The organism is Promicromonospora thailandica (genome assembly GCF_024171955.1).
In the GTDB taxonomy this organism is placed as follows: Bacteria; Actinomycetota; Actinomycetes; order Actinomycetales; family Cellulomonadaceae; genus Promicromonospora; species Promicromonospora thailandica.
This window is the reverse complement of record NZ_JAMTCS010000003.1, coordinates 57,672-113,197: the sequence shown is the minus strand read 5'-3', so window position 1 is coordinate 113,197 and position 55,526 is coordinate 57,672. Positions and strand designations below refer to the sequence as shown.

General features: G+C 73.9%; 56 protein-coding genes (2 of these 56 cut by a window edge). 26 read left to right on the top strand and 30 right to left on the bottom strand.

Features of this window, described 5'->3' with window-relative positions; all coding sequences use genetic code 11:
* The 16 genes from APR03_RS05825 to APR03_RS05750 form a co-directional block, all read right to left on the bottom strand.
* Positions 1-234, bottom strand: partial view of an amidohydrolase family protein gene (locus APR03_RS05825; RefSeq protein ID WP_253833621.1) — the 5' end (the start) only. It extends 888 nt beyond the left edge of the window; only the first 234 of its 1,122 coding nucleotides appear in the window; the start codon lies at positions 232-234; the stop codon falls past the left edge of the window.
* 52 nt (positions 235-286) lie between these two features.
* Positions 287-1,927 (bottom strand): signal recognition particle protein, encoded by a 1,641-nt coding sequence (gene ffh / locus APR03_RS05820; protein WP_253833619.1) that lies wholly within the window; start codon positions 1,925-1,927, stop codon positions 287-289.
* A 58-nt stretch (positions 1,928-1,985) separates the two neighbouring features.
* Positions 1,986-3,800: a [protein-PII] uridylyltransferase family protein gene (locus APR03_RS05815; protein WP_253833617.1), complete on the bottom strand. Its 1,815-nt coding sequence runs from the start codon at positions 3,798-3,800 to the stop codon at positions 1,986-1,988.
* A 20-nt stretch (positions 3,801-3,820) separates the two neighbouring features.
* Entirely contained in the window at positions 3,821-4,159 is a 339-nt protein-coding gene (locus APR03_RS05810) for a P-II family nitrogen regulator (RefSeq protein WP_119138010.1), read from the bottom strand.
* Between the two features lie 42 nt (positions 4,160-4,201).
* Positions 4,202-5,464 (bottom strand): ammonium transporter, encoded by a 1,263-nt coding sequence (locus APR03_RS05805; protein ID WP_253833616.1) that lies wholly within the window; start codon positions 5,462-5,464, stop codon positions 4,202-4,204.
* A gap of 312 nt (positions 5,465-5,776) precedes the next feature.
* On the bottom strand, positions 5,777-6,991 hold the full coding sequence (ftsY, locus tag APR03_RS05800) for a signal recognition particle-docking protein FtsY (RefSeq protein WP_253833615.1): 1,215 nt from the start codon (positions 6,989-6,991) through the stop codon (positions 5,777-5,779).
* Between the two features lie 508 nt (positions 6,992-7,499).
* A complete protein-coding gene (locus APR03_RS05795; RefSeq protein ID WP_253833614.1) occupies positions 7,500-8,030 on the bottom strand; it encodes a hypothetical protein in 531 nt (176 codons plus the stop codon).
* A 157-nt stretch (positions 8,031-8,187) separates the two neighbouring features.
* Positions 8,188-12,024 carry a chromosome segregation SMC family protein gene (locus tag APR03_RS05790; protein WP_253833613.1) on the bottom strand — a complete coding sequence of 1,279 codons (3,837 nt, stop codon included), beginning with the start codon at positions 12,022-12,024 and terminating at the stop codon, positions 8,188-8,190.
* A gap of 211 nt (positions 12,025-12,235) precedes the next feature.
* Positions 12,236-12,709 carry a nucleoside-diphosphate kinase gene (gene ndk / locus APR03_RS05785; RefSeq protein ID WP_253833612.1) on the bottom strand — a complete coding sequence of 158 codons (474 nt, stop codon included), beginning with the start codon at positions 12,707-12,709 and terminating at the stop codon, positions 12,236-12,238.
* Between the two features lie 88 nt (positions 12,710-12,797).
* Positions 12,798-13,238 (bottom strand): DUF4233 domain-containing protein, encoded by a 441-nt coding sequence (locus APR03_RS05780; RefSeq protein ID WP_253833610.1) that lies wholly within the window; start codon positions 13,236-13,238, stop codon positions 12,798-12,800.
* On the bottom strand, positions 13,235-14,914 hold the full coding sequence (locus APR03_RS05775) for an MDR family MFS transporter (RefSeq protein ID WP_253833608.1): 1,680 nt from the start codon (positions 14,912-14,914) through the stop codon (positions 13,235-13,237). The genes APR03_RS05780 and APR03_RS05775 overlap by 4 nt, the downstream gene beginning before the upstream one ends.
* A 38-nt stretch (positions 14,915-14,952) precedes the next feature.
* The gene (locus APR03_RS05770; protein WP_253833606.1) at positions 14,953-15,648 is read right to left on the bottom strand and encodes a TetR/AcrR family transcriptional regulator; all 696 of its coding nucleotides are present in this window, start codon (positions 15,646-15,648) and stop codon (positions 14,953-14,955) included.
* Positions 15,649-15,706: 58 nt separating this feature from the next.
* A complete protein-coding gene (locus tag APR03_RS05765) occupies positions 15,707-16,444 on the bottom strand; it encodes an HPr family phosphocarrier protein (RefSeq protein ID WP_253833604.1) in 738 nt (245 codons plus the stop codon).
* Positions 16,441-17,163, bottom strand: a complete 723-nt coding sequence (dhaL, locus tag APR03_RS05760) for a dihydroxyacetone kinase subunit DhaL (protein ID WP_253833602.1) — start codon at positions 17,161-17,163, stop codon at positions 16,441-16,443. Before dhaL ends, APR03_RS05765 begins: the two co-directional genes overlap by 4 nt.
* 20 nt (positions 17,164-17,183) lie before the next feature.
* Positions 17,184-18,179, bottom strand: a complete 996-nt coding sequence (gene dhaK / locus APR03_RS05755) for a dihydroxyacetone kinase subunit DhaK (protein ID WP_253833601.1) — start codon at positions 18,177-18,179, stop codon at positions 17,184-17,186.
* A gap of 106 nt (positions 18,180-18,285) precedes the next feature.
* On the bottom strand, positions 18,286-19,557 hold the full coding sequence (locus tag APR03_RS05750; RefSeq protein WP_308216446.1) for a bifunctional folylpolyglutamate synthase/dihydrofolate synthase: 1,272 nt from the start codon (positions 19,555-19,557) through the stop codon (positions 18,286-18,288).
* A gap of 114 nt (positions 19,558-19,671) precedes the next feature.
* On the opposite strand from APR03_RS05750, the gene APR03_RS05745 reads away from it, so the two are divergent.
* From APR03_RS05745 to APR03_RS05735, 3 genes are all read left to right on the top strand, one after another.
* Positions 19,672-21,585 carry a hypothetical protein gene (locus tag APR03_RS05745; protein ID WP_253833599.1) on the top strand — a complete coding sequence of 638 codons (1,914 nt, stop codon included), beginning with the start codon at positions 19,672-19,674 and terminating at the stop codon, positions 21,583-21,585.
* Between the two features lie 12 nt (positions 21,586-21,597).
* Positions 21,598-22,863, top strand: coding sequence for a hypothetical protein (locus tag APR03_RS05740; protein ID WP_253833598.1), 1,266 nt, complete (start codon positions 21,598-21,600; stop codon positions 22,861-22,863).
* 148 nt (positions 22,864-23,011) lie between these two features.
* Entirely contained in the window at positions 23,012-24,322 is a 1,311-nt protein-coding gene (locus APR03_RS05735; protein WP_253833597.1) for a chymotrypsin family serine protease, read from the top strand.
* 105 nt (positions 24,323-24,427) lie between these two features.
* Here the strand turns inward: APR03_RS05735 and ileS are convergent, their stop codons facing one another.
* The gene (gene ileS, locus APR03_RS05730; protein ID WP_253833596.1) at positions 24,428-27,709 is read right to left on the bottom strand and encodes an isoleucine--tRNA ligase; all 3,282 of its coding nucleotides are present in this window, start codon (positions 27,707-27,709) and stop codon (positions 24,428-24,430) included.
* A gap of 360 nt (positions 27,710-28,069) precedes the next feature.
* On the opposite strand from ileS, the gene APR03_RS05725 reads away from it, so the two are divergent.
* From APR03_RS05725 to APR03_RS05710, 4 genes are all read left to right on the top strand, one after another.
* Complete coding sequence (locus APR03_RS05725; protein ID WP_253833595.1) at positions 28,070-28,630, top strand: SigE family RNA polymerase sigma factor; 561 nt, start codon at positions 28,070-28,072, stop codon at positions 28,628-28,630.
* Positions 28,627-29,415, top strand: a complete 789-nt coding sequence (locus tag APR03_RS05720; protein ID WP_253833594.1) for a hypothetical protein — start codon at positions 28,627-28,629, stop codon at positions 29,413-29,415. Before APR03_RS05725 ends, APR03_RS05720 begins: the two co-directional genes overlap by 4 nt.
* A gap of 144 nt (positions 29,416-29,559) precedes the next feature.
* Positions 29,560-30,207 (top strand): FMN-dependent NADH-azoreductase, encoded by a 648-nt coding sequence (locus APR03_RS05715; RefSeq protein WP_253833592.1) that lies wholly within the window; start codon positions 29,560-29,562, stop codon positions 30,205-30,207.
* A 91-nt stretch (positions 30,208-30,298) separates the two neighbouring features.
* Entirely contained in the window at positions 30,299-30,751 is a 453-nt protein-coding gene (locus APR03_RS05710; protein WP_253833589.1) for a MarR family winged helix-turn-helix transcriptional regulator, read from the top strand.
* Between the two features lie 3 nt (positions 30,752-30,754).
* Here the strand turns inward: APR03_RS05710 and APR03_RS05705 are convergent, their stop codons facing one another.
* The 3 genes from APR03_RS05705 to APR03_RS05695 form a co-directional block, all read right to left on the bottom strand.
* Positions 30,755-32,338, bottom strand: coding sequence for a molybdopterin-dependent oxidoreductase (locus APR03_RS05705; protein ID WP_253833587.1), 1,584 nt, complete (start codon positions 32,336-32,338; stop codon positions 30,755-30,757).
* Between the two features lie 168 nt (positions 32,339-32,506).
* Positions 32,507-33,319, bottom strand: a complete 813-nt coding sequence (locus APR03_RS05700) for an SDR family oxidoreductase (RefSeq protein WP_253833585.1) — start codon at positions 33,317-33,319, stop codon at positions 32,507-32,509.
* 58 nt (positions 33,320-33,377) lie between these two features.
* A complete protein-coding gene (locus tag APR03_RS05695; protein WP_253833583.1) occupies positions 33,378-33,626 on the bottom strand; it encodes a DUF6480 family protein in 249 nt (82 codons plus the stop codon).
* 286 nt (positions 33,627-33,912) lie between these two features.
* Between APR03_RS05695 and APR03_RS05690 the strand changes: the two genes are divergently transcribed.
* The 10 genes from APR03_RS05690 (at position 33,913) to APR03_RS05645 (ending at position 41,185) form a co-directional block, all read left to right on the top strand.
* The gene (locus APR03_RS05690) at positions 33,913-34,905 is read left to right on the top strand and encodes a putative F420-0 ABC transporter substrate-binding protein (RefSeq protein ID WP_253833581.1); all 993 of its coding nucleotides are present in this window, start codon (positions 33,913-33,915) and stop codon (positions 34,903-34,905) included.
* 11 nt (positions 34,906-34,916) lie between these two features.
* The gene (locus APR03_RS05685; RefSeq protein ID WP_372494769.1) at positions 34,917-35,954 is read left to right on the top strand and encodes a putative F420-0 ABC transporter permease subunit; all 1,038 of its coding nucleotides are present in this window, start codon (positions 34,917-34,919) and stop codon (positions 35,952-35,954) included.
* Positions 35,951-36,793 carry an ATP-binding cassette domain-containing protein gene (locus tag APR03_RS05680; RefSeq protein ID WP_253833579.1) on the top strand — a complete coding sequence of 281 codons (843 nt, stop codon included), beginning with the start codon at positions 35,951-35,953 and terminating at the stop codon, positions 36,791-36,793. The genes APR03_RS05685 and APR03_RS05680 overlap by 4 nt, the downstream gene beginning before the upstream one ends.
* 64 nt (positions 36,794-36,857) lie before the next feature.
* Positions 36,858-37,253: a nitroreductase family deazaflavin-dependent oxidoreductase gene (locus APR03_RS05675; RefSeq protein ID WP_253833577.1), complete on the top strand. Its 396-nt coding sequence runs from the start codon at positions 36,858-36,860 to the stop codon at positions 37,251-37,253.
* A gap of 62 nt (positions 37,254-37,315) precedes the next feature.
* The gene (locus APR03_RS05670) at positions 37,316-37,798 is read left to right on the top strand and encodes a GNAT family N-acetyltransferase (protein ID WP_253833576.1); all 483 of its coding nucleotides are present in this window, start codon (positions 37,316-37,318) and stop codon (positions 37,796-37,798) included.
* A 19-nt stretch (positions 37,799-37,817) separates the two neighbouring features.
* A complete protein-coding gene (locus APR03_RS05665; protein ID WP_253833574.1) occupies positions 37,818-38,306 on the top strand; it encodes a GNAT family N-acetyltransferase in 489 nt (162 codons plus the stop codon).
* Between the two features lie 76 nt (positions 38,307-38,382).
* Positions 38,383-39,330 carry a GNAT family N-acetyltransferase gene (locus APR03_RS05660; protein WP_253833572.1) on the top strand — a complete coding sequence of 316 codons (948 nt, stop codon included), beginning with the start codon at positions 38,383-38,385 and terminating at the stop codon, positions 39,328-39,330.
* Positions 39,330-39,851 (top strand): RBBP9/YdeN family alpha/beta hydrolase, encoded by a 522-nt coding sequence (locus tag APR03_RS05655; RefSeq protein WP_253833570.1) that lies wholly within the window; start codon positions 39,330-39,332, stop codon positions 39,849-39,851. Before APR03_RS05660 ends, APR03_RS05655 begins: the two co-directional genes overlap by 1 nt.
* A 96-nt stretch (positions 39,852-39,947) precedes the next feature.
* Positions 39,948-40,601: a ClpP family protease gene (locus tag APR03_RS05650; protein WP_253833568.1), complete on the top strand. Its 654-nt coding sequence runs from the start codon at positions 39,948-39,950 to the stop codon at positions 40,599-40,601.
* Complete coding sequence (locus tag APR03_RS05645; RefSeq protein ID WP_253833566.1) at positions 40,598-41,185, top strand: ClpP family protease; 588 nt, start codon at positions 40,598-40,600, stop codon at positions 41,183-41,185. The genes APR03_RS05650 and APR03_RS05645 overlap by 4 nt, the downstream gene beginning before the upstream one ends.
* 37 nt (positions 41,186-41,222) lie before the next feature.
* On the opposite strand, the gene APR03_RS05640 is transcribed toward APR03_RS05645, so the two are convergent.
* Positions 41,223-41,603, bottom strand: a complete 381-nt coding sequence (locus tag APR03_RS05640; RefSeq protein WP_253833563.1) for a helix-turn-helix domain-containing protein — start codon at positions 41,601-41,603, stop codon at positions 41,223-41,225.
* A 117-nt stretch (positions 41,604-41,720) separates the two neighbouring features.
* Between APR03_RS05640 and APR03_RS05635 the strand changes: the two genes are divergently transcribed.
* Positions 41,721-42,311, top strand: a complete 591-nt coding sequence (locus tag APR03_RS05635) for an HhH-GPD-type base excision DNA repair protein (protein WP_253833561.1) — start codon at positions 41,721-41,723, stop codon at positions 42,309-42,311.
* A gap of 108 nt (positions 42,312-42,419) precedes the next feature.
* On the opposite strand, the gene APR03_RS05630 is transcribed toward APR03_RS05635, so the two are convergent.
* The 3 genes from APR03_RS05630 to APR03_RS05620 are packed head-to-tail and all read right to left on the bottom strand — an operon-like array spanning position 42,420 to position 44,983.
* Complete coding sequence (locus tag APR03_RS05630) at positions 42,420-43,409, bottom strand: putative RNA methyltransferase (protein ID WP_253833559.1); 990 nt, start codon at positions 43,407-43,409, stop codon at positions 42,420-42,422.
* Between the two features lie 41 nt (positions 43,410-43,450).
* Positions 43,451-44,506 carry a diaminopropionate ammonia-lyase gene (locus tag APR03_RS05625; RefSeq protein ID WP_253833557.1) on the bottom strand — a complete coding sequence of 352 codons (1,056 nt, stop codon included), beginning with the start codon at positions 44,504-44,506 and terminating at the stop codon, positions 43,451-43,453.
* Between the two features lie 21 nt (positions 44,507-44,527).
* Positions 44,528-44,983, bottom strand: coding sequence for an anthrone oxygenase family protein (locus APR03_RS05620; protein ID WP_253833555.1), 456 nt, complete (start codon positions 44,981-44,983; stop codon positions 44,528-44,530).
* 178 nt (positions 44,984-45,161) lie between these two features.
* Here APR03_RS05620 and APR03_RS05615 point away from each other — a divergent pair, with 178 nt between their 5' ends.
* From APR03_RS05615 to APR03_RS05600, 4 genes are all read left to right on the top strand, one after another.
* Entirely contained in the window at positions 45,162-45,785 is a 624-nt protein-coding gene (locus tag APR03_RS05615) for a DUF4126 domain-containing protein (RefSeq protein ID WP_253833553.1), read from the top strand.
* Positions 45,769-46,863 (top strand): winged helix DNA-binding domain-containing protein, encoded by a 1,095-nt coding sequence (locus APR03_RS05610; RefSeq protein ID WP_253833551.1) that lies wholly within the window; start codon positions 45,769-45,771, stop codon positions 46,861-46,863. Before APR03_RS05615 ends, APR03_RS05610 begins: the two co-directional genes overlap by 17 nt.
* A gap of 99 nt (positions 46,864-46,962) precedes the next feature.
* Complete coding sequence (locus APR03_RS05605) at positions 46,963-47,646, top strand: SIMPL domain-containing protein (protein WP_253833550.1); 684 nt, start codon at positions 46,963-46,965, stop codon at positions 47,644-47,646.
* Positions 47,647-47,683: 37 nt separating this feature from the next.
* Positions 47,684-48,208 carry a TIGR03668 family PPOX class F420-dependent oxidoreductase gene (locus APR03_RS05600; RefSeq protein WP_253833549.1) on the top strand — a complete coding sequence of 175 codons (525 nt, stop codon included), beginning with the start codon at positions 47,684-47,686 and terminating at the stop codon, positions 48,206-48,208.
* Between the two features lie 52 nt (positions 48,209-48,260).
* On the opposite strand, the gene APR03_RS05595 is transcribed toward APR03_RS05600, so the two are convergent.
* Positions 48,261-48,638, bottom strand: coding sequence for a VOC family protein (locus tag APR03_RS05595; RefSeq protein ID WP_253833548.1), 378 nt, complete (start codon positions 48,636-48,638; stop codon positions 48,261-48,263).
* A gap of 95 nt (positions 48,639-48,733) precedes the next feature.
* On the opposite strand from APR03_RS05595, the gene APR03_RS05590 reads away from it, so the two are divergent.
* Positions 48,734-49,453 (top strand): TetR/AcrR family transcriptional regulator, encoded by a 720-nt coding sequence (locus APR03_RS05590; protein WP_253833547.1) that lies wholly within the window; start codon positions 48,734-48,736, stop codon positions 49,451-49,453.
* 12 nt (positions 49,454-49,465) lie between these two features.
* Here the strand turns inward: APR03_RS05590 and APR03_RS05585 are convergent, their stop codons facing one another.
* The 5 genes from APR03_RS05585 to APR03_RS05565 form a co-directional block, all read right to left on the bottom strand.
* Positions 49,466-50,056 (bottom strand): 1-acyl-sn-glycerol-3-phosphate acyltransferase, encoded by a 591-nt coding sequence (locus APR03_RS05585; protein WP_253833546.1) that lies wholly within the window; start codon positions 50,054-50,056, stop codon positions 49,466-49,468.
* 77 nt (positions 50,057-50,133) lie between these two features.
* Positions 50,134-51,405 carry an NAD(P)/FAD-dependent oxidoreductase gene (locus tag APR03_RS05580; RefSeq protein WP_253833545.1) on the bottom strand — a complete coding sequence of 424 codons (1,272 nt, stop codon included), beginning with the start codon at positions 51,403-51,405 and terminating at the stop codon, positions 50,134-50,136.
* 38 nt (positions 51,406-51,443) lie between these two features.
* A complete protein-coding gene (locus APR03_RS05575) occupies positions 51,444-51,800 on the bottom strand; it encodes a DUF1232 domain-containing protein (protein WP_253833544.1) in 357 nt (118 codons plus the stop codon).
* Between the two features lie 81 nt (positions 51,801-51,881).
* A complete protein-coding gene (locus APR03_RS05570; protein WP_253833543.1) occupies positions 51,882-52,565 on the bottom strand; it encodes a YdcF family protein in 684 nt (227 codons plus the stop codon).
* Between the two features lie 205 nt (positions 52,566-52,770).
* Positions 52,771-53,049, bottom strand: a complete 279-nt coding sequence (locus APR03_RS05565; RefSeq protein ID WP_253833542.1) for a helix-turn-helix domain-containing protein — start codon at positions 53,047-53,049, stop codon at positions 52,771-52,773.
* 156 nt (positions 53,050-53,205) lie between these two features.
* On the opposite strand from APR03_RS05565, the gene APR03_RS05560 reads away from it, so the two are divergent.
* The 3 genes in view from APR03_RS05560 to APR03_RS05550 are tightly spaced (each overlapping or abutting the next) and all read left to right on the top strand, a layout consistent with a single transcriptional unit that may run on beyond the window.
* A complete protein-coding gene (locus tag APR03_RS05560) occupies positions 53,206-54,723 on the top strand; it encodes a DUF3375 domain-containing protein (protein WP_253833541.1) in 1,518 nt (505 codons plus the stop codon).
* Complete coding sequence (locus tag APR03_RS05555) at positions 54,720-55,436, top strand: DUF4194 domain-containing protein (RefSeq protein ID WP_253833540.1); 717 nt, start codon at positions 54,720-54,722, stop codon at positions 55,434-55,436. Before APR03_RS05560 ends, APR03_RS05555 begins: the two co-directional genes overlap by 4 nt.
* A protein-coding gene (locus APR03_RS05550; protein WP_253833539.1) for an ATP-binding protein crosses the window boundary here: on the top strand, positions 55,436-55,526 show its 5' end (the start). Its footprint extends 3,866 nt past the window's final position; the window shows 91 of its 3,957 coding nt (coding positions 1-91); the start codon lies at positions 55,436-55,438; its stop codon lies off the right edge, out of view. Before APR03_RS05555 ends, APR03_RS05550 begins: the two co-directional genes overlap by 1 nt.

Sequence of the window (55,526 nt, the reverse complement as noted above, 5' to 3'; positions counted from 1 at the left end):
CTTCTCGGCCTCCTCGACCGGCACGGCGCCGTCGGCGGCCAGCCCGATGTGGCAGTGGACGTCCACCAGGCCGGGCACGGCCCAGCCCTCCAGCACCCGCATGTTGGTGCCCTGCGCCGACGGCCGGGTCAGGCTGATCCGCCCGGAGCGGACCCAGACCTCCTCCGCCACACGGTCGTCACCCAGCAGGATGCGCCCGCGGATCGCCGCGGTCGGACCTTCCAGCGCAGACATGCGGCTCCTTCGCTCTCCCCGACTCACACCCTCCGGCTCGCGCCGGCCGTCCTCACCGACCCAGGAACTTCTCCAGGCCCGGGGGCAGCTCGAGGTCGCTCAGGTCGGGCGTCCCGGTCTTCTTCGGTCCGACGCCGAACGCCGAACCGGCCGGGGCCGACGAGGGCGCGCTCGCCGGACCGCCGCCGAGGGCACGCTGCATGGCTTCCTTCTCCTGCTGCGCGCGCTTGGCCGGGTTCCCCGACTTGCCCTTCTTGCCCTTCTTCGGCGGCTGCGTCTTGCCGCGGGACTTCTTGCCCATGCCCATGCCCGGGCCGCCCGGCATCGCGGGCATCCCGCCCGGGCCGAGGCCACCGCCCTTGGACATCTGGCGCATCATCTTCTGGGCGCTGTCGAACCGCTCGAGGAGCTGGTTGATCGCCGTCGTCGTAGTGCCGGAGCCCTTGGCGATCCGGGCGCGGCGGGAGCCGTTGATGATCTTCGGGTTCTCACGCTCGGCAGGCGTCATCGAGTGGATGATCGCCTCGATACGGTTCACCTCGCGCTCGTCGAACTGCTCGAGCTGCTCGCGCATCTGCCCCATGCCCGGCATCATGCCGAGCATCTTCTTCATCGAGCCCATGTTCTTGAGCTGCTGCATCTGCACCAGGAAGTCGGCCAGCGTGAAGTCCTGGCCGGTGGCCAGCTTCTGCGCCATCTTCTCGGCCTGCTCGGCGTCGAACGCCTTCTCGGCCTGCTCGATCAGGGTGAGCACGTCACCCATGTCGAGGATGCGGCTCGCCATCCGGTCCGGGTGGAACACCTCGAAGTCGGTCAGCTTCTCGCCCGTCGAGGCGAACATGATGGGCCGGCCGGTCACCTTGGCGACCGACAGGGCCGCACCACCGCGCGCGTCGCCGTCGAGCTTGGACAGCACGACGCCGGTGAAGTCGACGCCCTCGGCGAAGGCCTTCGCGGTGTTGACCGCGTCCTGGCCGATCATCGCGTCGATGACGAACAGGACCTCGTCCGGGTTCACGGCTGCGCGGATGTCCGCCGCCTGCCGCATGAGCACCTCGTCGACGCCGAGCCGGCCCGCGGTGTCCACGATCACGACGTCGTGCTGGCGCTCCCGGGCGTACGTGACGCCGTCACGGGCCACGCCCACCGGGTCGCCGATCAGGGGCGCGTCGGCCGCGGGGTCGTCGGCGTCCGACGTGTTGCCCGGGTGCGGCGCGAACACCGGCACGCCGGCGCGCTCGGCCACCACGGACAGCTGCGTCACCGCGTTGGGGCGCTGCAGGTCGGCGGCGACCAGCAGCGGGGTGTGGCCCTGTCCCTTGAGCGCGTGCGCGAGCTTGCCCGCGAGCGTCGTCTTGCCGGCACCCTGCAGACCCGCGAGCATGATGACCGTCGGGGGCGTCTTGGCGAGCGTCAGCGGGCGCGTGGCCCCGCCGAGCACGTCGACGAGCTCCTCGTTGACGATCTTGACGACCTGCTGCGCGGGGTTCAGCGCCCCGGAGACCTCCGCCGAGAGCGCGCGCTCGCGCACCGTGGCGGTGAACTCGCGCACCACGGGCACCGCGACGTCGGCGTCGAGGAGGGCACGACGGATCTCCCGCACGGTCGCGTCGATGTCCGCCTCGGAGAGACGGCCCCGCGTGCGCAGGTTCTTGAACGTCGAGGTAAGCCGGTCGGACAGGGAGTTGAACACGGGCACAGCCTAATAGAGTCCGGTCGGCTCCCGTTCATCGACGACCCGGGAGATCCGCTCAGTCCGCCAGCCGGGCCCGCGCCCGTTCCGTGAGACCGTCCACGAGCTGCGCGCGCCAGTCCGTCCAGGCCTTGGGCCCGAGCGACGTGGTGTCCGCCTCGGTGAGGGCGCGTAGCACGTCGAGCAGGTCGCGACGGTGGTCCACGGCGTCCAGGAGCGTCGTCACGGTCGCCGGGTCGTCGGGGTCAGCACGTGTGGCCAGGTCCGCGAGGGTGAGGTGGTGCCGCACGAGCAGCGTGACGTCGTCGACCACCTGCGGTGCGAAGCCCGCCCGCCGCAGGATCGCGGGCACGCGCCGCGCCCCCTCCACGGAGTGGTCGGCCGCGCCGCGCACCTTGCCGATGTCGTGCAGGAGGGCCGCGAGCAGGAGCAGGTCGCCCGGCGTCGTGCCCGCGTGCGGCCCCGCGGCGGCACCGAGCTCCGGCAGCCGACGGCGCAGCCGCGCGGCCACCGCCGCCGTCTCGACCAGGTGGCGGTCCACGGTGTGCCGGTGGATCGCGGCGCGCTGCGGACGGTTGCGCACGTCGGCCCACTCCGGGAACCAGGACGTGACCACGCCCGCGAGGTCGAGCGCCTCCCAGACCGGCACCTGCGCGGGGCCCGCGCCCAGCAGCGCGAGCAGGCTCTCGCGCGCGGCGGGCGGCCACGGCTCGGGCAGCGGCGGGCACTGCTCCAGGCTGCGGATCGTCACGGGCGACAGCACCAGGCCGGTGCGGGCTGCGGTGGCGGCCGCCCGCAGGGGCAGCAGCGGGTCGGTCGCCGGGCGGGTGCCCACGCCGAGCACGAGCTCGCCGTCGTGCTCCACCAGGCCGTCGCCCACCGAGCGCAGGCGGGGCGGCGTGCGCCGTCCGCGGACCATGAGCGGCTTGCCCACGCCCACCGGGCGGGCCAGGGCCTGGCGCGCCCGCCGGATGGTCATGTCCAGCGCGTACGAGATGACCCGGCCCGACTCGGCCAGACCGGCCAGCAGCTCGTCGCCGTCGTCGTACCCCGTGCGCTCGGCGACCTCCTCGAGATCGGCGAGCAGCAGCCTGCTGGTGCGCCGCCGCGTGACCACCTGCAGCGTGTCGCGCACGTCGAGCAGGTGCGTGTACGCGGTGTCGACCGCCCCGTGCGGGCGGTCGGTGAGCCAGGTCGCCGCCAGCGCGGACAGCAGCACGGCGTCCCGCATGCCGCCGCGCGCCTCCTTGAGGTCGGGCTCGATGAGGTAGGCCAGCTCGCCCGCGCGCTGCGCGCGGTCGCGCGTGGACGAGATCAGCTCGGGCAGGCGCCGGCGCGCCGCGGCGCGCCAGTCCGTCAGGGCGGCGGACGCCGCGCGGTGCACGACGACGGCGTCCCCCGCCACGGGCCGCACGCTGAGCCAGCCGATCACCGCCGGGAGGTCGCTCGCGGCCACCTGCCGGGACTGGCTCAGGGACCGCACGGCGTGGTCGATGTCGATGCCGGAGTCCCACAGCGGGTACCAGAGGCGCTCGGCCACCTGCCGGAGCTCGTCGGCCCCGTGCGTGCGCCCGTCGTGCACCAGCACGAGGTCGAGGTCGCTCAGGGGCCCGAGCTCGCCGCGGCCCAGGCTGCCGACCGCCGCCAGGGCGATGCCCGCGGGGTCGACCCCCTCGGTCGCCTCGGCGAACAGGGCCTGCAGGCGTTCGGTGGCCCGCAGGCCGACGGCGGACCGCCGGGCCAGGCCCGACCTGCCGGGGCCGGTCAGGTCGGTGGCGATGGTGAGCAGCTCGTCGCGGAGGCCCCGCACCCCCGTGGGGTGCGGGGCCTCCGCCTGCTCCCGGGCGCCCTCGGACTCCGGGTCACTGGTCATGCGTCGTCGTACGCTCCCCGTCAGAGGGCGGCGTCGCCGTGCTCACCGGTACGGACGCGCGCCACGTCCTCCACCGGCACGACCCACACCTTGCCGTCACCGATCTTGCCGGTCTGGGCGGCGCCCACCACGGCGTCCGTCACCGCGGCGACGTCCGCGTCCGTGACGAGCACCTCGATCCGGACCTTGGGCACCAGGTCGACGGTGTACTCCGCACCGCGGTAGACCTCGGTGTGGCCCTTCTGCCGCCCGTAGCCGCTGGCCTCGCTCACGGTCATCCCGCGAACCCCTGCACCTTCCAACGCCGTCTTCACGTCGTCCAGCCGGTGGGGCTGGATGACCGCCGTGACAAGCTTCATGCGCTGCCTCCTAAGCAGTCGGGTCGCTGCACCGTAGTACGGTCAGCGCGCCTCGGTGATGGTGGATCCGGAGTTCTCGTAGGCGGTCTCGCCGTGGACGGCGAGGTCGATGCCGCTGACCTCGGCCTCCTCGGACACGCGCCAGCCGAACGGCCTGATCGCGAGGGCGATCACCAGCGTGATGACCGCGGAGAAGAGCACGGCGACGATCGCGATGATCGCCTGCACCGCGAGCTGGTTGAAGCCGCCGCCGTAGAACAGGCCCGTGTCGGTGGCGAGGAAGCCGATGCCGACGGTGCCCCACAGGCCGGCCACGAGGTGGACGCCCACGACGTCGAGCGAGTCGTCGTAGCCGAACTTGTACTTCAAGCCCACCGCGAAGGCGCAGAGCGCGCCCGCGATCACGCCGAGGATGATCGAGCCGACCGGGCTGAGCGCACCGGCGGCGGGGGTGATGGCGACCAGGCCGGCGACGACGCCCGAGGCGGCACCGAGCGAGGTGGCGGCGCCGTCGCGGATCTTCTCGACGACGAGCCAGCCCAGGATCGCGGCGGCGGTGGCGGCGGTGGTGTTGACCCAGGAGAGGCCGGCGAAGCCGTCAGCCGTGAAGGCGGAACCACCGTTGAAGCCGAACCAGCCGAACCACAGCAGGGCGGCACCGAGCATGACGAGCGGCAGGTTGTGCGGGCGCATCGGCTCGGCGCCGAAGCCCTTGCGCTTGCCGATCACCAGGGCGAGCACCAGCGCGGCGGCACCGGCGTTGATGTGCACCACCGTGCCACCCGCGAAGTCGATCGGCGCGGCGATGGACGCGAAGGGACCGTCGCCGGACAGGAGGCCGCCGCCCCAGACCATGTGGGCCATCGGGAAGTACGCGAGCGTGACCCACAGGGCCACGAAGACGAGCCAGGCGCCGAACTTCACGCGGTCCGCGATGGCGCCGGAGATCAGGGCGACCGTGATGATCGCGAAGGTGGCCTGGAATCCGACGCCGACGATGCCCGGAACACCGAAGTCGTCGATCAGGAATTCACCGGCGTCGTCGTAGATCGCGCCGGCGAGACCGAACTGGTCGAGGGGGTTGCCGAAGATTCCGCCGACGTCCGCTCCGTAGGACATCGACCATCCCCACAGCACGTAGATGACACCGGTGACGGCAATGGCGCCGAACGACATCATCATCATGTTGAGCACGGACTTGCCGCGGACCATGCCACCGTAGAAGAGGGCGAGCCCGGGGGTCATCAGGAGCACGAGCGATGCTGATGTCAGCATCCACGCTGTGGCTCCGGTGTCCAGTTCCATAAGACGATCCTCTCTTGGCCAGCTCGGGGTGCTGGGCTCGCAACACAGTTGCGAAGGACCGTTTCACCGGGCGCACCTCGGCGTTACGGATGCGTGACGCAGCCGTCGACGGTGTAAACGTCTCGTTTCACGCTCCAGATGGGCGAAATGCCGCCGCGAAATGTGACTCAATCGTGATTGCGGCGCAATACGGGCGTCACGCGGGTGCGCAGGAGGCATTCCACGATGTGGGACGTGTCGCCGGGGAAATAGGCACGGGGCGGGGTTCCGCAATTGCGGAATTCCCCCGCCCCGGAGCGCGGCTCGAATGCGTCAGCCGAGAATGCCGTCCACGAACTCCTCGACCTCGAACGGCGCCAGGTCGTCCGGACCCTCCCCGAGGCCGACGAGCTTGACCGGCACGCCGAGCTCCCGCTGCACCTGGACCACGATGCCGCCCTTGGCGGTGCCGTCGAGCTTGGTCAGCACGATGCCCGTGACGCCGGCGACCTCCGCGAAGACGCGCGCCTGCGACAGACCGTTCTGGCCCGTGGTCGCGTCCAGCACCAGGAGCACCTCGCTCGGCGCCGCGACCTTGCTCGCGACCCGCACGATCTTGCCCAGCTCGTCCATGAGGCCGGCCTTGTTCTGCAGGCGCCCGGCGGTGTCGACGAGCACCACGTCGGCCTTGTCGTCACGACCACGGGCCACGGCCTCGAACGCGACCGACGCCGGGTCGGCGCCCTCGCGGTCCGAGCGCACCGTCGGCACCCCCACGCGGTTGCCCCACGTGGTGAGCTGGTCGGCCGCCGCGGCGCGGAACGTGTCGGCGGCGCCGAGCACCACGCTGCGGCCGTCGGCGACCAGCACGCGGGCGAGCTTGCCCACGGTCGTCGTCTTGCCCGTGCCGTTGACGCCCACCACGAGCGTCACGGCGGGCAGGTGGGTGCCGTCCTCGGCGGTGGTCGGCTCGGTGCGCAGCGCGCGGTCCATGCCCGGGTCGAGCAGCGCGACGAGCTCCGAGCGCAGCAGGTCCCGCACGGCGGCGGGCTCGCGGACGCCCAGCACGCGCACCTTGGTGCGCAGCGCGTCGAGCAGCTCCGTCGTGGGCCCCGCCCCGACGTCCGCGAGGAGCAGCTCTTCCTCGATCTCGTCCCAGTCGTCCTCCGTGAGGGAGTCGCGCGACAGGACGGACAGCAGGCGCGCGCCCAGGGGCGAGCCGGAACGCGCCAGGCGGTCCCGCAGGCGCACGAGGCGGCCCGCGGTGGGGGCGGGCGTCTCGACGGTGGGGGCAGGAGCCACCTCGGGCTCCGCCGGGGCGGGTGCCGCGGCCTCGGGCGCGGCCGCCCCGGGTTCGGCCGTCTCGGGCTCCGCCGTCTCGACCGGCCGGGGCGCGGTGGCGGTGCCGGTGCCCGCCTGCGGCGCACGACCGCCGTCGTCCTCCTGGTGGCGCCGGCGACGCCGCGCGGCCAGGAGCCCGGCGATGCCGCCGCCCCCCGCGAGGACGACGACGGCGGAGATGATCTCGATCCAGGGAAGCTCGTTCACGCCCCAGATTCTTTCATCCCGCGACCTGGACCGTGCGCGGCCCGCAGGCGGACGGCGTCAGCGCCCCGGCGTCAGGGGTTTCGGGGACGGGCGGAGACCGCCGCCCGGACAGCCCACCTGGGCCGCGAAACGCATCGGGCTGAGGCCACGCCGCGCGGCCTCGAACCGGATGGTGGCCGCGGCGGCCGGGCGAGGTCGACGCCGAGCGGTCGGCCGACGCAGGGGTGCGGAGTGGCGTCGGCGGCTGCCATGACACGGGCCCGCCCCTCGGGTGCGGCGCTTCGTCCACAGATCTGGGGGTATCGGTGATATGTCGCGTGGCTCGGGACGACGCGCGCCGCGGGCGAGGTGCCGGCTGAGCCTGACTGCGTTCACCTCAGCCATGCCAGATCTCCGTGATCCGAATTGTTCGGCCCACGGAGATCTGTCATGGCTGAGGTGAACGGAATCACGAATACCCGGCACCCGCTCGACGAAGAACGTCGTCGCCGAGGCGAGGCCGACGGCGTCAGCTGGCGGCCTGGGCCGGACCCTGCTGCTCGGCGGGCGGCTCCTGCGCGAGCTTCTGGACGCTGCGCACGGGGCGCACGGCACGGAGCTGGCCGGGCACGAGGTTGGCGGGCTTGAGCGGCACGGTGCCCAGCGGGACGTGGAGCGTCTTCTGCGCCTGGTCACGGGCGCGGTTCAGCACGTCGGTGAGCTCCTCGGCGTCGACGTAGCCAGGCTTGGACTCGATGGTGGCGGCGAAGAACTCGGACATGCCCATGTCCACCGGCGACGTGTCCGGCCGGACCACGGGCGGCTTGCCGACCCAGACGGACGGCGCGCCCACGGCGTGGGTCGCCACGGCGGAGGCGCCGTGACGGCGACCGTCCTTGCGGCGGGTGGCGTCACCGCGCAGGTGCGCGACGCCTGATCGGAACCACTGGAGGGCCGAGAACTCCTCCTTGTTCGAGGGCGCGTCCATCTGACTGGCCACGACGAAGACGCCCACCGCCAGGACCAGGCACACCACGAGCAGAATGACCGACCACCACATGGCCCCATTGTGTCGTGTCTTGTCCGGTCGTGCCGCGCAGACCGCCACGACACGCCGGGCGACACGCGCGCCGGACGCAGGAGAATTCGCTCACACCGGAACGTTCCCGGCCCCAGACCCGGAAAATTCACCCACTCGTCACGACCTCTTCGCCGACTCAGGCGGTGGCGGGGGCCGCTTCCCGCTCCCCCATGCGCTGGCTGATCAGCGTCGTGACGCCGTCGCCCCGCATGGTGACGCCGTACAGGGCGTCGGCCACCTCCATGGTGCGCTTCTGGTGCGTGATCACGATGAGCTGGCTGTCCTTCTGCAGCTCCTTGAAGATCTCGATCAGGCGCCCGAGGTTCACGTCGTCGAGGGCCGCCTCCACCTCGTCCATGATGTAGAACGGGCTGGGCCGGGCCTTGAAGATCGAGACGAGGAACGCCACGGCCGCGAGCGACCGCTCGCCGCCGGACAGCAGCGACAGCCGCTTGACCTTCTTGCCCGCCGGACGCGCCTCGACCTCGATACCCGTGGTCAGCAGGTTCTCCGGGTCGGTCAGCGTGAGCCTGCCCTCGCCACCCGGGAACAGCCGCGGGAAGATCTCCAGGAACTTGGCCGCCGTGTCCTGGAACGCCTCGGCGAACACCTGCTGCACGCGCTCGTCGATGTCGTCGACGATCTGCAGCAGGTCCTCGCGGGACTTCTTGAGGTCCGCGAGCTGGTCGGTGAGGAACTGGTGGCGCTCCTCCAGGGCGGCGAACTCCTCCAGCGCGAGCGGGTTCACGGCACCGATGCGGGACAGGGCCTTCTCGGCCTTGGCCAGCCGGGCCTCCTGCTCCTCGCGGACGTAGGGGATCATCCGGTCCGGCTTCGGCTCGCCCGGGGCGGCGTCCTCGGCCGCGGTCTCGGCGTCCGGCGCCGGCTCCTCGGCCGGCTCGGCACCGGCCGCCGCGACGACCACCGCGGTCGCCGCCGGGTCGTCGGGCCGCAGGCCCGCCTCGTGCAGGGCGCGCGTCCGTGCGATGAGCGCGTCCTCCCGCGCGGCGGCGCCCCGGGGCAGGGGCGGGTCGCCCGCGTACCGGACGGGGTTGCCCTCCTCGTCACGCTCGACGACGGCACGCCGCCTGCGTCCGCGCACCGCGACTTCGCCCTCGTACACGGGGACGAGCTGGTGCGGGCCGAACTCCTCCACGAGCACGTCCGGGTCGGTGCCCAGCTCCTCGGTGGCGCGCGTCTGGAGCTGCTCCAGGCGCAGCAGCTGCTGTGCCCGGGCCACCTCGTCGCGGTGCGCGACGTCCGTCAGCTCGCGCAGCTCGGCCGTGAGGGACTCGACGGTGCCGCGCACGGCGACGAGCTGCTCCGAGCCGGCCGCCCGGGCCTCCTCGGCGGCCGCCTTCTCCGCGACCGCCCGGTCGACCGACCGCGCGATCGCCTCGAGCGCCACGGCGACGCCCTGCTGGACCTCCAGGGCGCGCGCGGCGTCCAGGCGGCGGGCCTCCTCTCGCTCGGCCGCGCGGGCACGCGCCGCACGCTCCTGCTCGGCCGCGGCCGCCAGCGCCTGGGCCCGGCCCGACACCGCGCGGGCCCGTTCCTCCGCGGTACGCAGCGCCAGCCGGGCCTCGGTCTCGCGGGCGCGGGCGGCGGTCGCGGCCTCCGCGGCGGCGTCCCGCCGGGCCTGCAGCTCGTCGGCGGAGCCCTCGCCGTCGTCGGGCTCCTCCTCCGCGATCGTCATGCGCTCGACGAGCGCCTCGAGCTCGAGCTCGTCCTCCGCACGCCGGGTCTGCGCCTGCTCCAGCGCGGCGCGGTGCCGGTCGGCCTCGGCCCGGGCCGCCCGCGCGGCCGCGCCCAGCGAGCCGAGTTGCTCGGCGGCGGCGGCGCGTGCGGCGTCCGCCTCGCCGAGCCGGGCCAAGGTCTCGTCGTACCGCTCCTGGGCCGCGGCGCGCTCGGCGCGGGCCCGCTCCAGGTGGGCGGAGCCGTCGGTCTCCCGCGCGGCCGCCTCGTCCCGGGCGGCCTTGGCCTCGTCGAGCGCGGACTGCAGGTGCAGCACGCTCGGCGCGGCGGCCGAACCACCCCAGGCGCGCGTGGCGCCCAGCAGGTCGCCGGCCCGGGTCACCGCGACCACCGGTTGGTCGCGCACGAGCACACGGGCGCGGGCGAGATCGTCCACGACCACGACGTCGCGCAGGATCGTCAGCAGCGCCGCCGACGCCGGGCCCGCGACCTGCACCACGTCGGTTGCCCAGCGGGCTCCGGCCGGCAGGTCGACCGCCGGGCGGCCCGGCGCGGGGACGGGGCCGTCGGCACCGACGACCAGGCTGGCGCGGCCGGCGTCCTGGTCGCGCAGCAGGCGCAGGGCGTCCACCGCCTCGTCGACGCCGGCCACGGCCACGGCGTCCGCCACCGGGCCGAGCGCGGCGGCCACCGCGTCCTCGAAGCCCGCCTCGATGCCCAGCAGCGCCGCGACGGAGCCGAGCACCCCCGCGTGGTCGGCGGCGAGGAGCGTGCCCGCCCCGTCCTTGCGGTCCAGGCTGAGCTCGAGCGCCTCGACCTTGGCCTCGGCGGCGGTGCGGTCGCGCTGGGCCGTCGTCACCTGCTCCTGGAGGTGCCGCACCTCGGCCTTGGCCAGCTCCAGCACCTCGGACGCCGCCTCGTGGGCGACGTCGAGCCCCTCGACGCCGTCCTCGCCACCGCCCCCGATCTCGGTCTCCAGCGCGCCGAGCTCGCGCGAGGTCTCCTCGACCCGCTGCTCGGCCTCCAGCAGCGCCTCGCGCAACCGGTCCAGCTCGGACTCCGCGGCCTCGACGCGGCTGCGCCGCGCGGCGACCTGGCCGGCCAGGCGGGCGAGGCCCTCGCGGCGGTCGGCGGCGGCGCGGAGCACCGCGGCGTGGGCGCGCTCCGCGGCCTGTGCGGCGGCCTCGGCGTCGGCACGCGCGTCGACCGCGGTCTCCACGACCTCGCGGGCCATCTCGACCTCGGTGACCAGCTCCTCCTCGCTGGCCCGGGCGCGGGCAGCCTGCGCCTCGAGGTCGTCGGGGTCCTGGCCCTGGTGTGCGGGCTCCGCGGTGCCCAGCAGGCGGGCACGCTCGCCGGCCAGCGACTGGAGGCTGCGCAGCCGCTCGCGGGTCTGGGAGAGGGCGAACACGGTGTCGCCGGCCTGGCTGACCTGCTGCGACTCGGCCGACATCGCGGCCTCCAGCCGGGCCAGCGTGCCGCGGGCCTCGGCGAGCGCCTCCTCCGTCTCGGCCTGGCGCTGCTTGAGCGAGCGCTCGTCGGCCCGCTCCTGCTCGAGCTGGGCGGTGAGCTGCGCGAGGTCGTCCGCCAGGAGGCGGGACCGCGCGTCCCGCAGGTCGCGCTGGACGGTCTGCGCCTTGCGGGCGGCCTCCGCCTGCCGCCCGAGGGGCCCGAGCTGGCGGCGCAGCTCCGCGGTGAGGTCGCCCAGGCGCGCGAGGTTGCCCTGCATGGCGTCGAGCTTGCGCAGGGCCTTCTCCTTGCGCTTGCGGTGCTTGAGGACGCCCGCGGCCTCCTCGATGAAGCCGCGCCGCTCCTCGGGGGTGGCGCGCAGCACGGCGTCGAGCTGGCCCTGGCCCACCACGACGTGCATCTCCCGGCCGATGCCGGAGTCGCTCAGCAGCTCCTGGATGTCCAGCAGGCGGCAGCTGTTGCCGTTGATCGCGTACTCGGAGCCGCCGCTGCGGAACAGCGTGCGGGAGATCGTGACCTCGGTGTAGTCGATCGGCAGTGCGCCGTCGGTGTTGTCGATGGTGAGGGAGACCTCGGCGCGCCCGAGGGGCGCGCGGCCGGACGTGCCCGCGAAGATGACGTCGTCCATCTTGCCGCCGCGCAGCGACTTGGCGCCCTGCTCGCCCATGACCCAGGCCAGGGCGTCGACCACGTTCGACTTCCCGGAGCCGTTGGGCCCCACCACGCAGGTGATGCCCGGTTCGAGCTCGAGGGTGGTCGCCGACGCGAAGGACTTGAATCCCCGGAGCGTGAGCGTCTTCAGGTGCACGGGGTTGAGCCTAACGGTGAGGTCGGTCGAAGCGTCGGACGTACATCCCGATCTGCCGAAGTAGAACCGTGGCGAAATAGAACTCTGGCGAAGTAGAACCGCAGCGAGATAGAACTCCGGCACTGCCGGCGTTCTATCTCGCCACGGTTCTATCTCGCCACGGTTCTATCTCGCCCTGGTTCTACTTCGGGGGTTCGGCGGGGCGGCGAGGTCAGACCAGCTCCGGGAACCAGAGGGCGATCTCGCGGGCGGCCGACTCCGGGGAGTCCGAGCCGTGCACGAGGTTCTGCTGCACCTTCGTGCCCCAGTCGCGGCCCAGGTCACCACGGATGGTGCCCGGGGCGGCGTCGGTGGGGTTGGTCGCGCCCGCCAGGGAGCGGAAGCCGGGGATGACACCCTCGCCCTCGGCCACGACGGCCAGCACCGGGCCCGACATCATGAACTCGACCAGGGGGCCGTAGAACGGCTTGCCCTGGTGCTCCGCGTAGTGCGCGGCGAGCAGCTCGGCGGTGGCGTTCTTCAGCTCCACGGCGCGCAGCGTGTAGCCCTTGGTCTCGATGCGGCGCAGCACCTCTCCGGACAGGCCGCGGCGCACGCCGTCCGGCTTGACGAGGACGAGGGTGCGCTCGGCCACGGGCTGGGCCGAGGCCTCCGCGGGCAGGGTCTTCTCTGCGACGTCGGTCATGACCCCACCTTATCGGGGCCGCGCCCCCACCCCGAACGTGTCAGACGCTCAGGTCACCGGGGTGACCCGAGCGTCTCACACGGGGGTGTCACGGGGTGTTGGGGGCCGTCTCCGGGTGGGCGGCGTCGTACTCCGCCCGCTCGCGGTCCACGCGGGCGCCGAGGCGCAGCGCGTAGACCCACAGCACCACGAAGATGCCGCCGACCAGGAACATCATCGGGACGAGGAGGCCCATGGCGAGCACCGGGAGCTGGGCGACGGTCCCCGCCGCCCGGCCCGCCGGCGAGCCCTGGGCCCGCGACAGCACCAGGAGCACCAGGACCAGCACGCCGCCCAGCACCCAGATCACGGGAGCGGACTCGATGCGCAGCGGCCCGCGCCCGAACTCCGAGTCGCGCAGGGACCACACCACCAGCGTCGCGAAGAGCACGAGGAACACCTCGAGCAGCAGCGTGGTGGAGGTGAACTGCACCAGCGCGGACTTCTTGGGCCTGATGCGGTCGCCGGGGGCGGGTCGGTCCTTGCTCACCTGTCCAGGATATCCGTCCGGTCGCGGTCGTCGGGGCCGTCGCTCCCCGCCGCCGCGTCGGCGGTCACGACCACCTCGGCGTCGCCCTCGGGGGCGCCGGAGCCCTCCACGACGGCCTCGCCGCGCGCCACCATGCCGGCCTCGTTCGACAGCGTGACCTCCTTGAGGAACAGCGCCAGCACCAGGCCGACGACGACCAGCGGCACCAGGTACCAGAACGCCGGGGCGAGCGAGTCGGCGAACGCGTCGACGACGCCGCTGCGCAGCGGCTCGGGAAGCTGCTCGACGATCTGCGGCGTCAGGCCGGAACCCCCGCCCGCGGGCACCGAGCCCGCCGGCAGGCCCGAGAAGACGTCGGCCAGGTTGTCGCCGAGGCGCGACGTGAACACCGTGGTGAAGGCCGCGGTACCCACGGCGGCGCCGATCTCCCGGAAGAAGTTGTTCGACGACGTCGCGGTGCCCAGCTCGTGCGGGTCCACCGAGTTCTGCACGGCGAGCACGATGGTCTGCATGATCAGACCCATGCCGGCACCGAGCACGAAGATCATGGCGCCGAACAGCCACAGCGACATGCCGCCCTCGAGGCGGGTCAGCCAGATCATGCCGAGGATCGTGACCGCCAGGCCCACCACCGGGTACATCTTGTAGCGGCCGGTCTTCGCGATCGCGAAGCCGGAGACGATCGAGGTCAGCATGACGCCGGCCATCATCGGGAGCATGAGCAGCCCGGACTCCGTGACGCCGGCGCCGGCCGACATCTGCAGGAACGTGGGCAGCATCGACATGGCGGAGAACATGCCCATGCCGAGCACCAGGCCGATGAGGGTGGTGATCGTGAACGTCCGGTTCTTGAACAGCCGCAGCGGGATGAGCGGCTCGGACACCCGGTTCTCGATGAGCACGAACAGCCCGACGACGACGGCGGTGCCGACCAGCAGGCCGAGCAGCGTCGGGTCGGACCAGTCGTAGCCGTCGTTGCCGAGCGACTCCCAGCTCGTCAGCAGCACGATGCCCGTGGTGCCGAGCGCCATGGTGAGGATGCCGCCCCAGTCGGTGGGCCGGTTCGACCGGTGCGAGGGGAGCTTGAGCGCGACGTAGGCGATGGCCCAGGCCGCGATGCCGATGGGCACGTTGATCCAGAACGTCCAGCGCCAGCCGGGGCCGTCGGTGAGCCAGCCGCCGAGCAGCGGCCCGGCCACGGCGGAGATGCCGAACAGGGCGCCCATCGGGCCCATGTACTTGCCGCGGTCGGACGCCGGGATGATGTCGGCGATGATCGCCTGCGACAGGATCATCAGACCGCCACCGCCCAGACCCTGGACGGCGCGCCAGGCCACGAGAGCCTCGAACGACTGCGCCATGCCGCCGCCGAGCGAGGCGACGACGAACAGGCCGACGGCCACGAGGAACGGCCAGCGCCGGCCGTAGAGGTCGCCGAACTTGCCGTACAGCGGCATGGCGATCGCGATCGCCAGGATGTAGGCGGTGATGACCCAACCCTGGTGCTCGACGCCGTTCAGCTCGCCGACGATGGTGGGCATGGCGGTGCCCACGATGGTCTGGTCCAGGGAGGACAGGAACATCGAGGCCATCAGGGCCCCGAAGATCAGCCAGATCGTGCGCTGGTTGAGGACGACCAGCGGCTTGTCCGGCGCCGCGGTGACGGCGTGACTCATGGGTGTGGGGTGCCTTTCCGGGGAAGGGGTGGGCGGGCTCAGGGGGCGACGTCGCCGGCGGCGAGGTCGAGGATCTGGGCGACGGCCGACGGCAGGTGGTCGGCCGCGCGGCCGGCGTAGCCGGCGCGCTCCCAGGCGGCGAGCGAGGTGCGCAGGAGCAGCAGGACGAGCATCGTCAGCAGCTCGGTGTCGGTGTCGAACGGGTGCAGGGCACGGCGGGCCTCGAAGATCTCGCCGATCTGCTTCTGGTGCCGCTCCAGCCAGGCCAGGTGCCGGTGCAGGAGACGCGGCTCCTGCTGCACGAGGTCCATGGCCTTCTTGACCCGGTCGTGCCCCTCGTCCGCCGTGGCCAGCAGGGCGGCGACCAGGGACTGCACGTCGGAGAGCAGCCGGCCCGTGGGACCGCCGTCGACGAACGTGCCGACGACGTCCTCCGGCAGCCCGCCGTCGTCGGCGCCGAGCACGGCGTCGTCCTTGGACTCGAAGTAGTTGAAGAAGGTGCGGGGCGAGACGCCGGCCCGGGCGCTGATCATCTCGACCGTCACGGCGTCGAGGCCGTGCTCGGTGACGAGGTGCTGCGCGGCGTCGATCAGGGCCAGGCGCCGGGCCCGCTTCTTGCGCTCGCGCAGCCCGCGCTCCGCGGGCGTGCCGTCGAGGGCGTCGGCGAGCTCACGCAGGCCGAGGCCGTCCGCCGCGGCGGGCGCGGCCGTCTCGCGCGAGGAGGTGGGGACCATGCGTCAATTCTTGCACCCCGCGCAAAAATTCATCAACTGCAATTTTACGAGAGGGCGGTCACACCTCGCCGAAGCCGCCGTCGATCATCTCCACCACGGTCGTCACGGCCTCGGCCGCGCGCTCCCCCGTCGCCTCCACGCGCAGCTCCCGGCCCTGCGTCGCGCCGAGCGCCATGAGCTGCAGCACGCTGGAGGCGTCCACGCCGTCGATCGTCACGGCCGCACCGAGCTCGGCGACCTTGCGCGACACCAGCGCCGCGGGCCGAGCGTGCAGCCCGAGCGGGTTGCGCACCGTCACCGTCCGCGACGTCGCGCTCTCATCACCCGGGGCCGCGGCGTCCGACGGCGCCGCGCCCTGCTCGTCCGGCTCCTGGTACATCGCCGCCGATGCGTTCGCCGAGGCGAGCACCGCGGTCAGGTCCGCACCGCCGTGCGCCGTGACCGCCGCCGCGACCGCGCCCTCGACGAACGGCGCACGTGCCAGCACCACGTGCTCGGCCAGCTCGTCGTCCAGCTCCAGGGCCGCCTCGACCGTCAGCACCGACGACCCGAGATCACCGAGGACGACGACGCCGCCGTCCGCCTCCCCCGCCGCCACCGGCCCCTCGGCCAGGGTGGCCAGGATCTCCCCCAGCTCCTTCTGCACCGCGTCGAGCGAGGTGCCCAGGCCGCCGTCCGGACCGCCGCCGACACCACGGACCAGCACGTCGGGCGCCATCTGACCCGCGAGCTCCGCGGCCCCGCGGGCCAGGTCGGCGGAGTGGGAGACGAGCAGGAGGGCCACGCGCGCCGTCATGCGGCGCTGCGGGGGTCGGCGGGGCCGGACGTCGGACCTGACGTCGGACCTGACGTCGGACCTGACAGGGCCGCCGCCATCGCGGCGCCCAGCACCAGGGCCGTGGACCGTGCGCCGGGGTCCTCGTGCCCCGCGCTGCGCTCACCCAGGTACGAGGCCCGGCCCTTGGTCGCGACCAGCGGGATCGTGCCCGTCGCCGCCGTGTCGGCCGCCTCGGCCGCCGCCCGCAGCACGTCCACCTCGGAACCGCCGTCACCCGCGGCGGCCTCCGCCGCGTCGACGGCCGCCTGCCACGCGTCCACCATCGTCTTCTCCCCCACCGTCGCCTTGCCCCGCGAGGACACGCCCTCGAGCGCCGCCTCCAGCACCGCCACCACGGCGGGCGGATCGATCTGCGCGCGCCCGGAGACCTTCGAGGCCCGCAGGTACGCCGTGCCGTACAGCGGCCCCGACGCGCCACCCACGGTGGACATCAGCGTGGTCGCGACGAGCTTCAGCACGTCGCCGACCGTCCGCTCGTCGTCGGCCTCGTCACCGCCGCGTTCCGCCGCGGCGTCGTCGAGCCGCGCCACCACGGCCTGGAAGCCGCGGTGCAGGTTCTCGCCGTGGTCGCCGTCGCCGATCTGCCGGTCGAGCTCGGTGAGCTCGTCCTTCGCGTCCGCCACGGCATCCGCCGTGCGGCGGACCCATCGCTCCGCCCAGCCCGCGTCCAACGCCATGTCCGGAACCCTTTCCTGTCTCACCACCGGAGTGCTGCAGTGTTCACCGGCGCGTCCCAGAGCGCCTCCAGCTCGTCGTCCAGCCGGAGCACCGTGACCGAGGCCCCCTGCATCTCGAGGGACGTCACGTAGTTGCCCACCAGTGAACGGGCGACCGTCACACCGCGCTCCTCGAGAAGGCGCCGCGCTCGACCATAGACCACGTAGAGCTCCGACAGCGGGGTGCCGCCCATACCGTTGACGAACAGCAACACTCGGTCACCGCCGTTCAGGGCGAGGTCGTCGGCCACGGGCACCAGCAGCATCTCGGTGACCTCGTCGGCGCTCGCCGCCGGCACCCGGCGCCGGCCCGGCTCCCCGTGGATGCCGATGCCGACCTCGATCTCGTCGTCGCCCAGGTCGAAGCTCGGCCGGCCCACGTGGGGCACCACCGGGGCGGCCAGGGCCACGCCCATGGAGCGGACGTTGGCCACGACCCGCTCGGCGACGGCGGTCACCGTGGCCAGGTCGGCCCCCCGGTCGGCCGCGGCGCCCGCGATCTTCTCGACGGCGAGCGTGCCGGCCACGCCACGGCGGCCCGCGGTGTAGAGCGAGTCCTCGACCGCGACGTCGTCGTTGACCAGCACCGAGGCCACCTCGATGTCCTCCGCCTCGGCGAGCTCGACGGCCGTCTCGAAGTTGAGCACGTCGCCCGTGTAGTTCTTGACGATCGTCAGCACGCCGGCCCCGCCGTCCGCGGCCTGGATCGCCGGGAGGATCTGGTCCGGGGTGGGCGAGGTGAACACGGCGCCCGGGACGGCGGCGTCGAGCATGCCCGCGCCCACGAAGCCCGCGTGCAGCGGCTCGTGCCCCGAGCCGCCACCGCTGACCAGGCCGACCTTGCCCGTCACCGCGCCCCCGGCACGGCTCGCGTAGACCGGCGACGAGCTCACCTGCACCAGGTCGGCGTGGGCGAGCGCGAAGCCGGCCAGCGAGTCGGCGACCGCGTCAGCGGGATCGTTCAGCAGCTTCTTCACGGCGACCTCCTCGTGGGCTGCGCGACCCGGCGACGGCGCCGGACCGGGGGACGCGTCCCATGGGTTCATGTAACACCACGGACGTGCCGGGCGTACAGGTCGGCCGTCAGGCGCGTCCCACCAGGATGCGCGTGTCCGCGACCGTCACCACGGAGCCCGTCACGAGCACGCCTGTACCGACGCCGCTGCCGTGCCGGTCGCCCGCCTCCGCGAGGTCCGTGGCCAGCTGCAGGGCCTCGTCGAGCCGGTCGGCGACGTGCACCCGGTCGTCCCCGAAGACCTCGCGGGCCACCTCGGCGAGGTCCTCCGGGTCCGCGGACCGGTCCGACGAGTTCCGCGTGACCACGATCTCCGCGACCGTGGGCTCGAGCACGGCCAGCAGCCCCTCCGCGTCCTTGTCCGCCATGACGGCCACCACGGCCACCAGGTGCTGCAGGTTGAACGACTCCTCCAGCGCGTCCACGAGCGCCTCGGCACCCGCGGGGTTGTGCGCGACGTCGACCAGCACGGTCGGGCTGGACCGCACCAGCTCCAGGCGTCCGGGCACCTCGACGCCGGCGAACCCCGCCTCGACGATCTCGGCGCCCAGGGCCCGGCCGCCGCTGATCAGGGACTCGGTGGCCGCGAGCGCCAGGAGGGCGTTGCGCGCCTGGTGGGCGCCGTGCAGGGGCACGAAGATCTCGGTGTAGACGCCGGCCGGGGTGCGCAGGTCGACGAGCTGCCCGCCGACGGCGACCCGACGGTCGACCACCTCGAGGTCGATGCCCTCGCGGATCAGGTGGGCGCCGACCTTCTCGGCGCGGGCCAGGATGGGCTCGAGCGCGGCGTCGGGCTGCTCGGCGATCACGGCGTTCGCGCCGTCCTTGATGATGCCCGCCTTCTCGGTGGCGATCTCGGCGATGGTGGAGCCGAGCCAGCGCTCGTGGTCGAGGGCGACGGGCGTGATGACGGCGACCTCTCCGTCGACGACGTTGGTGGAGTCCCACCGTCCGCCCATGCCGACCTCGATGACCGCGACGTCGACCGGGGCGTCCGCGAACGCGGCGAACGCCATGACGGTGAGCACCTCGAAGAAGCTGAGCCGGGGGCCGCCCGCCTCCTGCGATTCGCGGTCGGCGACGCCGATGTACGGCGCGACGTCCTCGAACACCTCGACGAACCGTTCGGTGCTGAGCGGCTCGCCGTCGACGGCGATGCGTTCGGTGTAGCTGACCATGTGCGGCGAGGTGAACAGCCCGGTGCGCAGTCCGTGCTCCCGCACGAGGCGTTCGACCATGCGGGCCGTGGAGGACTTGCCGTTGGTGCCGGTCACGTGGACGGTGCGGTAGGCGCGGTGGGGGTCACCGAGAAGTTCCAGGACACGCTGCACGCGGGTCATGGTGGGGTCGATGTCGATTTCTGGGGCTCGAGTCGCGAGTTCGCGACGCACTGCTTCGAAGGCTGCGTCCACGGGACGAGGATAGGGTTCCGGCATCAAGGTTGCCGATCGCGGGTGGGGGCTCAGCTGGTGTCGGACGAGCAGCGGACGTCCCCGCCGTACGGCGACGTCGTGGCCCGTTGGCAGGGTTTCGAGCAGGTGTTCAGTCAGAACGGGTACGAGCGCGGAGCCCGACCCTGGCCGCAGGGGCTGCCGCGAGGTGTGGCGGAGCCGACACCGGGCCTGCTGGAGCTGCGCGGATCGTCACGACCTGAGGTCGTCCTGACGGCTTCTCACGCCGCGAACCATGTCCGTGACGGCGAGCTCAAGCTCGCCGACCGCGGCACGGGCGGTCTCGCCATCCTGCTCGCCGAGCTCACCGGCTGCACCGCCCTCGTCGCGGCGGGCACGGCGGGCGACGCGAACTACGACGACGCCCACCCGCTCAAGGATCGCCTGGCCGGCCTCCGACCAGCCGTCGTCATCGACCTGCACGGCATGCGCAGCCGGTCTGAGTCCGATGTCGACCTCGGGACGGGCAGCGGCGACGTTCCTGCGGGCCTCCTCGATACGCTCGGGCGGAGCGACCTGCGTGTCACGACGAACGCCGTCTTCGGCGCCATGCGGTCGACCACGGTCACCGCCTACGCACAGGCCCGCGGCGTGCCTGCGGTCCAGGTGGAGGTCGGTGCCCACCTCAGGCCCCCGTCCGACGCGTCGGACGACCTCCGCCGTCTGGTGACGGCGCTGGTGACCGCGATCGAGAGCACTGCGTCGCCGGACCCGTCCTCCGCCCTGACGGCAGTTCCCGTCGCAATCGCCTCGGGACTGCCGCTGGCAGTCGTCCACCCGGACGCGCTCGCCGGGCTGCGCGGTCCCGTCCCCGTGACGGTCACCGCAGACGACCGGTCGGTGGTCGCCTGGGCGTGGAGCGCGACGGCCGTAGGGGTGCCCGAGGAGGCCCGAGGGCTCTCCCCAGGGCAGATCGGTGTCGGTCGGCGCCTGCGGGAGAAGCTGGACGACGCCTCCGTCCTCTCGCTGGTGGTTCCCCGTATCGTTCCGCTGCGCACTCGGGCCGCACTCGCCCGCGACCTCCCTGCTGCCGACGAGGTGCACGTCAGCCCCGGTGACCTGGTCGCGGGCATCTACCTCCTGGTGCACGACGGTGTGACGGCATGGGTACGGGCCGTACCCCGAGCCCATGTGCCGACGGGACAGATCCGTCTCGGCTACCAGCTACGGCTCCTCATCGCCTCGGACAGCACGGCGGACGACGGTCAGGTCGCGCTGGTCGCGGCCACGCCCGCCGTCACCCGGCGCGAACACCGGGACAGCTGGCTCAGACGGCTCGGTGGCGCTACCGACACCCTGGCCGAACGACTGTGGCGGGCCCTGTTCCGTGCGCCGGAGTTCGCTGCCCGGATCATGCAGGCGCACGCGGGCGACGACGGCGCGGCCGTGGTGAGCCTGCACCCCGCGGTGTTCGACAGGATCGGTGTCGAACCCGGACAGCAGGTGCTGGTGCGGTGGGGTGGTCGGGAGGTCGCGGCCCTCGCCGTCGCCGACCACGACCCTCCGGAGACAGGCGCGCCACCCGACTCGATCAAGAGGGTGCAGCGGGTCAACCGGCTGTGGCCCCACCTCCCTGAGGGTATGTCTCCGCACGTCGTCGTCCGCATGTCGGCCCAGCTCCGTGGAGACCTGGGCGCTCCGGTCGCCACGGTGGTCACGGTGCGGCGGCGGCTCCGGCCCGTCCTCGTCCGCAACCTGAACTCGCTCGTCGTTCCTCTGGCGAGCCTCGTGCTGGCGGGAGCGGCCCTGCCCGATCCGCACTGGCCGACGCTCGGCCTCGGAACGGCCCTCATGTCAGTGTTCGCACTGGCTCGCCTGCGCATTCCTCGGCCGCGACGTGGGGCGAGGGTGGACAACGGCTGGGTCGGGGAGCTGGCAGGACCGGAGGAGATTTCAGGAACCGGGCTCCGCCGGTGAGAAGGTAGGTCCGTGACGGCCCAGCATCTTCCGGGAGACGACGCCTTCTTCGCGGAGTGGCGTGACAAGCGGCCCGGGTCACGCCGGTCCCTCGACCGCGCTCGCGCGATCGGGAAGGTGCTCGGCGCCTGGGACGGCACGCCCCCTGTCCTCACCGTGGTGGGTTCCAAGGGAAAGGGCACGACCGCGATCCACGCGGCGGCGACCCTGTCCGGCGCCGACGTCGTCGGTAGGCGGGCTGCACGCGTCGGCCTGGTCTCGTCCCCGGGTCTGCGGACCAACCGCGAACGCATGCGCGTCGATGGTTCGGCGATCACTCCGGAGGAGTACGAACGCCTCGCGGAAGCGCTCGCCGGCGCCCGGGCCGACGTTCGTGCGACGAGCGACGGGTACCTGTCGCCGACCGGTGCGTTCACGATCGCGGGCGCCGCATGGACCGCTGCCCAGGATGTCGACGTGCTCGTGCTCGAGGAAGGCCTCGGCGGGAGCTCCGACGAGGTCAGCCTGTTCGATCCTCGCGTGGTCGCGGTGACACCGGTGTTCTACGAGCACGGCGACCTGCTCGGCCCCACGCTCGAGGACGTGGCGCGCGACCTGCTGGGCGTCGTGGGCCCGGCCACCCGGACGATCGTGACCGTCGAGCAGGTACCCGCGGTGGCAACCGTGATCGAGGACACAGCGGCCCGAGCCGGTGCGAACATCGTCATCGTGACTCCGGGTACACCGACCTCGGTACCCGCGGGCCCGGCTCCGATCACCCGGCTGAACGCCTCGCTCGGCGAGTCCGCGGGCCGGGCCATGGCCGCGGAGCTCGGCTGGACGGTGGACGCCCGGCGGACGACACGCGCTCTCGCCGGCGTGCGTGTCCCCGGCCGCATGAGCCTGCACACCCGCGACGGAGTGCCGGTGATGGTCGACGGCGCGATCTCACCCGAGGGCGTCGCCGCTGCGGTGGCGGAGTACCGCCGCCGTCTGGGCCCCCTCACCACGGTGGTGGCCAGCTTTCCGGACACGAAGGATGTCGAGGGCTGCTTTGCCGCGCTCCACGGCGTCGAGACCGTGATCCCGGCCCGGGCCGACGCGTACCTGTCGTTCGCCACGGCCGAGTCCTTGCACGGCCGAGTCCTGGACGCCCGGGCCGCCATGGCGCTCGGCCATGACGTCGCCCGGGCCGCAGCGGGCGGCTTCCTCGCGATCGGTACGCAGTCCTTCGTCGGCATCGCGCTCGACGTCCTCGAGGTGGAGACTGACACGGCGTACGCGCCTGACCCGACCTGACCCCCGCAGGTGCGGTCGACCGGCCTCGCTCATAGCCCACAGATCCGGTGAGACGCATCACAGCCTGTGTTGCGGCTTTTCACCCGGTGCTCAACGATGACACCGCAACGCCGGTCGGCGCTGCGGTGTCGCTCGGGGGGACGACAGCATGAGGCGAGTCAGCACGGTCCGGCGCGGGGTCGTCGTCGGCGCGATGGCGATGACCGCGGTGCTCGCGGTGCCGGCGGCTGCCGGCGTCGGGGGCGGCGGGCCTGTGGTGGTGAGCGGGGGCACCGCGGCAGCCGTGGTCCGCGTGGCGGCACAGCCGGGGGTCGAGCAGGACACGGCAGAAGGCACGGCGGAAGGCACGGCCGCGGACACCGTCCGGTCCGCCGTCGACCGGACCGCCGCGGGTGCCACGGCGCTCGCCGGGCTGCCCGGGTACGCGGGCGTCGCCGTCGACTACGAGACCGCGACCGTGACCGTGTCCTGGAAGGGCGCGGTCCCGCCCCCGGTGGTCGGGCTGCGGCGGCAGGCGCCCGACGGCGTGCGGGTGGACGTCCGGCGGGCGGCGCTCAGCGAGGCGGAGCTGCGCGCGGCGAGCACCCGCCTGCTGGACAGCCAGCGTGCCGAGCACGGGCCGGACGCCGTCCTGGCCGCGTTCCCCGCGCCCGACTTCACGGGGCTCGTCGCCGAGATCAGGCAGGACTCCGCCGTCGCGCGGCGGTCCGACCTGGCGGAGCACCTGGGGCGCGCGGCCGGCGTGCCGGTGCGGACCACCCTGATCGCCGACGGCGTGGAGTCCACCGCCGGGAGCCGCCGCGACGACCACGCACCCTGGCACGCGGGCGGCGCGATCGCCACGGCGGACGGGACCGACTACTGCACGACGGGTTTCTCGGTGGTCACCGGCGAGGGGCACCACCGCATCGTCAGCGCGGCGCACTGCAACGACCGCGTGGGTGACGTGGTGCGCGACGGGATGGGTCACCGGCTCGGCACGGTCACCCACCGGGCGCTGGGTCTCGACGCGCAGCTCATCGACCCGGTCGGCGACCCCGAGACGGCGGCGTCGGTGTTCGGCGGGCCCTGGGACGCGAGGCCCGGCGGCCACACGTTCCCGGTCACCACGGTGCAGCGCCCCGCCGTCGGGCAGAACATCTGCAGCTCGGGCGCCGTGACGGGCGAGCACTGCGCGACGATCCGCGCCACCGACATCGCATGGACGTGCGGCTCCACGACGTGCCACGGGTTCCGCGCGAGCCGGGACGACGGCGGCGTCGTGGTCGGCGGAGGTGACAGCGGTGGCCCGATGTACATCGTCATCGGCGGTGAGGCGTACGCGCGCGGCATGATCGACGGCGGCTCCAACCGACGCTCCTGCGGCCGCACGTCCCTGCCGACCCAGTGCTTCACGTACGTGTACGGCATCCCGATGGTGGACATCCTGGAGCACTGGGGCGCCCGCATCGACACCTGACGAGCGGGCCGGTCCCCGCTCACCTTCGAGACCGAGGTTGCTTCGCTTTGAGAGGCCTCAGAGCGAAGCAACCTCGGTCTCGAAGGTGGGTGGCGGGCAGCGCCGTCAGGCCTTGGCCACCGCCACCGTCCGGGCGGCACCCTCCGCCACCGTCAGCGACGTCGCGAGGGTCTCGCGCGACACCAGCTCGCGGTGCTCCTCGACGGCCGCGACCCATTCGGCCGGGACCGTGAGGTCCAGCGTGATGCGGTCGGCCACCTGGAGGCCCGCGGCCTTGCGCGCGTCCTGCACGTCGCGGATCACGTCGCGGGCGTAGCCCTCGGCTCGCAGCGCGTCGTCCAGCGCCAGGTCGAGCACCACGAAGCCGCCGCCGGACAGCACGGCCGCCGCGACCTCGCCCGCGTCGGCGGCCGAGCCACCGACCACGGTCGTCAGCTCGTACTCGCTGTCCTGCAGCTCGACGTCGCCGTCCGCTGTCGCGACGACCACCGCGCCCGCGCCGGACACCGACCAGTCGCCCGCCTTGGCCGCCTTGATCACGGCCTGCACGCCGCGGCCCAGGCGCGGGCCGGCGGCCCGGGCGTTCACGGCGAGCCGCTCGGTCACGCCGTAGGACGCCGCCACCTCCGGCGAGAACTCGACCAGGCGCACCTCCTTGACGTTCAGCTCCGACTCGAGCAGCCCCGTGAACGGCGCGACGCCCTCCGGGTCCGACACGGCCACGACGAGGGAGCGCAGCGGCTGCCGCACGCGCAGCTTGTTCGCCTTGCGCAGCGCCAGCGTCTGCGACACCACGGCCCGTGCGGACTCGACGGCGGCCACGAGGTCGTCGTCGGCCACGAGGGCCGAGCCGTCCGGCGTGGGCCAGTCCGTCAGGTGCACGGAGCGCCCACCGGTCAGGCCGCGCCAGACCTCCTCCGTGAGCAGCGGCGCGAGCGGCGCCATCACCCGGGTGAGCGTCTCGAGCGCGGTGTGCAGCGTGTCGAACGCGTCGGCGTCCTCGGCCCAGAAGCGGTCCCGCTGCGTGCGCACGTACCAGTTGGTCAGCGCGTCCAGGTACTGCCGCACCGACTCGCAGGCGCCCGCGATGTCGTACCCGTCGAGCTGCGCCGTCACGTCCGTGACCAGGCCGCGGGTGCGGGCCAGCAGGTAGCGGTCCATGACGGGCAGCCCGGCCACGCGCTCCGGCGTCAGCGGCTGGGCCGCGTAGCCGGCGCCGCCGTTCCCGGCGTTCGCGTACAGGGTGAAGAAGTAGTACGTGCTCCACAGCGGCAGCAGCACCTGCCGGACGGCGTCGCGGATGCCCTCCTCCGTGACGACCAGGTTGCCGCCGCGCAGGATCGGCGACGCCATGAGGAACCAGCGCATCGCGTCGGAGCCGTCGCGGTCGAAGACCTCGTTGACGTCCGGGTAGTTCTTGAGCGACTTGGACATCTTGCGGCCGTCGGAGCCCAGCACGATGCCGTGCGACAGCGCCGTCCGGAACGCCGGACGGTCCAGGAGAGCCGTGGCCAGCACGTGCAGCGTGTAGAACCAGCCGCGCGTCTGCCCGATGTACTCGACGATGAAGTCGCCCGGGTAGTGGTGCTCGAACCAGTCCGCGTTCTCGAACGGGTAGTGCACCTGCGCGTACGGCATCGAGCCCGAGTCGAACCAGACGTCCAGCACGTCCTCGACGCGGCGCATCGTCGACCGCCCGGTGGGGTCGTCCGGGTTGGGCCGGGTCAGCTCGTCGACGAACGGCCGGTGCAGGTCGGGGTTGCCGTCCTTGTCGCGCGGCAGCCGGCCGAAGTCGCGCTCCAGCTCCTCGAACGACCCGTACACGTCGATGCGCGGGTGGGCCGGGTCGTCGCTCTTCCACACCGGCACGGGCGAGCCCCAGAACCGGTTGCGCGTGATCGACCAGTCGCGCGCGTTCTCCAGCCACTTGCCGAACTGGCCCTGCTTGATGTGGTCGGGCACCCAGGTGATCTGCTCGTTGAGCTCGACCATGCGGTCCTTGAACTTCGTCACCTCGACGAACCACGAGGACACACCCATGTAGATCAGCGGGTTGCGGCAGCGCCAGCAGTGCGGGTAGGAGTGGGCGTACTGCTCGCGGCGCAGCAGCACGGTGCCCGGCGTCGTCCGCCCGGCCTCGTCGTCCGCGGTGCCGCGCGTGCGGGCCTTGAGGTGGTCGATGATCGGCGCGTTCGCGTCGAAGACCTGCAGCCCCGCGTACTCCTCGACGGGGAAGACGAACCGGCCGTCGGCGCCCACGGGGATGACGGGCGCCACGCCCTCGCGGTCGCTGACCTGCTTGTCCTCCTCGCCGAACGCGCCGGCGTTGTGCACCAGGCCGGTGCCGTCCGTGGTCGTGACGAAGTCGGCCTCGACCACCCGGTGCGCACCCTCGTGGCCCGCGTAGTAGGCGAACGGCGGCGCGTACGCGGCGCCCACGAGGTCGCTGCCGGTCAGCCGGCCGACGACGTTCGGCGCCTCGGCGCCCTCGTCGGTGAGCTCGCGCGCGTAGGCGTCCAGGCGGGCCTCGGCCAGCACGTACCGCTGGGGCGTGCCCGTGTACGAGGACTCGACGACGACGTAGTCGACGTCCGGCCCGACCATGACCAGCAGGTTCGAGGGCAGCGTCCACGGCGTCGTCGTCCAGATGAGCAGGTGGTCGCCCGACTGCAGCACGTCCGCGCCGTCCGGCACCCGGGTCACCGGGAAGCCGACCGTCACGGCCGGGTCCTGGCGCTGCTGGTACACGTCGTCGTCCATGCGCAGCTCATGGTTGCTCAGCGGCGTCTGGTCGTTCCAGCAGTAGGGCAGCACGCGGAAGCCCTCGTAGACGAGGCCCTTGTCGAACAGCGACTTGAAGGCCCACATGACGCTCTCCATGAACGTCGGGTTGAGCGTCTTGTAGTCGTTGTCGAAGTCGACCCAGCGCGCCTGCCGCGTCACGTACGTGCGCCACTCGTCGGTGTACTTGAGCACGCTCGACCGGCAGGCCTCGTTGAACCGGTCGATGCCGAGCTCGACGATCTCGTCCTTGGTCTTGATGCCGAGCTGGCTCATCGCCTCCAGCTCCGCGGGCAGGCCGTGCGTGTCCCAGCCGAAGCGACGCTCGACGCGCTGCCCCTTCATGGTGCGGTAGCGCGGCACCACGTCCTTGGCGTACCCGGTCAGCAGGTGGCCGTAGTGCGGCAGGCCGTTGGCGAACGGCGGGCCGTCGTAGAAGACGAACTCGTTGCCGCCGTTCTCCCCGGCCGGGCGGGCCTCGACGGACGCACGGAAGGTGTCGTCCTTCTCCCAGTAGGCGAGGATGTCGCGCTCGACGTCGGGCAGGCTGGGGGACGCGGGGACGGCGCCCTCGGCGTCGGCGGGACGGTGCAGCGGATAGGCCATGACGGTGGCTCCTGGCGGGTTCAGCGGTTCGGCAGCAGGGAAGTGCGGTCGTGCTCTGCTGCGAGGACGCCGCACCTGGGTGCGCCGCGGTACCACCCCGCTTGACGCCCGCCTGTGGCGGGCGCCCGCTCGTTGACGGCTGTGACGGGCCTACCCGTCCGGTTCTACTGGGGCCGTCCCGCTGCCCGACGGCGACGTGGCGACCTGTTCTTCCGGAGGCTCACCGGTGATGGCCGGGTCGATGCCTGTGGAGCAATCGTACCGGGCGCCGGCAACCGGAGACGTCACGCGTGCAACCTTCCGGCGGCCGGGGTGCGTCCAAGGGGCATGAGCGCACTCAGCGAAGCGACCGGTCCACCGGTGACCGATCATCCCGACCAGCCCGTGGCGTTCTCGGTGGTCCGCACCGGCGTGACGGCCGAGGAGCAGTTCCGGCAGTTCGCCGTCGAGAGCACCGCGGCCCTGCACCGCATCGCCTACCTGCTGTGCGGCGACGACCACCGGGCCCACGACCTCACCCAGATCGCGCTGGAGAAGACCTACCGCCGCTGGTCCCGGGTCAAGGACGGCAACCCCTTCGCCTACGCGCGGCGGGTGCTGGCCACGGCCCGGATCGACGGCTGGCGGCGCACCCGCCGCGAGGTGCTGCGCTCGCCGGAGGACGTCGCCGTCGTGCAGGAGGCGTTCCGCTCCCCCGCCACGGACGGCACCGCCCAGGTGGTCGAGCGCGAACGCCTCGTACGGGCGCTGCGCCGGCTCGGGCCGGGCCAGCGGCGGGTGGTCGTGCTGCGCCATCTGCTCGACCGCTCGGAGGCCGAGGTCGCCGCCGAGCTGGGCACCAGCATCGGCACCGTGAAGTCCCAGGGCGCACGGGGCCTCGCCCGCCTGCGCACGCTGCTCTCGGAAGGACAGGACGCATGACCAGGAACACACCTCCCGCGGCCCTCGACGAGCCCGTCGACGAGCGCTGGCTCGCCCACCTGCGCGACGTCACGGCGGGCGTCACGCCGCCCACACCGGCGGACCCGCACGACATGTCGCGCGTCGCCGTCCGCCGCACGCGCGCGCGACGTGCCGCGTTCGCCACGGGCGGCGGCCTGACGGCGGTGGCGGCGGTCGCCGTGACCGCGTTCGCGCTGAGCACGTCGGCGACGGGGGGCACGCTGCTGCCGGGCGGTTCTCCGGCCGCGGTCTCGGCCCCGGCGGACGTCGCCGGCGGCGGCGCGGCGGACCCGGGGGTCGTCCCGGAGGGCTGGCACGCCCACGACCTGGACGACCTGTCGTACGCGCTGCCGCCGGACGTCGTGTCCAGCGGCCCGACGAAGGACGAGCCGGGCGAGACGTCGCAGATGTGGCACCACGACGGCGAGGACGTGCCGCCCTACATCCGGGTCGCCCGGCTGACCCCGGAGTACGAGTACTACGACACGACCGCGAGCGGCCTGACGTCCGTGCCGGGCGAGGGCGCCGAGGGCTTCGACCTGCCGGGTTCGAGCACGGCGACCGTCGAGCGCGGGACGCCGGACCTGCGCGCGGCGATGGGCCTCTCCACCGAGGGCGACCCGCAGGTCACGCCGGTCCGGATCCTCGTCCACCCTGCCGACAGCGACGTCCGGTACGTGATCACCATGACGCTGCCGGTCGGCGAGTCCGGCGAGGACTCGGAGCTGGTCGACGCCTTCGTCGGCACGCTGAGCCTGGACTGAGCCCGTTCCACGACCGTGGGTCTGCTGCCGGCGCCCGACCCGCGCCGGCAGCAGTGAGTCAGGTCACATGTGCACCGGGAATGGTTTGTAGTGGATCAATGATTGACGGTGGGGTCCGCATTTGACTCCAGGAGGACCCTCACCATGGCAACACTGCTGCACATCGACGCGAGCATCCAGGGCGACAGCTCGGTCAGCAGGCAGCTGACGGCCCGTGCCGCCGCCGCCTGGCGCGCCGCCCACCCGGACGGGTCGGTCACCTACCGCGACCTGGCCGCCGACCCGGTGCCGCACTTCGACACCGCGGCCAACCTCAGCCGGGGCGTGCCGCTGGACGAGCACACCCCGGAGCAGGCCCGGTCCTGGGCCCGCATGGAGCAGCTCACGGCCGAGGTCGCCGCCGCGGACACCGTGGTGCTCGGCCTGCCGATCTACAACTTCGGCGCGCCGAGCACGGTCAAGGCCTGGCTGGACCACCTCATCGCGCCGGGCCTCGGCTTCGACCCCGACACGCGGGACGGGTTGCTCGGGACCTGCGACTTCGTCGTCCTGGTGTCGCGCGGCGGTGGCTACGCGGAGGGCACGCCGCGGCACGGCTGGGACCACGCGTCGGCGTGGCTCCCGCACGGCCTGTCGCTGGTCGGCATCGAGCCCCGTTTCATCACCACGGAGCTCACGCTCGCCTCCTCGACCCCGGCGATGTCGGGGCTGGTGCCCCTGGCCGAGGAGAGCCGCCGGCAGGCCGAGGCGGAGATCGACGACCTGTGGGCCCCCGCCTACGCGGGCGGGTGAACCCCGCACGCCTACCGCGTAAAAGCCCACGTCACGCCCCCGCGCACCCGTAGAGTGGTGCCGCGGGGGCGCGACGACGAGGGAGATGGCCGTGGACGAGCAACAGGTCGTGGAGCGGCCCACCCGGCGGTCCGGCGCACTGGTCGACTACCTGGCGCGCCACCTGCGGCGTCGCTCCGAGTCGGCGCTCGCCCCGCTGGGCCTGCGCACCCGGCACCTCGTGGCCCTCACCGTGCTCCGCGAGCGCACCGAGATCACTCAGCGCGACCTGGCCACCGTGCTCGTGCTCGACAGCACCAACGTCGTGGGCCTGCTCAACGAGCTGGAGACCCGCGGCCTGGTCGAGCGCCGCCGGTCGGCCGAGGACCGGCGGCGGCACGTCGTGACCCTGACCGACGACGGCACGACCCTGCTCTGCCGCGCGGAGACGGCGCTCGCCGCGGTCGAGGACGAGGTGTTCGCCGGCCTCGACCCCGCGCAGCGGGAGCAGCTGCACGAGCTCCTCCTGGCCGCGACGGGCTCGGCGTCGGCCCCGTTCTGCTGAGCGTCAGCCCACCGACACCTGCACGGTGTGCCAGCCCGTGGCGCCGTCCGGTGCGGGCGGCGCCTCCGCCTCCGTCTGGGTGAGCCCGTCGGCGTCCGTGGCCCGCACCGTCAGCGTGTGGTCGCCCGCGGCGAGGTCGAGCGAGACGTGCCACTGGCGCCACGTGTCGGGCCCCACGGTCTCGGCGAGCTCGGCGGGTACCCAGTCGCCGTCGTCGGCCCGGACCTCCACCGCGCCGATGCCCGTGTGCTGCGCCCAGGCGACACCCGCCACGGTCACCGCGCCGGCCTGCGCCGAGCCGCGCGGCACGTCGATGCGGGACTGCACCTTGACCGGCCCGAGCGCGGACCAGCCGCGCGGCGTCCAGTAGCCCTGGTCGGCGTCGAACGTGGTGACCTCCAGCGACGTCACCCACTTGGTGGCCGACACGTACCCGTACAGGCCCGGCACCACGAGCCGCGCGGGGAAGCCGTGCTCCACGGGCAGCGGCTCGCCGTTCATGCCGACCGCGAGCAGGCTGTCCCGGTCGGGGTCGAGCAGCACCTCCAGGGGCGTGCCCGCGGTGAATCCGTCGTCGCTGCGCGAGAGCACCATGTCGGCACCCGCCTGCGGTCTGGCGCGTTCCAGGAGGGCGCGGATCGGGTAGCCGAGCCACAGCGCGTTGCCGATGAGGTCGCCGCCCACGGTGTTGCTGACGCAGGCGAGGGTCGCGTGGTGCTCCTCCAGCGGCAGCGCGAGCAGCTCGTCCCACGTGATCGTGAACGGCTCGTCCACGAGCCCGCGCACCTCGAGCGACCAGTCGGCCGGGTCGAGCTGCGGCACCCGCAGCGCCGTGTCGATGCGGTAGAAGTCCCGGTTGGGCGTGACGTAGGGGGTGAGGTCCGGGATCTCCAGGTCGGCGCCCGCGGGCACGGGAGCCGCGGCGCGGCGCGCGGCGGGCAGCCGGAGCGTGTCGCGGACGGCGTTCACCGCGGCCGACCCCGCCGACACGAGGCGGGACCCGGCCAGGGCGAGGACGGCGACGCCCGCGGCGATGCCGGTGGCCGCCAGGAAGCCGCGGCGGTCCATGCCGGCAGCCGCATCGCGGTCCGGCGTGCGCCGCAGGTCCGGCTCCGGCCGGAGCCGTGCCGCGGCGGCGCGGAGCGCGATCACGGCCCCGCCGATGCCGACGAGGCTGGGCAGCGCCCACAGCGGTGTCGCCTCGGGCCGCAGCACCGCGACGACGGCCCCGATCACGCCCACCGCGCCGATGAGCTGGGACCCCAGCGGCGGACGGCGCAGCTCGGCCCAGCCCGCGAGCGCCGCCCCGACGGCCAGCACGACGCCCATGGTGCCGAGCAGCACGGCCTTGTCGGCGGTGCCGAACCACTGGACGGCGAAGTCCTTGAGCCAGCCGGGTACCGCGTCGACGACGGCGGCGCCGCCCGCGAACAGGGTGCTGGACCCCGGGGCGACGAGCGCGGCGACGAGCTCCGCGACGGCGAGTCCCGCCGCGCCGGCGACGACTCCGGCGAGGGCGGCCCACCGGGCGTCGTGCGGGATGCGGTCGGTCCGCGGGCTCGCGGACCTCTCGGGTGCCTGGGTCATGTCCCCAGCCTGGCACGCGGGCGTCCGGGTACGGGGTCCCGCCCCCACGCTGTCACGACCCTGTAAGGACCGGCCCGCTCCCCTGGATCGGTCCCTTGCCCTGAGATCGGTCGATCGGACGACCGATCTCAGGGCGAGGGACCGGAGCGACGCGTGGGTGACCGGTGCTCAGATGCCCGTGCCGCGCACGATCTTGGAGTTGTGGGCCTGGGCGCGGGGGCGGACGGTGACCAGGTCGATGTTGACGTGGTCGGGGCGGGACAGGGTCCAGGCGATGGTGTCGGCGATGTCCTCGGCCGCCAGGGGCGTGTAGCCCTCGTAGACGGCGGCGGACTTCCGGGCGTCGCCGCCGAACCGGACGAGGGAGAACTCCTCGGTGGCGACGGCGCCGGGGGCGACCTCGATGACGCGCACAGGCTCGCCCGCGATCTCCCAGCGCAGCGTCTGGGACAGCATGTGCTCGGCGTGCTTGGCGCCCGTGTAGCCGGCGCCGCCCTCGTAGGCGCCCTGGGCCGCGGTGGAGGTCACGGTGACGACGTCCGCCACGCCCGTGGCGGTTCCGGCGGCGCGCAGCAGCGGCAGCAGGGCCTTGGTGACGCGCAGGGTGCCGAGCACGTTGGTCTCGTACATCTGCCGCCAGCCGTCGACGTCGGCGTCCTCCACGCGGTCCAGGCCGAGCGCGCCGCCGGCGTTGTTGACCAGGGCGTCGAGCCCGCCCGTGGCGGCGAGGTGCTCGGCGAGGGCGGCCACGGCGCCGTCGTCGGTCACGTCGAGGGCGTAGGGCGCGCAGCCGGTCTCGGCCGCGAGCGCCTCCAGGCGCTCGGCGCGGCGGGCCGCGGCGACGACGTCCCAGCCGTCGGCACGCAGCCGGCGCACGGTCGCGGCCCCGATGCCCGACGACGCCCCGGTCACCAGGGCGCGGCGGGGCGGCGTGGTCCGGGGTGCGGTCTCGGGCGCGGTCTGCGGGGTGCTGTCGCTCATGGCGGCACTGTAGCCCCGGCACTGCGGCCCCGGCGCCGCGCACCGCTCGGCGCATCCCTCAGCGCATCAGGCCCGCGGCATAGCCCGCGAACAGGGCGACGACGGCCGCCGCCACCACCAGGATGGCGACGATCCAGGCCCGCGGCACCCAGGCGGGCGGGCCGTGCTCCTCGTGGCCCTGGGGCGCGCTCGTCTGGTCGGACTCGGGCGGGGTCTCGCCGGGCTGCAGGTTGCCGCTGGCGGGCATCGTGCGCCCGTCCGGCTCCGGGTCGGGGTTGTGCGCCGGGTTGTCGGGTTCGTTCGTCATGGGACCTCCGTCTCGACCTCCGTCGCGGGTTCACGCACGTCGTTCCCGACACCGTAGGCACGACCGGTGTCCGGTCGCGACGCCGAGAGCGAATCCACCCGGATCGTCCGGTCCTGCCGGTGTATCGTGGCGGCCGGGTCGCGGGCCACGCTTTGGCCCGCCGACGCGGCTCTCGTCGTGAGCCGCTTCCCCGCCCGGACGCGAGATGGCGCGTCGCTGCTCGCCCATGGCCGTACGGCCGTGGGTCGTTCGCCGACCCTGCACCTCCCGTGATCGGAGCCCCCTCGTGCACCCCCGTCCCGCGCTCGCGCTGCCCGCTGTCGCCGCCGTCCTCGTCCTCGCCGCGTGCGCGGCCTCCGCCTCCGGTGAGCCGGACGCCGGGGGCGCGTCGCCGACGTCGGGCGGACATCCCGTGACCCTCGACAACTGCGGGTTCGAGACCACCGTCGAGGCGCCGCCGGAGCGCGTGGTGACCATCAAGTCGTCCACCACGGAGATGCTGCTCGCGCTGGGCCTCGGCGACCGGATCGTCGGCTCGGCCTTCCTGGACGGCCCCGTGCCGGACGAGCGGGAGACCGTGCCCGCCGTCGACGAGCCGTTCGCCGACGAGGTGCCCGGCTCGGAGGCGACGCTCGCGCTGGAGCCCGACCTGGTCTACGCCGGCTGGGAGTCCAACCTCACCGCGGAGACGGCGGGCGACCGCGCGACCCTGGCCGCGCTGGGCGTCGCCACCTACGTCTCCCCCGCCGCGTGCAAGGCCGACGGGTACATGCCCGACCCGCTGACGTTCGAGACCGTCTTCGACGAGATCGCCGAGGTCGGCTCCCTGTTCGGCGCCGAGGACGCCGCGGCGGCGCTCGTCGAGGAGCAGCGCGCGGCGCTCGACGCCGCCACCCCCGACGACCGCGGCCTGACGGCGCTGTGGTGGTCCTCGGGCGACGACACCCCGTACGTGGGGGCGGGCATCGGGGCACCGCAGATGATCATGGAGGCCGCGGGGCTGACGAACGTCGCGGCCGACGTCCACGACACGTGGACCTCGCTCGGCTGGGAGAGCATCGTCGAGGCGGACCCCGACGTCATCGTGCTGGTCGACGCCGTGTGGAACCCCGCCGACGCGAAGATCGAGGCCCTGGAGTCCAACCCGGCCACGCGGGAGATGACGGCGGTGCGGGAGGAGCGCTACGTCGTGGTGCCGTTCCCGGCGACCGAGGCCGGGGTGCGCAACGTCGACGCCGTGGCGTCGGTGGTGGAGCAGCTCGCGGACCTGAACCCGTGACGAGCACACCCGTGACGAGCAGACCCGTACGCACCGCGCCGGCCCTGCCCGCGCTCGCCCTGCCGGGCGCCGGGCTGGTGCTCCTGCTGAGCGTCGGCGTGGCCGTCACGGTCGGGCCGGCGGACCTGGCCCTGTCCGAGGTGGCCCGGTCCCTGGCCACGCACCTCGGCCTGGGCGGCGCGCTGGGCGTCGAGCCGCTGTCCGCGCTGCGCGACGGCATGGTGTGGCAGCTGCGGATGCCGCGGATCCTGACGGCCGCGGCCGTCGGCGCGGGGCTGGCCCTGTGCGGCGCCGTGATGCAGTCGCTCACGCGCAACCCGCTCGCCGACCCCTACCTGCTGGGGCTGTCGTCGGGGGCGTCGCTCGGCGCCGTGCTGGTGCTGCTCGTCGGGGTACCGCTGCTGCTGCCGGTCGCGGCGTTCGCCGGGGCCGTCGGGGCGCTGGCGCTCGCGCTCACGCTGGCCGGCGCGGCCGGCGCGATCACGCCCACCCGGACCGTGCTGGCGGGGCTCGCGATCAGCCAGCTCTGCGCGGCGGCCGTGTCGTTCGTGATCTTCTGGTCGGCCACGGGTGACGCGTTCCGCGAGGTGCTGTCCTGGCTGATGGGTTCGGTCGCGTCGGCCACGTGGACGTCGGTGGCCGTCGCCGGTGGCGCCGCGCTGCTGATCGGCGTCCCGCTCGCGCTCAGCGGCTCGGTGCTCGACGCGTTCACGTTCGGCGACACCGCGGCCGCGGCGCTGGGCGTGCCCGTCAACCGGACCCGGTGGGTGCTGCTGGTCGGCGTGGCGCTGCTGACGGGCGCGCTGGTCTCGCAGAGCGGGTCCATCGGCTTCGTCGGGCTGATCCTGCCGCACGCGGTGCGGCTGCTCACCGGGGCGCGGCACCGGCTGCTGCTGCCGCTCTCGGCGCTCGCCGGGGCGTCGTTCCTGGTCTGGGCCGACACGCTGGCCCGGACGGTCTTCGAACCCCGCGAGCTGCCCGTGGGCATCGTGACGGCCGCGATCGGCGCCCCGGTCTTCGCGGCACTGCTGTGGAAGGGAAAGCGATGAGCACCGGGTACACGACCGCGCCCGCCGTCACGGGACCCCGCGCCGCGCACGCCGGCCTGGCCGGCGCCGACGTCTCCTGGGAGATCGACGGGCGCCTGGTGCTGGACGGCGTCGGGCTGGTCGCCCCCGCCGGCGGCGTCACCGGGCTGCTGGGGCCCAACGGGTCCGGCAAGTCCACGCTCCTGCGCGTGCTGGCAGGCGTGCAGCAGGCGGGACGCGCTACCAGGAACGGCCCGGTCACGACCTTCGGCGCCGCCGACCTCGGCGCCCTGCCCCGCCGCGAGCGCGCCCGCGTGCTCGCGCTCGTCGAGCAGGACGCCACGACGGACCTGCCGCTGTCGGTGCTGGACGCCGTGCTGCTGGGCCGCATCCCGCACCGCGCGCTGCTCGCGGGCGACTCCGACGCCGACCGCGCCGCGGCCCGGTCGGCGCTCGCCACCGCGGGGGCCGCGGCGCTCGCCGACCGGGAGGTCGGCACCCTGTCCGGCGGCGAGCGGCAGCGCGTGCACATGGCCCGGGCGCTGGCCCAGGAGCCCCGCCTGCTGCTGCTCGACGAGCCGACCAACCACCTCGACATCGCGGCCCAGCTCGCGGCGATGCGCACGCTGCGCGACCTGGCGGCGGACGGCGTCACTGTGGTCACCGCGCTGCACGACCTCAACCTCGCGGCGGCCACGTGCGACCACCTGGTGCTGCTCGCGGACGGTCGTGTGGTGGCCGCGGGGCCGGTGGCCGAGGTGCTGGTCCCCGCGGTGCTCGAACCGGTCTACGGCGTGCGGGTCGACGTGCTGACGCACCCGCGCACGGGGCGTCCGGTGCTCTCGTTCGACGAGGGCTGAGCCGGCGGGGCGCGGCGTGCCGCTCCGGCTGCCGGATCGGCCCGCCTGGACGATGATGGAGGCCATGGCCGCACCCGAGTTCGTCGTCCAGGCAGGCAAGGTCCTCAACCCGTGGATGCTCCGCATCGCCGGTCAGCTGCCGCCCTGGGTGGTGCTGCACCACGTGGGCCGCAGGTCAGGCAAGAGCTACGAGACGCCGCTCGTGGCGTTCGCGGCCCGGCCGGACGACCGGGTGGTCGCGGTGCTGCCCCTGCCGTGGGGTTCGGGTACCGACTGGGCGCGCAACACGATGAGCTCCGGCACCGTGCGCGTCACACGCGGCGGCGCGGAGTACGAGGTGCGGGACGTGCGCCTGGTGCCCGCCCACGAGGCCGTGGGCTGGCTCGCGCCCGTGCCGTCGCGGCTCCTGTCCGCGGTCGGCATCGAGGAGTGCCTGGTCGGCACCCTGCACCGAGCCTGACCTGGCTGTTCTCCCGCGCCGGGGGTCGTCCGTCGACCCCGCGCGGGAGTATGTTGCGCGTCGTGAGATTGCGCACAGCCACGCCGTCCGACGCCGCCGCGGTCGCCCGGGTGCACCACACCACCTGGGTCACGACGTACGGGTCGATCCTGCCGCCCGAGTTCTGGGCCACCGCCACGTTCGAGCGCCGCGTCGCCACGTGGCAGCGGTGGCTGGCCAACGGCGCGGCCCCGCTGCTCGCCGAGACCGACGACGAGGTGGTCGGCATCGCGATGGCCGGCGAGGCCGTGGAGCAGGAGGACGTGCTGCCGGTCCGCGACCGGCAGCTCTACCTCCTGTACGTGCTCGCCGCGTACCACGGCACCGGCGTCGGGCAGGCGCTGCTGGACGCCGTCGTGCCGCCCGGCACCCCGGCCCAGCTCTGGGTGGCCGAGGACAACCCCCGCGCCCGGCGCTTCTACGAGCGCAACGGCTTCCTGACGGAGGGCGCCCGGGTGGTCGACGCGAGCACCGCCGACCTCGCCGAGATACGTATGGTCAGGTAGTCGGGTTACCGTTCCACCCATGTCAGATTTCCACGTCCGCGCCTCGACCCCGGACGACGCCGTCGGCATCGCCGCGGTGCACTGGACCACGCGGCGCGCGGTCTTCGGCGAGCTGCTGCCACCCGAGCACTGGGAGACCGAGACGCTCGGCACCCGGACCGAGGGCTGGATGCGCATCCTCGCCGCCGGCAACAAGGCCCTGGTCGCCGAGGTGGGCGACAAGATCGTCGGCTTCGCGATGAAGAACCCGTCCGGCCCGCACCTGGGCCACCCGCCGGTGCGGCCCGTCGAGCTGCACGAGCTGTACGTCGACCCGGCCTTCCACGGCACCAACGTGGGCCACGCCCTGCTGGAGAACGCCCTCCCGCCCGGCACCTCCGCCCAGATCTGGACGTACGCGTCCAACCCCCGCGCCCGCAAGTTCTTCCAGCGCGCGGGCTTCCTGCCGGACGGCGTCACCGCGACCGACCCGGACACGCACGTGCTGGAGGTGCGGCTCGTCCGCTGAGCCGGGGCCGGGACCCTGTGCGCCGGTACCGGTGAAAGCGCTCGAAACCGGACGGCCGGCGTGCCAGGATCTCCGCATGAGCACAGGTCACAGCGTCGAGCTGCACGAGGACCCGGCCGCCGTCCTGGCCGTCGCGGGCGACCTGATGGCGGCCGACCCGGTCGTGTGGAGCGTCGTGGCCACCGTGACGCACCACGCCGCGCGCACCTTCCCGGCCGGCGCGCCGCGGCCCGCCCACCCCCTGTGGTGGGCCGTCGTGCGGGACGCGGGCGGCGCCGTCGTCGGCGTGTCGATGCGCACCATGCCGTACCCGCCGCACACGGTGTGGGTGCCCGCCCTGCCCGACGACGCGGCCCGGCTGCTGGCCCGCGCGGCCCTCGACCGGGCGACCCTCGCCGGGGAGCCGGCGCTGACCTCGGCCAACGGCCCCCTGCCCGCCGTCCGCGCGTACACGGACGAGGTGCTGCGGGCCACGGGTGGCACCGTGGACGAGGGCCGGCCGGACCGCCTCTGGGAGGCGACCCGGATCATCCCGCCCGACCCGGCCCCGCCGGGCCGCCCCCGCCTGGCCACGGCCGACGACCTGCCGTTGGTGGAGGCGTGGTTCGGCGTCTTCCACGCCGAGGCCGACGCGCAGGCCGGACGCCCGCCCGCCCCGGACCCGCCCGCCGTCCAGGGCGCCGCGCGCATGGTCGCCGACGGAGAGGTCTGGCTGTGGGAGGTCGACGGCGAGGTGGTGCAGCTGACCGGTGTGAAGCCGCCGTCGTTCGGCGTGGCCCGGATCGGCCCCGTCTACACCCCGCCCCGGCACCGCGGCCACGGCTACGCCCGGGCGCTGGTGGCGCACGCGGCGCAGGACGTGCTCGACGCCGGTCACCGGGTCTGCCTCTACACCGACCGGGACAACCCGGTGTCCAACCGCACGTACGCGGCGATCGGCTTCGAGCCGGTGCTGGACCAGATGGCGCTGACCGTGCAGCCGGCGGTCGCCGCCGTACCCGCCCCGACCGAGAGGAACAGCTGATGGGACGCCGGGCGATCATCTTCCACGGCACGCGCGCCGACCCGAGGTGGATCTGGTACCCGTGGCTCGCCGACCGCCTCCGGGCCCGCGGGTACGACGTCGAGACGCCGCACCACCCCGGACTCAACGTGGACCCGATCGAGACGTTCCTGCCCACCGTGCTGGGCGCGCACACGTTCGACGAGGACACCGTGCTCGTGGGCCACTCGGGCGGTGCCGCGCTGCTGCTCGCGGTCCTGGAGCACATCGACGTCACCGTGGCCCAGGCGGTGCTGGTGGGCGGCTACTGCACCAACCCGAACCCGGGACCCGAGCCGGTGCTGCAGGAGTCCTACGACTGGGACGCGATCCGGTCGCACGCCCGCGACCTCGTCTACCTGAACTCCGTGACCGACGAGGCGGGCTGCGACGCCGAGCAGGGCCGGGCCATGTTCGACCACCTGGGCGGCACCCTCGTGGTGCGCGACGACGGGCACTTCCTCACCGACACCCTGGAGATCGCGGACCGGCTGATCCTCTGACCGCCACCGGGTCGCGGACGGGCCCGCTGCTCTGAGCAGTGCTGCTCCCGGCAGATCCGCCTGCCCCCGAGCCGCCGGGCGGGGCACCGTGGAGGCATGACCGAAGCACCGAAGGCACCCCAGTTCGGCGAACGCTCCCGACGCGACCTGTACGAGCGGCGTGTCCTCGTCCTGGACGGACCCCTCGACGACGACAACGGCACGCTCCTGATGACGCAGCTCGTCGCGCTGGCGACGGAGGACCCGTCGTCGGACATCGACCTGTGGATCCACTCGCCGGGCGGTTCCGTCCCGGCGATGCTGGCCATCCGCGACCTCATGCGCACCATCCCCAACGACGTCTCCACGCTCGTGCTGGGCATCGCCTACAGCGCGGGGCAGTTCCTGCTGTCGGCGGGCACCCCGGGCAAGCGGCGTGCGCTGCCGAACGCCCGCGTGCTCATGCACCAGGGTTCCGCGGGCATCGCGGGCACCGCCGTCGACATCGAGCTGCAGGCCGACGACCTGCGGCACACGCGCGACACCGTGCTGCGGCTGGTCTCGGAGGACACCGGGCAGCCGATCGAGCGGATCTTCGAGGACTCGTTGCACGACCACTGGTACACGGCCGAGGAGGCGCGCGAGTTCGGGTTCGTCGACTCGATCGTGACCAGCTTCGGGGACATCCGACCCCGCGAGCGCGCCCGGACGGGCTTCGCCACCACGACCGCAGCGACGACCGGTGCGACGAACGAGGGGGACGCGCGATGAGCACCTACACCATCCCGAACGTCATCGCGGCGCACCCGCGCGGCGAGCGGATCATGGACGTCTACTCCCAGCTGCTCAGCGAGCGGATCATCTACCTCGGTACGGCGATCGACGCCGGGGTGGCCAACGCGCTGATCGCCCAGCTCATCCACCTGGAGTCCAGCAGCCCGGACAGCGACATCCAGCTCTACATCAACTGCGAGGGCGGCGACCCGAGCGCGGGCATGGCCATCTACGACACCATGCGCTACATCCGCTCCCCCGTGTCGACGACGTGCGTGGGGCAGGCCGTCGCCGTCGGCGCGGTGCTCCTCGCCGCCGGGGCCGAGGGCAAGCGCGCGGCGCTGCCGCACGCCCGGGTGATCCTGCACCAGCCGGCCGCCCAGGGCCGGGGCGCCATCCCGGACCTCATCCTCCAGGCCGACGAGGTGGTCCGGATCCGGGCCGACATGGAGGCGGCGCTCTCGCGGCACACGGGACAGGCCGTCGGCACGCTGCGCGCGGACACCGACCGGGACCGCATCTTCACCGCCGCCGGCGCGCGGGACTACGGCCTGCTGGACCACGTGATCGAGCAGCGCTGAGGGGGCGTAGCCGGCGCCGCTCGGGCGCCGGCGCCGGCTACGCCGCGAGCGCGAAGGCCGCCCGGCAGGTGGCCTGCCCGAGCGTGTCCCGGACGGTCTCACGGACCGTGCCGAGCCGGTCGGCCACGGCACCGACCAGGTCCACGAGCGTGATGTCCAGTGCGCCGGTGACCGCCGCGATCATCTCGCTCGACGGCTCCTTCACCCCGCGCTCGATCTCCGACAGGTACTGGGGCGAGATCCCGGCCCGCCGCGCGGTCTGGTCGAGGGTCTCGCCCCGGCCGTGCCGCACGTCCCGCAGTCGCTCCCCGACCAGGTGCCGCCAGAGCGGTTCCCGTCGCGTCCGCGCCGGTGGGCTGCCGGCTCCCCGGGGCGCGACGGCGCGGGCTGCGGGCTGAGCTGGTGCGGTGTCGGCCATGTGGTCGAGAGTAGGGGCGCGCAGCCGTCGAGGCCGGGTGCTTCTGCTGAGAGCAGCGCCCGGCTGCGGACGGGCGTCGGCCGGTGTACGGGCACTTGTATCGGGCACTATGGAGGCATGGCTACCGAGCTCTGGATCACCGGCGACCCCGACACCGACCGGCTGCTGAGCGAGGACCCGTTCGCGCTCCTCGTCGGCATGCTGCTGGACCAGCAGTTCCCCATGGAGCACGCGTTCGCCGGACCCGGCAAGATCCGCGACCGGATGGGCTCGTTCGACGTCCGCGCCATCGCCGAGGCCGACCCGGACGAGTTCGTGACCATGGCGACCACTCCCCCGGCGATCCACCGCTACGGCCGGTCGATGGCGGGCCGGGTGCTGGAGCTCGCGCGCACCGTCGTCGACGAGTACGACGGTGACGCGGCCCGGATCTGGACCGCCCCCGGCGCCGACGGCGGCGCCCCGACCGGCGCCGAGGTACTCACGCGGCTCAACGCGCTGCCGGGCTACGGCGAGCGCAAGGCCAAGATCTTCCTGGCCCTGCTCGGCAAGCAGCGCGGGGTCGAGCCGGCGGGCTGGCGCGAGGCGGCGGGCGAGTTCGGCGAGGAGGGCTCGCGCCGCTCGATCGCGGATGTGACCAGCGCCGAGAGCCTGCAGGAGGTCCGCGCGTTCAAGAAGGCGCAGAAAGCAGCCGCCAAGGGCTCGTGACACCTCTGACTCCCCGTGGTCGCCGCCAGTCACGTTCCAGAACGACCTGAGGGACGGAATCGGGGCCGGATCTGCACCTGAGGTCGTTCTCGAACGCGAGCGCCGGCCTCAGCGGCGCGTGGTCGCCGCCGCCGGCGGCCGCTCCCCCGCCGAGATCGTGTCGCGACGCCGATAGGCCGTGGCCAGGACGGAGACGGTGACCTCGCCCGGGAGGTCGTCGTCGGACAGGTCGGCGGCGGTCACGTGGCGGGCGCTCGGCGTCATGAGCACCAGGTCGACGGCCTCCTGCCGCGTGAGCGGGGTCGTGTACTCGACCTCGCGCGTGCGGACGGGCTCGAACCAGGGGTCGAGCGCGTCGTGCAGCCGCCGCTCCTTGTCGGGGTCCACGGCCACCATGCCGGAGACCTGGCGGCGCAGCTCCGCCAGGTGCCCGCGGTACGGCCGCACGACCACGAGCGCCCCGCCCGGGCGCAGCACCCGGTGGAACTCGGCCGGGTTGCGCGGGGCGAACACGTCGAGCAGCACGTCCGCGCACCCGGAGGCGACCGGGAAGGGCCGGAACACGTCCCAGGTCGCCGCGGCGGCGCGGGGGTGCGCCCTCGCCGCGACGCGCAGCGCGTGCGCCGAGGTGTCCAGGCCCAGGCCGACGGCGTCGGGCCGGGCACCGGTCCGAGGGTCGGGCAGGGCGTCGAGCACGCCCGCGAGGTAGTAGCCCGTGCCGCAGCCGACGTCCACGACGAAGGGGCGTCCCGGGCCGCTGTCGGCCGGGCCCTGCCGCAGGTGCGCGACGGCTTCGGTGGCCAGGTCCGCGACGGCGCCGCGCACCGGCGCGTACCGGCCCGCGGCCAGGAAGTCGCGGCGGGCCCGGGCCATGGGGCCGTCGTCGCCGCTGGTGGCACGTGCGCCGGTCAGCAGGCCGGCGTACCCGTGCCGGGCCACGTCGAAGCTGTGCCGCTCCGGGCAGCGTAGGGCGCCGTCACCCGGCGCGAGCGGCGCACCGCAGGCGGGGCAGCGCAGCAGCGGCAGGACCCGCTCGAGGGCGGCGGGCAGCCGGGCGGGCTGAGGGGCGGGCCGAGAGGTGGGCGGCGAGGCGGGCACGGAAGCTCCTGGCGGGGACGGTTCGGGAGGGCGGGCCGGGTTCAGACCCGGTCCTCGGGCACGGGGTTGGCCGCCCGGCCCTCGGTCGACAGCAGCAGCACCACGGCGTCGGGCCGCAGACCGATGGCGCGCCGCCACCCCGCCTGCCCCAGCACGAGGCGGGCCGCGGCGAGGGGCGCGGCACCGCACGGCCCGGAGTCGACGCCGAGCCGCGCCAGGTCCTCGACGGCGGCGGCCACCTGGTCGTCGGAGACGGTGACGGCGCCGCCGAGCCCGTCCCGGAGCACGGGCCACGCGAGCGCCGAGACGGTGCCGCAGGCCAGGCCGGTCATGATGGTCTCGCCGACCGGCACGGACACGCGCTCACCGGCACGCAGGGACGCCACCAGGGCCGCGGCGCGGTCGGACTCGACCGCGAGGAGCGCGGGGCCGCCGTGATCCGCGCCGCGGTAGTGGCTCGCCACGGCCTGGGCCAGCGAGCCGACGCCGACCGGGACCACCACCAGGTCGGGGGCACCGAGGCCGAGCGCGGCGACCTGGTCGTCGGTCTCCTGGCAGAGCGTCGCGTACCCGTCGACGATCCACTGCGGCACCTCGGTGTAGCCCGCCCAGGACGTGTCCTGGACCAGGACGGCCGTCGGGTCGCCCGCGGCGTCGGCGGCGGCGCGCGCCACCGCCGCGTCGTAGTCGCCGTCCACCTCGACCGTGCGGGCGCCCTCGGCGGTGATCGCCGAGCGGGCGTCCTCCGTGACGCCCGGCGGCAGGTAGACGGTCGCGGCCGCGCCGACCAGGGCGGCGACGTGCGCGACGGCGCGGCCGTGGTTGCCGTCCGTGGCGGCGTACAGCCGCACGGCGTGGCCGCGGACGGCGTCGCGCACCGCGTCGAGGGTGAGCGCGGCGGCGCCGAACCGGTCCGCCAGGGCGCGCGCCACGGCGTACGAGGCGCCGAGCACCTTGAACGAGGGCAGCCCGAGCCGGCTCGCCTCCTCCTTGACGAGCACCCGGCCGACGCCGAGCTCGGCCGCCAGCGACGGCAGGTCACGCAGCGGGGTGGGGGCGTATCCGGGCAGGGTGCGGTGGAAGTCGATGGCGGGCACGTGCTCGATTGTCCCCGACGGTCAGAGCAGCCCGATCGCGGCGAGCACCGTCGCGACCACGCCCGCGACCGTCCGCACGTGGTTCCACCGGGTCCAGGGGCGCCACGTGGCGCGCCACTCGACCGCCTTGTCCCGCGCCGCGAGCAGGCGGTTGTTGAGGGGCACGTTGCCGGCCATGGTGACGGCGAACGTGCCCACGAGGTAGACCGCCGCGCCCGCCAGGACCCACCCGCCACCGCGGTGCCCGCCGACCAGGCCCCAGATGCCGGTCACGCCCGGCACGAGCAGCGCGCCGAAGAAGACGGCCATGAACGGGGGCCGCACCGCGGACTCGTTGATGCCGTTCATCCCGGCGCCCGCGGCGTCGTCGGACGCCCGGGCGAGGCCGCTCATGATGAACGACGAGAACCCGAAGAACACGCCCGCGGAGAGCCCGAGCAGCACCACCGAGGCCACGGCGAAGATCGTCCAGGTCATCGAAGCCTCCGGTCGGCGCACCAGTGCGGTGAACTGCAGCAACTCTCGCAGACCCCGACCCGATCTACCAGCCTGGACGCCCGCCGGGCCGGGGCTGGGCCCCGGCCGGGTAACGGATCGGGCACACCGGACACGTTCGCCACCCGGAGTGTCGGTGTGCCGTGGAACACTTCGAGTCATGCTCGAACTTGCCACCGGAACCGGACTCGCCCTGTCGGCGGGCCTCAACGCATGGGTCCCGCTCATCTTCCTCGGGGTGCTCTCGCGCTTCACCGACCTCGTGGAGCTGCCCGGCACCTGGGCCTGGCTGGAGAACGGCTGGGTCCTGGCGATCCTGTCGGTGCTCCTGGTGCTCGAGTTCGCGGCGGACAAGATCCCGGTGCTCGACTCGATCAACGACGTGGTCCAGACCGTCGTGCGCCCCACAGCGGGTGGCATCGCGTTCGGCGCGGGCTCCATGTCGGAGACCACGACCGTCACCGACCCGAGCACGTTCGTGCAGTCCGGCCAGTGGATCCCGATCGTCGCGGGCATCGTCCTCGCGCTCGGCACCCACGCCGCCAAGGCGGGCGGGCGCGTGGTCGCCAACACCGTCTCGGGCGGTACCGCGGCCCCCGTGGTCAGCGCCGCGGAGGACGTCACCAGCATCGGCCTCGGGTTCGTCTCGGTGCTCGCCCCGCTGCTCATCATCCCGGTGATGATCCTGTTCGTGATCGGCGTGGTCCTGCTCATCCGGAGCCTGCGCAGGCACCGCCGTGCCCGCGCGGCAGGACACGGCGGCGACGATGCCTACTACGTCTGAGGTCCGCGACCTCCAGCGCGCCCGGCTCACCTCGGTCGGGCTGGGCGCGCTGCGTCCGGCCGACGACGGCGGCGTGCCCGCCGTGGTCGGCCGGCTCGGCGCGGTGCAGGCACAGGAGCTGCACTCCTCGGCCTGGGGTGTGGCCCAGCGCCTCGCCGACCCGACGACGCTCGCCGACGTGCAGGCCGCGCTGGCGGACGGCACCGTGCTGCGCACGCACGTGCTGCGCCCCACCTGGCACTACGTGGTCCCGGAGGACCTGGCCCCGCTCATGACGGCCACCGCGCACCGGGTGCGCCGGGCGATGGCCTCGACCGAGCGGTCCTACGGGTTCGACCACGCGCTGCTGCCCCGTCGGCACGCCGTCGTCGCCGACGCGCTCGCGGCCGGCCCCCTGACCCGCAAGGAGCTCGGCGCGGTGCTCGCCGAGGCCGAGGGTGCGCCGGTCCGGGCGTGGGACCTCGGTCAGGTCATGATGCACGCGGAGCTCGACCTGCTCGTCGCGAGCGGCCCGATGCGGGGCAAGCAGCCCACGTACCGGCTCCTGCCCGAGCAGAAGACCTGGGACGAGGACGAGGCGCGCGTCCACCTGGCCCGCGCGTACGTACGCGGCCACGGGCCGTGCCGCGCCGAGGACGTCGCCTGGTGGGCCACGCTCACCAAGGCCGACGCGCGCGCCGCCGTCGCCGACGCCGGGCTGACGCGGCACGAGGTCGCGGGCCTGACGCTCTGGACGGACGGCGACCTGCCCGAGCCCGCCCCGTCCGGCACCGTCCGCCTGCTGTCGGTCTACGACGAGCTGTTCTGCCACGACTTCCGGGGCTGGCCGTCGCTGACCCGCGACGGCATGCCGAACCGCTGGCTGTTCACCGGGCTCGTGGTCGCGGACGGGATGATCGCGGGCGGCTGGTCACGGGTGCTGCGCTCCCGGACGGTGGAGATCACCGTGGAGCTCACCGACGAGCCGAGCCCCCGCGTGTGGTCGGCGCTCGAGCAGGAGGCGGCCCGGTACGGGCAGTTCTGCGGGCTCGAGCCGAGCCTGGTCCGGGGCGAGGTCGGCAAGGGCACGATCGGCTGACCCGGGCAGGCGCGGGCGGGCAGGGGCCGGCAGCGGCCGGCACGGTCCGTCGGCGCGCCGGGGTGGCGCGGGCCGACGTCGGGTCGGCAGACTCGGCACATGACTCGTATCGCCGTCGAAGGCCAGGCCAAGCGCACGCACCCCGCCGAACGGGGCACGGTGAACCTGCACGTCGTGTTCTCGGGCACGCTGCGCAGCGACGTGGTCCAGCAGGTGGCCCGGACCCACACGATCCTCGTGGACCAGGCCAAGGCGCACGTCGCCGCGGGTGCCGCGGAGCGCTGGGAGTCCGCCTCGGTGCACTCCTACGTGTACGACGACCGGGTCAAGAACTCCGAGTCGGGCGGCAAGCAGCGGGTGCGCCGGTTCCGGGCGTCGGCGCGGCTGTCGGTGACCTTCAGCGACTTCGAGGTGCTGTCCACCTGGCTCGCCGACGTCATGGACGTCGACGGCGTCGAGATCGACTGGGTCTCCTGGACCCTGACCGACGAGACCCGCAAGGCCCTCCAGGCGGAGGCCCGCGTGGAGGCCGCGGAGGAGACAGTGGTGCGTGCGCAGTCGTACGCCGACGCGCTGGGCCTGGGCCCCGTCGCACCGGTCGCCCTGTACGAGGCCGGGCTGCGCGGCGGCAGCGACGGCGGAAACGCCCCGATGTACGCCATGCGGGCCGGTGCCATGGGCGCCTCCGGCGGCGGCGCGCAGGTCGAGCTCCAGCCGCGCGACATCGACGTCGAGATCACGCTGTCGGCCGACTACGAGACGGGCCCGGCGGTCGACCGCTGACCAGCGGGCTCCGGACCCTCCGCGGGAGGATGACGGGGTGCGCCTCGACGTCGACATCTGCCGGGAACGCCTCGGCGCGGCCCGGCACGCCTACCTCGCGACCACGGGCGCCGACGGCGTGCCTCACCTCGTGCCCGTGACGTTCGCCCTGGTCGGGACGCCGACCGACCGGGCCCTGGTCGGGACGCCGACCGACCGGCCGGACGGCGCAGCACCAGGGGACGAGGCGCCGGGCGACGAGATCGTCGTCGTCGTCGACCACAAGCCGAAGACGACGCGGGAGCTGCGGCGGCTGCGGAACGTGGCCGAGAACCCCCGGGCCGCCGTGCTCGCGGACCGGTACGACGACGACTGGTCCCGCCTCTGGTGGGTGCGCGCCGACGGCACGGCTTCCGTCGAGCACACGGGCGTGGCCTGGGAGCGGGCCGTCGACGCGCTGGCCGCCCGGTACCCGCAGTACCGCGAGCGCCGTCCGGACGGCCCGGTGCTCCGGGTCCGGGTGAGCCGCTGGTCGGGCTGGGCCCACGACCCTCTCTTCGAGACCGAGCCTGCTTCGTTCTGAGTCCCCCCAGAGCGAAGAAAGCTCGGTCTCGAAGAGGATCAGCGGGCTCGCGTCAGACCCACTGGACGAGCTGCCAGACGATGCCGTTCGGGTCGGCGAACTGGCAGTAGCGCTCGCCCCACGGCTCCGTCTCGGGCGGCGTGACGACCTGCGCCCCGGCGGCGGAGATGCGGGCGAACTCCGAATCGAGGTCGTCCACCTCGAACGCGATCAGCAGGCCCTGGCCGGCGGGACCGGCGATGCGCTCGGGCTTGAAGGTGGCCAGCCCGACCCGCAGGAACACGATGTTCACGCCGGCGGTCGGGTGGTTCAGGGAGACGAAGCCGTCGTCGGACATGGCCTCGGCGAAGCCGAGGTGCCGCGTCGCGAAGTCGGCCGACGCGGCCACGTCGGGCACGTTGAGGGACAGGGCGGTGGCGGTGATGTTCAAGCGGGGCTCCTCGCGTCGTGCTGAACTCTGTACGGTGTACAACGTAAGATGGTTGCAGAATGTTCCCCTCCCGTCACCCGGATTTCTGGAGACCCATGCCCCGCGAGCTGATCGACCTGCTCTGGCGCGACCATCCCGCCGCCCCCCGGGGCGGCGCGCGCGGCCCGCGGTCGCGCGTCAGCACGGGTGCGGTGGTCGAGACCGCGAGCGCGCTGGCGGACGCCGAGGGCCTCGCCGCCGTCACGGTGCGCCGCCTCGGTGACGCGCTGGGCATCTCGACGATGTCCGTCTACACGCACGTCAACGGCCGCGACGACCTGCTCGTGCTGATGGCCGACGCCGCCTGCGCGCGCATGCCGCGCCCCGGCCACGGCACGGCCGGCTGGCGCACCCGGGTGCGGCGGGTCGCCGAGGCGAACCTGGCGCTGCTGCTGGAGCACCCGTGGCTGCTGGAGATCGACGACGACCGCACCGCGTTCGGCCCGGGCACCATCGCCAAGTACGACCACGAGCTGCACGCCCTGGACCCGCTCGACCTGGCCGACGTCGCCCGCGACGCCGCGCTCACCTTCGTGCTCGACTTCGTGCGCGGAGCGGCCCGGGCGCGGCGCCGCGACCCCCGGGCCGAGGAGATGCCGCAGGTCTGGGCCCGCTGGGCGGGGCGGCTCGCGGAGTACCTGGGCGACGCCCACCCGCTGGCGCAGCGTGTGGGCGGCGCGGCGGGGGCGGCGATGAACGCGCCGTCCTCCCCCGCCCACGCCTGGGAGTTCGGGCTGGACCGCGTGCTCGACGCGCTGGAGGCGGCCGCCGGGTGACGCGGGATCCCGCTAGACCGCGGAGCCGTCCTCGGAGCGCAGGCGGGGCTCGGTGCGGTTCTTCGGCTTGACGCCGGACTTGTCCCGGTAGAACTCTCGGATCAGGTCCATGTCGGCGGCGACGTCACCGGTGAGCTCGATGCTCGGCCCCAGGCCGGCGACGCGGGCGACGCCGTCCACGTACCCCAGCGTCACGGGCAGCCCGGCCTTGAGGGCGATCCGGTAGAAGCCCGACTTCCAGTAGCCCGAGCCGGCGCCCCGGGTGCCCTCGGGCGTCACCACGAGGTGGAACTCCTCGCCGCGGTCCACGGCGGCGAGCACCTCGTCCACGATGCTGGCCGGGTCGCGGCGGTCCACCGGGATGCCGCCGAGCGACCGCATCACGGCGCCCATCGGACCCTTGAACCAGGAGTCCTTGATGAGGAACCGGATCGTCAGGTCCATCTCGAACGCGATGGCCAGCATGAGGAAGAAGTCGGTGTTCGACGTGTGCGGGGCGCCGATGAACACCGTCGGCCGGGTCGGGGCGGGTTCGGAGCGCATCCGGTAGCCGGTGACGGCCCAGATCAGGCGTGCTACGGCCCGGCGGATGGTGCGTGACATCGTCATCCTCGAGTCAGGGCGGGATCGTGGACCCCGGGTGCAGGCAGAATCTCAATTCTGACAGATGCCGCACCGGCTCACCGACGTGCCCGGCCCGGCCCGACCAGCGGCCGCAGGATGCTCCCCACCAGGCGCAGCAGCCCGCGCGAGCCCGCCGACTGCTCGTCGAAGAGCATGAGCGCCACGTGCGCCATCGCCTCGTCCGACGCCGCCACGGCCCGGGTCGCGGTGCCCGCCCACGCGCGCGAGCTCATGAGCCGCTGCGCCAGGTAGCACTCCCGGTAGTGCCGGCCGAACCGGTCCCGGTGCGCCCGCTCGAAACCGCCCAGCGCGCCCGCCAGGTGCGCGCCGCGCCAGTCCTCGCCCGCGCGGTCCAGGGCGCCGAGGTGCTCCGCGAGCTGCACCCCGGCGGCCATGCCGTAGAAGATGCCCTCGCCGCTGAGCGGGTTGATCGTCGCGGCGGCGTCGCCGAGCAGCACGGCGGCGCGGCCGGGCGCCGTCATCGGCGTGCGGGCCGCGGCGTGCGGCAGCTGGTGCGTCGCCACCCGGCCCAGCCCGGACACCTCGAAGCCACGCCCCCGCAGGTCCTCGACGTACAGGTCGAAGAGGTCACGCAGCGTGCGGCCGTGCCGCGCGGTCTGCCGCTTGAGCTGGTCCACAGGCAGGCCGACGCCGATGTTGGCGCCGTCCCCCGGCAGCGGGAAGACCCACCCGTAGACGGGCAGCAGCGACTCCAGGAAGTCGAATCGCAGGGTGTCGCCGACGGGCTTGTCGGGATGCGTCACGGTCCCGTACGCGCGCATGGCGACGTGCGTGTGCCCCATCGCGGGGCGGTCGACACCGAGGGCCCGCCGCACCGTGGAGTAGGCGCCGTCCGCGCCGACCACCAGGTCGAAGGCGGTCTCGCCGGACGGCAGGTCGACGAGCTCGCCGTCCCCCGTGGCCGTCATGCCCCGGAACGCGACGCCCTCGTGCACGTCCGCGCCCGCGTCGCGGGCGGCGCCCAGCAGGAGGTCGTCGAGCACGAGGCGCGGCGCGACGTACCCGGCGAGGTCGTGCCCGTCCATGAGCGGGCCGCGCGCGAACGCCTCCACGCCGCCCGGGCCGCTGATCGCCACGGACATCGGCATGTGGAAGTCGCGCAGCAGGTGCGACAGGCCGAGCCCGTCGAGCACCCGCCGGGCGCCCGGGCCGAGCCCGTCGCCGCAGGTCTTGTCGCGCGGGAACGTCGCCTTGTCGATGAGGGTCACGCGGGCCCCGGGCAGCTCGCGCCGCAGGGCCACCGCCGTCACGGCCCCGGTGGGACCACCCCCGACGACGAGGATCCGGGGTGCTTCGGTGCCGGCCACGCCGTCGACCCTAACCCCGCCCCGGCCGGTCGACCAGGTCAGCGGCGAGGTCTGCGGTCGGTCACGTCCTCGGCCGTGCCCGGGACGGTGTTGCCGGGGGCGCCGGGGCCGGGGCGCGAGGTGCCCGTCGTCGGGCCGCCCGGGCTCCCGCCCGTCGTCGGGCCCGAGGCGCCCGGCACGTCCCGGTGCTTGCGGAACCGCTGCACCGCCTTGTAGAGCGTGACGCCGGCGATGATGATCGCGATCGCGTCGTCACCGAGGCCGAGCGGGCCCAGCACGCCCTCCGACAGCAGGTCGATCGGGCTGGCCACGTACCCCGCACCCGCGATGAAGGTGAGGATCTCCTGCCACGTGAACTTCCTGGGATCCTTGCCCCGCTTGTTTTCCTCGCCCATGCCCCGGAACGTAACGGAGAACGAGGCGACCCGCCAGGGATGTACGGATCATCCGCTTCGTGACATCGACCTCAGGTGGCTTTACACGTCGATCGGACGCCGGTCCTCCACGAGCCGTGACGTGTAGCCGGCCGACACGAGGCGGTCGAAGGCGCCCATGACGTCGTCCGGCACGTCCTCCTCGTGGGCGATGAAGCCTCGGTCCGCGTACAGGGTGAGCCGCTGCGTCTCGCCGACGAGCATGTCGACCACGCGGTCGGCGTCCCCGATGGTCCCGACGTACGCGTCGAGGCCCAGGGGACGGGAGACGCACAGCACGTCGACCTCCGGCCAGACCACGCGGCACGTCGCGAACGCCCGCCGCCGCTGGTACGGGTGGGAGACCAGGAGCACGGACGACGGCTCGATGCGGTGGTCCGCGAGCACCTTGCGGCTGTACTCCAGGTTCTCGCTGGTGTTCGTCGCGGACGGCTCCACGAGCACGGCATCGGCCGGGACTCCCCGCGCGACCGCGTGGTCGCGGTAGCCGAAGGCCTCGCCCTCGGGGAAGGCGTCCACCGTCGTCGGGGCGTTCGCGCCCGTGAACACGATCTGCCGGAACAGTCCCTGGAGGTAGAGGTCGGCCGTGTAGTCGGCCACGCCGAGGTCGTGACCGCCCAGGCCGATGCAGACGTCGACGGGCCGCGGCTCGTGCCGCAGGTCGTGGAACGCCCACAGCGTCTCCACGTCCGCCCGCACCGCGGCGGGGATCATGACGTTCGGCATATGACGACCATATTGCGCGGCTGAATGTCGGGCACAACCTGAGCGTGCTGCGCTGGTTGAAATTTGTGGCATTTGCGCTCAATGTCACAAGTCGCGGGAACAGGCGGCAGACCGCCCCTTCCCCTGCCGTCATGGCCCCTGTGCAGGCATCCCATACGAGACCTCCCCTACGAGGACAAGGTAGCGGACACGGGCGAGACCACCCCTACCGGTCGCGCCCGCCCTCCCCCTCCTCGTCGACGTCGCCGGCCCCGACGGGATGGTCCTCGAGGCGCCCGGTGAACAGGTCGTAGTACTGCAGGTGCAGGTGGTACCCGGCGCCCAGGGCGAGGCGCCGGATCATCCCGAGCGTCGGCTCGACCCGCCCCGACTCGATGCGGCTCACCGTCGACGTCGGCACGCCGGCCAGTACCGCGAGCGAGCTCATGCTGAGCTGCCGCTCGTCTCGGATCCTGATCAGGATCTGGGCTGCGGTCGTGAGCAAGGCGCCCTCCCGTCGACGCTGGGCCATCGAGGACGCACCGTCCCCGCGCCCGAACTCTATACCTCTATGCGCCTTGCGGCTCGGCGACGAGCGGACCCCCGTGTGTTTCCGCCGGGGGTGCCGTACCGACACATTGGGCTACTACTCTCAGCCCCCATGGGTACTGCGAGCTCACCGGGCGACGGCGCTGCGGCCCGGCCGGCCGCCGGGCACGGTTCGGGGCGCCGCGGCCAGGCGGCGCGCGCCGTGCGCGCCCTCCTCCAGGAGCATCCCGCGTGGGTGCTGCTGCGGTCGCGGAACGCCGCGGCCGCCGTGGTGCTGCTGGAGCGCCACCTCGGCGCGGCACGGCGCCGGCTGCCGGTCGAACAGCTCGCCGACCGCATCGACGACGACATCCCCGAGCTGCGGCGCGCCGGCTTCGAGCTGCCGTACTCCGGCTGGTTCTACGTCTCGGAGTGGATCGACGAGGGCGTGCTCGTCCGGCGCCGGGCCGCGCCGGCCACGAGCGACACCGCCACCGAGACGGTCGAGCTGTCGGACGGCGCCCTGGTCGCCCTCCGCTTCGTCGCCCGCCTCGGCAGGCCGCACCCCGCCGTCACCCCGTCCCGGCTCGGAGCGGTGCTCGACGGGCTGCACGCGCTGGCCGACGAGGCCGACCCCGACCCCGAGGCGCGCCTGGAGTCGCTGCTGGAGCAGCGGGCCGCCCTCGACGCCCGCATCGAGCGCGCCCGCCGCGGCGACTCCGCGCCGCTGCCACCGGAGGCGGCCGCGGAGCGCGCCCGCGAGGTGCTCGCGCTCGCCGGCGACATCCCCGCCGACCTGGCCCGGGTGCGCACCGAGCTGGAGCGCACCGACCGTGAGCTGCGGCGCCGGCTCCTGGAGTCCGACGGCTCGCGCGACACGTTCCTGGACGACATCTACCGCGGCGTCGACCACCTCGCCGAGTCGGAGGCGGGACGCGGCCTGGTCGCGTTCCGGGACCTCCTGCGGCAGGCGGAGCACCGCGCGCAGGACGACGTCGGCCGCGTGCTCGACTCGGTGCACCTCGCGCCGCCGGAGGCGTCCGCCCTGCGCCGTCTGCTGCCCACGCTGCAGGACGCCGCGGACGAGCTGACCGACACGATGACGGCGCTGCGCCGGGCGTTGCAGCGCATGGTCCGCTCCGGCGAGCTCCCCGCGGAGCGCGCGCTGCGGCGCCTGCTCGGCGAGGCCCAGGACGCCGCGCTCGCCGCCGCGGCCGACGTCCCGGCGGGCACCGAGATGCGCCTGACGCTGCGCCTCGGCGACGTGGCCCCCCGGTCCCCCGGCGGGTTCGTGCCGCACAACCCCGGTGGCGAGGACGCGGAGGCACCCGAGGCCGCGCCCGCCGCGGCGCCCCGCCCCGTCTCGCTCACGGCGCTGCGGGCCATGGCCCGCGACTCGGAGATCGACGTGGACGAGCTGCGCGGGCACGTGAACGACGTGGTGGACGGCGCCGGCCGGGCCACCGTCGCCTCCGTGCTCGCCGCGCACCCGGCCACGCAGGGCGCCGCGAGCGTCGTCGGCCTGCTGACGCTCGCCGAGGAGCACGGCACGACCACGGGCGGCACCGAGGACGTGAGCTGGCGGTCCTCGCGCGGCGTCGCGCGCCGGGCCGTCCTTCCCCAGCACCAGTTCGAGGAGCGAGTCCCGTGACAGAACCCGACGTGACCGGCCCCGCGCGCGCGGACCTGCGCGCGGCACGGCCCGGAACCCCCGCCGGCCGGACGACGTCCGCGCCGTCCCCCGGGAGCACCGCGGGGAGCGCCGTCGGCCGCGAGCCCGACGACGCCGGCCGCGGGAACCGCCTCTGGCCGGACGACCGCGGCACGCTGCCGGCCCCGGCCCGCCTCGCCCTGGCCCGCCTGGTACGCGGCCCGTACCTCGCGGCGGAGACCGACCCGGACACCTGGCGCGCGCTGCTGACGAACGAGGACGTGGTCCGCGAGCGCCTGGCCGACCAGTACCTCGACCTGGTGGTGGACGCCGACTCGCAGGTCGCCTTCGTGCGCGACGTGCCGACGGCGGACGCGCCGCGGGTGGTGCGCGAGGTGGCCCTGACGTTCCTCGACACCGCTCTGCTGCTGCACCTGCGCGGCCTGCTGCTGGACGCGCCGGACAGCCGCGTGGCGGTGAGCCGGGACGAGGTCGCCGACCACCTCGGCGCGTACCGGCGGCGAGGCGGCGCCTCGCCCATGGACTTCTCCCGGCAGCTGGACGCGACGTGGGCGCGGCTGGTCGAGTCGGGCATCCTGGAGCCGCTCGGCGGGGACCGCGCGGCCGTCTCGCCGGTGCTGCGGACCGTGTTCGGCGCGGACCAGGTGGCGGCGCTGAGCACCGAGTACGCCCGACTGGCGAAGGAGAGCTGATGACGTCGCCGCACCCCGGACAGTGGCGCCTGGCGCGCATCGAGCTGGTGAACTGGGGAACGTTCTCCGGGCACCACGTGGTGCCCGTCC

What these genes read in the sequence shown, in the direction of transcription:
- APR03_RS05815 (WP_253833617.1), bottom strand. Translation starts at nt 3,800, where the DNA reads ATGACCAGTGACCCGGAGTCCGAGGGCGCCCGGGAGCAGGCGGAGGCC.
- APR03_RS05810 (WP_119138010.1), bottom strand. Translation starts at nt 4,159, where the DNA reads ATGAAGCTTGTCACGGCGGTCATCCAGCCCCACCGGCTGGACGACGTG.
- APR03_RS05805 (WP_253833616.1), bottom strand. Translation starts at nt 5,464, where the DNA reads ATGGAACTGGACACCGGAGCCACAGCGTGGATGCTGACATCAGCATCG.
- APR03_RS05795 (WP_253833614.1), bottom strand. Translation starts at nt 8,030, where the DNA reads ATGTGGTGGTCGGTCATTCTGCTCGTGGTGTGCCTGGTCCTGGCGGTG.
- ndk (WP_253833612.1), bottom strand. Translation starts at nt 12,709, where the DNA reads ATGACCGACGTCGCAGAGAAGACCCTGCCCGCGGAGGCCTCGGCCCAG.
- APR03_RS05775 (WP_253833608.1), bottom strand. Translation starts at nt 14,914, where the DNA reads ATGAGTCACGCCGTCACCGCGGCGCCGGACAAGCCGCTGGTCGTCCTC.
- APR03_RS05770 (WP_253833606.1), bottom strand. Translation starts at nt 15,648, where the DNA reads ATGGTCCCCACCTCCTCGCGCGAGACGGCCGCGCCCGCCGCGGCGGAC.
- APR03_RS05765 (WP_253833604.1), bottom strand. Translation starts at nt 16,444, where the DNA reads ATGACGGCGCGCGTGGCCCTCCTGCTCGTCTCCCACTCCGCCGACCTG.
- dhaL (WP_253833602.1), bottom strand. Translation starts at nt 17,163, where the DNA reads ATGGCGTTGGACGCGGGCTGGGCGGAGCGATGGGTCCGCCGCACGGCG.
- APR03_RS05750 (WP_308216446.1), bottom strand. Translation starts at nt 19,557, where the DNA reads ATGACCCGCGTGCAGCGTGTCCTGGAACTTCTCGGTGACCCCCACCGC.
- APR03_RS05735 (WP_253833597.1), top strand. Translation starts at nt 23,012, where the DNA reads ATGAGGCGAGTCAGCACGGTCCGGCGCGGGGTCGTCGTCGGCGCGATG.
- ileS (WP_253833596.1), bottom strand. Translation starts at nt 27,709, where the DNA reads ATGGCCTATCCGCTGCACCGTCCCGCCGACGCCGAGGGCGCCGTCCCC.
- APR03_RS05720 (WP_253833594.1), top strand. Translation starts at nt 28,627, where the DNA reads ATGACCAGGAACACACCTCCCGCGGCCCTCGACGAGCCCGTCGACGAG.
- APR03_RS05715 (WP_253833592.1), top strand. Translation starts at nt 29,560, where the DNA reads ATGGCAACACTGCTGCACATCGACGCGAGCATCCAGGGCGACAGCTCG.
- APR03_RS05705 (WP_253833587.1), bottom strand. Translation starts at nt 32,338, where the DNA reads ATGACCCAGGCACCCGAGAGGTCCGCGAGCCCGCGGACCGACCGCATC.
- APR03_RS05700 (WP_253833585.1), bottom strand. Translation starts at nt 33,319, where the DNA reads ATGAGCGACAGCACCCCGCAGACCGCGCCCGAGACCGCACCCCGGACC.
- APR03_RS05695 (WP_253833583.1), bottom strand. Translation starts at nt 33,626, where the DNA reads ATGACGAACGAACCCGACAACCCGGCGCACAACCCCGACCCGGAGCCG.
- APR03_RS05680 (WP_253833579.1), top strand. Translation starts at nt 35,951, where the DNA reads ATGAGCACCGGGTACACGACCGCGCCCGCCGTCACGGGACCCCGCGCC.
- APR03_RS05675 (WP_253833577.1), top strand. Translation starts at nt 36,858, where the DNA reads ATGGCCGCACCCGAGTTCGTCGTCCAGGCAGGCAAGGTCCTCAACCCG.
- APR03_RS05665 (WP_253833574.1), top strand. Translation starts at nt 37,818, where the DNA reads ATGTCAGATTTCCACGTCCGCGCCTCGACCCCGGACGACGCCGTCGGC.
- APR03_RS05660 (WP_253833572.1), top strand. Translation starts at nt 38,383, where the DNA reads ATGAGCACAGGTCACAGCGTCGAGCTGCACGAGGACCCGGCCGCCGTC.
- APR03_RS05655 (WP_253833570.1), top strand. Translation starts at nt 39,330, where the DNA reads ATGGGACGCCGGGCGATCATCTTCCACGGCACGCGCGCCGACCCGAGG.
- APR03_RS05650 (WP_253833568.1), top strand. Translation starts at nt 39,948, where the DNA reads ATGACCGAAGCACCGAAGGCACCCCAGTTCGGCGAACGCTCCCGACGC.
- APR03_RS05645 (WP_253833566.1), top strand. Translation starts at nt 40,598, where the DNA reads ATGAGCACCTACACCATCCCGAACGTCATCGCGGCGCACCCGCGCGGC.
- APR03_RS05640 (WP_253833563.1), bottom strand. Translation starts at nt 41,603, where the DNA reads ATGGCCGACACCGCACCAGCTCAGCCCGCAGCCCGCGCCGTCGCGCCC.
- APR03_RS05635 (WP_253833561.1), top strand. Translation starts at nt 41,721, where the DNA reads ATGGCTACCGAGCTCTGGATCACCGGCGACCCCGACACCGACCGGCTG.
- APR03_RS05620 (WP_253833555.1), bottom strand. Translation starts at nt 44,983, where the DNA reads ATGACCTGGACGATCTTCGCCGTGGCCTCGGTGGTGCTGCTCGGGCTC.
- APR03_RS05615 (WP_253833553.1), top strand. Translation starts at nt 45,162, where the DNA reads ATGCTCGAACTTGCCACCGGAACCGGACTCGCCCTGTCGGCGGGCCTC.
- APR03_RS05610 (WP_253833551.1), top strand. Translation starts at nt 45,769, where the DNA reads ATGCCTACTACGTCTGAGGTCCGCGACCTCCAGCGCGCCCGGCTCACC.
- APR03_RS05605 (WP_253833550.1), top strand. Translation starts at nt 46,963, where the DNA reads ATGACTCGTATCGCCGTCGAAGGCCAGGCCAAGCGCACGCACCCCGCC.
- APR03_RS05590 (WP_253833547.1), top strand. Translation starts at nt 48,734, where the DNA reads ATGCCCCGCGAGCTGATCGACCTGCTCTGGCGCGACCATCCCGCCGCC.
- APR03_RS05585 (WP_253833546.1), bottom strand. Translation starts at nt 50,056, where the DNA reads ATGTCACGCACCATCCGCCGGGCCGTAGCACGCCTGATCTGGGCCGTC.
- APR03_RS05575 (WP_253833544.1), bottom strand. Translation starts at nt 51,800, where the DNA reads ATGGGCGAGGAAAACAAGCGGGGCAAGGATCCCAGGAAGTTCACGTGG.
- APR03_RS05570 (WP_253833543.1), bottom strand. Translation starts at nt 52,565, where the DNA reads ATGCCGAACGTCATGATCCCCGCCGCGGTGCGGGCGGACGTGGAGACG.
- APR03_RS05560 (WP_253833541.1), top strand. Translation starts at nt 53,206, where the DNA reads ATGGGTACTGCGAGCTCACCGGGCGACGGCGCTGCGGCCCGGCCGGCC.